This window comes from Rubripirellula lacrimiformis (genome assembly GCF_007741535.1).
Classification (GTDB): domain Bacteria; phylum Planctomycetota; class Planctomycetia; order Pirellulales; family Pirellulaceae; genus Rubripirellula; species Rubripirellula lacrimiformis.
Map to the genome: position 1 here is coordinate 1,095,759 of NZ_CP036525.1, position 57,671 is coordinate 1,153,429.

47 protein-coding genes (2 of these 47 cut by a window edge) are annotated in these 57,671 nt (G+C 59.1%); 29 read left to right on the top strand and 18 right to left on the bottom strand.

From position 1 onward, the window contains the following. Positions 1–132, bottom strand: the 5' end (the start) of a protein-coding gene (locus K227x_RS03825; protein WP_145168143.1) for a YqgE/AlgH family protein. The gene continues 627 nt to the left of window position 1, outside the view; the window shows 132 of its 759 coding nt (coding positions 1–132); its start codon is at positions 130–132; the stop codon falls past the left edge of the window. A 159-nt stretch (positions 133–291) separates the two neighbouring features. Between K227x_RS03825 and pdxH the strand changes: the two genes are divergently transcribed. After that, positions 292–966, top strand: a complete 675-nt coding sequence (pdxH, locus tag K227x_RS03830; RefSeq protein ID WP_145168144.1) for a pyridoxamine 5'-phosphate oxidase — start codon at positions 292–294, stop codon at positions 964–966. 90 nt (positions 967–1,056) lie between these two features. Here the strand turns inward: pdxH and priA are convergent, their stop codons facing one another. Next, positions 1,057–3,618 (bottom strand): replication restart helicase PriA, encoded by a 2,562-nt coding sequence (gene priA, locus K227x_RS03835; RefSeq protein WP_145168145.1) that lies wholly within the window; start codon positions 3,616–3,618, stop codon positions 1,057–1,059. A 289-nt stretch (positions 3,619–3,907) separates the two neighbouring features. Here priA and nadD point away from each other — a divergent pair, with 289 nt between their 5' ends. Further along, positions 3,908–4,522, top strand: coding sequence for a nicotinate (nicotinamide) nucleotide adenylyltransferase (gene nadD, locus K227x_RS03840; RefSeq protein ID WP_145168146.1), 615 nt, complete (start codon positions 3,908–3,910; stop codon positions 4,520–4,522). A 32-nt stretch (positions 4,523–4,554) separates the two neighbouring features. On the opposite strand, the gene K227x_RS03845 is transcribed toward nadD, so the two are convergent. Beyond that, entirely contained in the window at positions 4,555–5,076 is a 522-nt protein-coding gene (locus K227x_RS03845; protein WP_145168147.1) for an NADPH-dependent FMN reductase, read from the bottom strand. A gap of 162 nt (positions 5,077–5,238) precedes the next feature. After that, the gene (locus tag K227x_RS03850; RefSeq protein ID WP_246146484.1) at positions 5,239–6,024 is read right to left on the bottom strand and encodes a hypothetical protein; all 786 of its coding nucleotides are present in this window, start codon (positions 6,022–6,024) and stop codon (positions 5,239–5,241) included. A 91-nt stretch (positions 6,025–6,115) separates the two neighbouring features. On the opposite strand from K227x_RS03850, the gene K227x_RS03855 reads away from it, so the two are divergent. Further along, the gene (locus K227x_RS03855; RefSeq protein ID WP_218933760.1) at positions 6,116–6,505 is read left to right on the top strand and encodes a hypothetical protein; all 390 of its coding nucleotides are present in this window, start codon (positions 6,116–6,118) and stop codon (positions 6,503–6,505) included. Positions 6,506–6,585: 80 nt separating this feature from the next. Further along, positions 6,586–8,379: a transglutaminase-like domain-containing protein gene (locus K227x_RS03860; protein WP_145168149.1), complete on the top strand. Its 1,794-nt coding sequence runs from the start codon at positions 6,586–6,588 to the stop codon at positions 8,377–8,379. A 1,348-nt stretch (positions 8,380–9,727) separates the two neighbouring features. On the opposite strand, the gene K227x_RS03865 is transcribed toward K227x_RS03860, so the two are convergent. Then, positions 9,728–10,174, bottom strand: a complete 447-nt coding sequence (locus K227x_RS03865) for an NUDIX domain-containing protein (RefSeq protein WP_145168150.1) — start codon at positions 10,172–10,174, stop codon at positions 9,728–9,730. A gap of 136 nt (positions 10,175–10,310) precedes the next feature. Between K227x_RS03865 and K227x_RS03870 the strand changes: the two genes are divergently transcribed. From K227x_RS03870 to K227x_RS03885, 5 genes are all read left to right on the top strand, one after another. Then, the gene (locus tag K227x_RS03870; protein ID WP_145168151.1) at positions 10,311–10,862 is read left to right on the top strand and encodes a cob(I)yrinic acid a,c-diamide adenosyltransferase; all 552 of its coding nucleotides are present in this window, start codon (positions 10,311–10,313) and stop codon (positions 10,860–10,862) included. A gap of 160 nt (positions 10,863–11,022) precedes the next feature. Beyond that, positions 11,023–11,361, top strand: a complete 339-nt coding sequence (locus K227x_RS03875; protein ID WP_145168152.1) for a P-II family nitrogen regulator — start codon at positions 11,023–11,025, stop codon at positions 11,359–11,361. Positions 11,362–11,465: 104 nt separating this feature from the next. Beyond that, complete coding sequence (locus tag K227x_RS30235; RefSeq protein ID WP_218933761.1) at positions 11,466–11,699, top strand: hypothetical protein; 234 nt, start codon at positions 11,466–11,468, stop codon at positions 11,697–11,699. Between the two features lie 109 nt (positions 11,700–11,808). Continuing rightward, positions 11,809–14,439: a [protein-PII] uridylyltransferase gene (glnD, locus tag K227x_RS03880; protein ID WP_246146485.1), complete on the top strand. Its 2,631-nt coding sequence runs from the start codon at positions 11,809–11,811 to the stop codon at positions 14,437–14,439. A 399-nt stretch (positions 14,440–14,838) separates the two neighbouring features. Then, positions 14,839–15,666 (top strand): hypothetical protein, encoded by an 828-nt coding sequence (locus K227x_RS03885; protein WP_145168153.1) that lies wholly within the window; start codon positions 14,839–14,841, stop codon positions 15,664–15,666. Between the two features lie 645 nt (positions 15,667–16,311). On the opposite strand, the gene K227x_RS03890 is transcribed toward K227x_RS03885, so the two are convergent. From K227x_RS03890 to K227x_RS03910, 5 genes are all read right to left on the bottom strand, one after another. Further along, complete coding sequence (locus K227x_RS03890; protein ID WP_145168154.1) at positions 16,312–17,616, bottom strand: DUF1501 domain-containing protein; 1,305 nt, start codon at positions 17,614–17,616, stop codon at positions 16,312–16,314. Between the two features lie 45 nt (positions 17,617–17,661). Continuing rightward, positions 17,662–20,454: a DUF1549 and DUF1553 domain-containing protein gene (locus K227x_RS03895; RefSeq protein WP_145177230.1), complete on the bottom strand. Its 2,793-nt coding sequence runs from the start codon at positions 20,452–20,454 to the stop codon at positions 17,662–17,664. A gap of 185 nt (positions 20,455–20,639) precedes the next feature. Beyond that, a complete protein-coding gene (locus K227x_RS03900) occupies positions 20,640–21,314 on the bottom strand; it encodes a hypothetical protein (protein ID WP_145168155.1) in 675 nt (224 codons plus the stop codon). Further along, on the bottom strand, positions 21,304–21,906 hold the full coding sequence (locus tag K227x_RS03905) for a hypothetical protein (RefSeq protein WP_145168156.1): 603 nt from the start codon (positions 21,904–21,906) through the stop codon (positions 21,304–21,306). The genes K227x_RS03900 and K227x_RS03905 overlap by 11 nt, the downstream gene beginning before the upstream one ends. Next, entirely contained in the window at positions 21,899–22,513 is a 615-nt protein-coding gene (locus K227x_RS03910) for an RNA polymerase sigma factor (RefSeq protein ID WP_145168157.1), read from the bottom strand. Before K227x_RS03910 ends, K227x_RS03905 begins: the two co-directional genes overlap by 8 nt. A 239-nt stretch (positions 22,514–22,752) precedes the next feature. On the opposite strand from K227x_RS03910, the gene K227x_RS03915 reads away from it, so the two are divergent. Continuing rightward, positions 22,753–23,736 carry an ROK family protein gene (locus K227x_RS03915; protein ID WP_145168158.1) on the top strand — a complete coding sequence of 328 codons (984 nt, stop codon included), beginning with the start codon at positions 22,753–22,755 and terminating at the stop codon, positions 23,734–23,736. 40 nt (positions 23,737–23,776) lie between these two features. Here the strand turns inward: K227x_RS03915 and K227x_RS03920 are convergent, their stop codons facing one another. After that, positions 23,777–25,084 (bottom strand): carbohydrate porin, encoded by a 1,308-nt coding sequence (locus K227x_RS03920; RefSeq protein WP_218933762.1) that lies wholly within the window; start codon positions 25,082–25,084, stop codon positions 23,777–23,779. Positions 25,085–25,485: 401 nt separating this feature from the next. Between K227x_RS03920 and K227x_RS03925 the strand changes: the two genes are divergently transcribed. From K227x_RS03925 to K227x_RS03940, 4 genes are read left to right on the top strand one after another with little or no spacing between them, the layout of a single operon-like run. Next, entirely contained in the window at positions 25,486–25,848 is a 363-nt protein-coding gene (locus K227x_RS03925; RefSeq protein WP_246146487.1) for a DUF3302 domain-containing protein, read from the top strand. Next, positions 25,845–26,045: a hypothetical protein gene (locus K227x_RS03930; RefSeq protein ID WP_145168160.1), complete on the top strand. Its 201-nt coding sequence runs from the start codon at positions 25,845–25,847 to the stop codon at positions 26,043–26,045. The genes K227x_RS03925 and K227x_RS03930 overlap by 4 nt, the downstream gene beginning before the upstream one ends. Continuing rightward, on the top strand, positions 26,042–27,157 hold the full coding sequence (locus K227x_RS03935) for an HlyD family secretion protein (protein WP_145168161.1): 1,116 nt from the start codon (positions 26,042–26,044) through the stop codon (positions 27,155–27,157). Before K227x_RS03930 ends, K227x_RS03935 begins: the two co-directional genes overlap by 4 nt. 24 nt (positions 27,158–27,181) lie before the next feature. Beyond that, entirely contained in the window at positions 27,182–28,114 is a 933-nt protein-coding gene (locus K227x_RS03940) for a nuclear transport factor 2 family protein (RefSeq protein WP_145168162.1), read from the top strand. Here the strand turns inward: K227x_RS03940 and K227x_RS03945 are convergent. Beyond that, positions 28,111–28,530: a hypothetical protein gene (locus K227x_RS03945; protein ID WP_145168163.1), complete on the bottom strand. Its 420-nt coding sequence runs from the start codon at positions 28,528–28,530 to the stop codon at positions 28,111–28,113. The two genes, K227x_RS03940 and K227x_RS03945, sit on opposite strands and share 4 nt — an antisense overlap. A 235-nt stretch (positions 28,531–28,765) precedes the next feature. Here K227x_RS03945 and K227x_RS03950 point away from each other — a divergent pair, with 235 nt between their 5' ends. Both K227x_RS03950 and K227x_RS03955 read left to right on the top strand, forming a co-directional pair. Then, a complete protein-coding gene (locus K227x_RS03950) occupies positions 28,766–29,941 on the top strand; it encodes a hypothetical protein (RefSeq protein ID WP_145168164.1) in 1,176 nt (391 codons plus the stop codon). 138 nt (positions 29,942–30,079) lie between these two features. Beyond that, positions 30,080–31,111 (top strand): HAD family hydrolase, encoded by a 1,032-nt coding sequence (locus tag K227x_RS03955; protein ID WP_246146488.1) that lies wholly within the window; start codon positions 30,080–30,082, stop codon positions 31,109–31,111. 98 nt (positions 31,112–31,209) lie between these two features. Here K227x_RS03955 and K227x_RS03960 read toward each other — a convergent pair whose 3' ends face one another. The 3 genes from K227x_RS03960 to K227x_RS03970 are packed head-to-tail and all read right to left on the bottom strand — an operon-like array spanning position 31,210 to position 36,004. After that, positions 31,210–32,271, bottom strand: coding sequence for a hypothetical protein (locus K227x_RS03960; RefSeq protein ID WP_145168166.1), 1,062 nt, complete (start codon positions 32,269–32,271; stop codon positions 31,210–31,212). Beyond that, a complete protein-coding gene (locus K227x_RS03965; protein WP_145168167.1) occupies positions 32,268–34,421 on the bottom strand; it encodes a hypothetical protein in 2,154 nt (717 codons plus the stop codon). Before K227x_RS03965 ends, K227x_RS03960 begins: the two co-directional genes overlap by 4 nt. Next, the gene (locus K227x_RS03970; RefSeq protein ID WP_145168168.1) at positions 34,418–36,004 is read right to left on the bottom strand and encodes a MotA/TolQ/ExbB proton channel family protein; all 1,587 of its coding nucleotides are present in this window, start codon (positions 36,002–36,004) and stop codon (positions 34,418–34,420) included. The genes K227x_RS03965 and K227x_RS03970 overlap by 4 nt, the downstream gene beginning before the upstream one ends. Positions 36,005–36,568: 564 nt before the next feature. Between K227x_RS03970 and K227x_RS03975 the strand changes: the two genes are divergently transcribed. The 4 genes from K227x_RS03975 (at position 36,569) to ccsA (ending at position 44,208) form a co-directional block, all read left to right on the top strand. Beyond that, positions 36,569–36,937 carry a hypothetical protein gene (locus tag K227x_RS03975; RefSeq protein WP_145168169.1) on the top strand — a complete coding sequence of 123 codons (369 nt, stop codon included), beginning with the start codon at positions 36,569–36,571 and terminating at the stop codon, positions 36,935–36,937. 125 nt (positions 36,938–37,062) lie between these two features. After that, positions 37,063–38,781 carry a helix-turn-helix domain-containing protein gene (locus K227x_RS03980; protein WP_145168170.1) on the top strand — a complete coding sequence of 573 codons (1,719 nt, stop codon included), beginning with the start codon at positions 37,063–37,065 and terminating at the stop codon, positions 38,779–38,781. A 457-nt stretch (positions 38,782–39,238) separates the two neighbouring features. Continuing rightward, positions 39,239–40,432, top strand: a complete 1,194-nt coding sequence (locus K227x_RS03985; RefSeq protein ID WP_246146489.1) for a hypothetical protein — start codon at positions 39,239–39,241, stop codon at positions 40,430–40,432. 161 nt (positions 40,433–40,593) lie between these two features. Continuing rightward, the gene (ccsA, locus tag K227x_RS03990; RefSeq protein ID WP_145168171.1) at positions 40,594–44,208 is read left to right on the top strand and encodes a cytochrome c biogenesis protein; all 3,615 of its coding nucleotides are present in this window, start codon (positions 40,594–40,596) and stop codon (positions 44,206–44,208) included. 318 nt (positions 44,209–44,526) lie between these two features. On the opposite strand, the gene K227x_RS04000 is transcribed toward ccsA, so the two are convergent. Next, positions 44,527–45,882, bottom strand: a complete 1,356-nt coding sequence (locus K227x_RS04000) for a hypothetical protein (RefSeq protein ID WP_145168173.1) — start codon at positions 45,880–45,882, stop codon at positions 44,527–44,529. Positions 45,883–46,030: 148 nt separating this feature from the next. Here K227x_RS04000 and K227x_RS04005 point away from each other — a divergent pair, with 148 nt between their 5' ends. From K227x_RS04005 to prmC, 5 genes are all read left to right on the top strand, one after another. Then, positions 46,031–47,005, top strand: a complete 975-nt coding sequence (locus K227x_RS04005) for a bile acid:sodium symporter family protein (protein ID WP_145168174.1) — start codon at positions 46,031–46,033, stop codon at positions 47,003–47,005. Next, a complete protein-coding gene (locus K227x_RS04010) occupies positions 47,002–47,973 on the top strand; it encodes a class I SAM-dependent methyltransferase (protein WP_145168175.1) in 972 nt (323 codons plus the stop codon). Before K227x_RS04005 ends, K227x_RS04010 begins: the two co-directional genes overlap by 4 nt. Before the next feature lie 1,209 nt (positions 47,974–49,182). Next, on the top strand, positions 49,183–49,425 hold the full coding sequence (gene rpmE / locus K227x_RS04015) for a 50S ribosomal protein L31 (protein ID WP_145168176.1): 243 nt from the start codon (positions 49,183–49,185) through the stop codon (positions 49,423–49,425). 123 nt (positions 49,426–49,548) lie between these two features. Next, on the top strand, positions 49,549–50,631 hold the full coding sequence (gene prfA / locus K227x_RS04020; RefSeq protein WP_145168177.1) for a peptide chain release factor 1: 1,083 nt from the start codon (positions 49,549–49,551) through the stop codon (positions 50,629–50,631). 263 nt (positions 50,632–50,894) lie between these two features. Continuing rightward, positions 50,895–51,782 (top strand): peptide chain release factor N(5)-glutamine methyltransferase, encoded by an 888-nt coding sequence (gene prmC, locus K227x_RS04025; protein WP_145168178.1) that lies wholly within the window; start codon positions 50,895–50,897, stop codon positions 51,780–51,782. Between the two features lie 15 nt (positions 51,783–51,797). Here the strand turns inward: prmC and purD are convergent, their stop codons facing one another. Continuing rightward, positions 51,798–53,090: a phosphoribosylamine--glycine ligase gene (purD, locus tag K227x_RS04030; RefSeq protein ID WP_391540439.1), complete on the bottom strand. Its 1,293-nt coding sequence runs from the start codon at positions 53,088–53,090 to the stop codon at positions 51,798–51,800. Positions 53,091–53,640: 550 nt separating this feature from the next. On the opposite strand from purD, the gene K227x_RS04035 reads away from it, so the two are divergent. Continuing rightward, entirely contained in the window at positions 53,641–54,432 is a 792-nt protein-coding gene (locus K227x_RS04035) for a methylamine utilization protein (protein ID WP_246146490.1), read from the top strand. Between the two features lie 317 nt (positions 54,433–54,749). Here K227x_RS04035 and K227x_RS04040 read toward each other — a convergent pair whose 3' ends face one another. After that, entirely contained in the window at positions 54,750–55,349 is a 600-nt protein-coding gene (locus K227x_RS04040) for a J domain-containing protein (RefSeq protein ID WP_145168180.1), read from the bottom strand. Between the two features lie 303 nt (positions 55,350–55,652). Between K227x_RS04040 and K227x_RS04045 the strand changes: the two genes are divergently transcribed. The 3 genes in view from K227x_RS04045 to K227x_RS04055 are tightly spaced (at most 50 nt apart) and all read left to right on the top strand, a layout consistent with a single transcriptional unit that may run on beyond the window. Next, positions 55,653–56,978 (top strand): cytochrome c, encoded by a 1,326-nt coding sequence (locus K227x_RS04045; protein WP_145168181.1) that lies wholly within the window; start codon positions 55,653–55,655, stop codon positions 56,976–56,978. After that, positions 56,978–57,163 (top strand): hypothetical protein, encoded by a 186-nt coding sequence (locus K227x_RS04050; RefSeq protein ID WP_145168182.1) that lies wholly within the window; start codon positions 56,978–56,980, stop codon positions 57,161–57,163. The genes K227x_RS04045 and K227x_RS04050 overlap by 1 nt, the downstream gene beginning before the upstream one ends. Positions 57,164–57,213: 50 nt before the next feature. Next, a protein-coding gene (locus K227x_RS04055; RefSeq protein WP_246146491.1) for a COX15/CtaA family protein crosses the window boundary here: on the top strand, positions 57,214–57,671 show its 5' portion. Its footprint extends 793 nt past the window's final position; the window shows 458 of its 1,251 coding nt (coding positions 1–458); the start codon lies at positions 57,214–57,216; its stop codon lies off the right edge, out of view.

A 57,671-nucleotide genomic window follows, 5' to 3' on the forward strand; every position in this document is an offset into this window, starting at 1 on the left:
CACACCGATCACCTGTTCAGCATCCTGGTGCACGATCAGGCAGACGCCTTGCGAATAGATCGGATCATCGACCAACGAAGATGCGACCAACAGCGTTCCGATGAATGGCGTTTCGGAAAATGACTCGATCATTGGTATCCCAAGTGGGGTGACAATCAACTGCCAGCTTGGCAGTTTTGGTGAAGGCAACTACAAAACGAGGCAACCGGCGCGCCAAAGAGCGGCCGGAGTGCAAAAATCGTGTTCCGTAAAGTCCATTGATGGGGGGGCGAGCAACGACTCGCCGAAGCCATGACAATCCACCATATGCGCCAGAATTACACCAAAGCGGGGCTCCATCGACAGGACGTGGATCCGGACCCGATGGTTCAGTTCACGCGATGGTTCGAGCAAGCCAAACAGGAGGATTTGCCGGATTGGTTGGAAGTCAACGCGATGACGCTTTCGACAGCCGATTTATCCGGCAACGTCACGTCGCGAATCGTGCTGTTGAAGTCGGTCGAAAATGGCAAGTTTGTGTTCTTTACGAATTATGATTCGACCAAGGGCCGCCAAATCGCAGCCAATCCGAATGTGTCTCTTTGCTTTTTCTGGCCACACCTGGAACGCCAGGTGCGAGTCACTGGAACGGTCGCACAGTCCCCACGCGATGTTTCCGAGGCGTACTTTCAGTCGCGTCCGCGATCGAGTCAGTTGGGCGCCAACGTCAGCCCGCAGTCGGCCGAAGTGGAAAGCGATGATTGGCTGCAACACCGCATGGCAGATCTGCAGGCTCAGTACGAAAACGGCGAAGTGCCCTGTCCGGCCCATTGGGGCGGTTATGAAGTGACCGCTTGCCAGATCGAATTTTGGCAGGGCCGACCAAGCCGATTGCATGACCGCATTTGTTATCGGCGGTCCGAGTCACCGTCGTCACCGGATCAGCAGGCAGATGGGCAGTGGACGATCACTCGTCTGGCTCCCTAAACGCTTTGCGAACAAAGGGGCTCCCGAAACGCTTTGCGAACAATGGATCGTGCGGTCACCCCTTTTGCGATCCGTCCTCTCTGGTTTGCTTTACAGCATGTCCATCGGGTCGATGTCGATCACATATTGGACATCGTCTTTTTCCGGGATCGTAAAGGTTTCGACAGCGCGTCGAATCGTATCGCCCAGGTGCGACGCTTCGACGGACTGCAACAGAATGTGGAATCGATACTTGCCCCGCAGTTTGGAAATCGGCGGCGGCGCCGGTCCTAGGATTCGCACTTCGTGACCGAGCTGGTTCCGGGCTGCTTCCAGTCGGCCCAACAGCGATTCGGCGGTGGCTTCGGTGACGTCTTCGACCGCACCGCGAATGATGATGCGTCCGACACTGCCCAGCGGCGGATAATTGAACTTTCGCCGATTGACCATTTCTTCGGTCGCGAACTGTTCGTAATCGTGTCGTGATGCCGCTTGGATCGCCGGATGCTCCGGTGTAAACGTCTGTACGACCACTCGCCCGCCACGATCCCCACGGCCGGTACGGCCGGCGACTTGGGTCACCAGTTGGAAAGTGCGTTCGGAGGCGCGGAAATCGGGGAAGTGCAGGGCACCGTCGGCATTGATCACACCGACCAGCAGGACATTGGGAAAGTCCAGACCTTTGGCGATCATTTGGGTGCCCAGCAGGATGTCGACTTCGCCGCTGCGGAATGCGGAGAGCACACGTTGGTGGCTGCCCGGACGTTTCATCGTGTCGCTGTCCATGCGAGCGATGCGGGCATCGGGAAAGCGAGCTTTCACTTCGACTTCCAATCGCTGGGTCCCCAGTCCCCCGTATCGGATGCCGTCGAATCGACAGGCCGGGCACCAGGGTGGAGTCGCGATCGTGTAATCGCAGTAGTGGCAGACCGCTTTGCCACCGTCACGGTGGTGGGTCAGCGGCATGTCGCAATCGGGGCAGGCGACGACATGGCCGCACGAAGGACACTGAATCGTGGTGGCAAATCCGCGACGATTGAGCAACAAGATCACTTGGCCGCCGGGGTCACGAAGGGTTTCTTCGACCGCCCGGTGCAGCGGACGGCTGATCGATCCCGATGTGCGATCATCGCGTACTCGCAGGTCGACCAGTTGCACATCGGGCATCGGGCGATTGCCCACGCGCGAAGGCATCGGCACTAATTCTGCGTGCCCGGTGGTGCAGGCATGCCACGATTCCATCGATGGGGTCGCACTGCCTAGGACCAGCGGAACACCCAACGACATGGCGCGGGCGTGGGCGACCTTGCGGGCATGGTAGCGAGGGGTGGTGTCCTGTTTGAACGAACCGTCATGTTCTTCGTCCAGGATGATCATTCCCAAGTGGGGCAGCGGTGCGAACACGGCGCTGCGAGGTCCGACGACGACTTGGACGTCGCCGGTACGAATGCGTTGCCATTGGAAGTGTCGCTCGGCCGGCGTCATTTGGCTGTGCAGAACCGCGACAGAATTGAACCGTCTTTCGAACCGACCACGGGTTTGTGGAGTCAGGCTGATCTCGGGGACCAAGACGATCGCACTGCGGCCGAACTTGACCAAGTGTTCGATGGCGCGAATGTAGACTTCCGTTTTGCCGCTTCCGGTGACACCGTGAAGCAGCAGTGTTTTTCCTTTCTCGGAATCGACCGCGGCCACGATCCGCTGCAACGCATTGGATTGGTCGTCCGTTAGCGAGTGGCTCTTTTCGACTTCGCCATCCCCTAGATTCCAACGCATCGGCGCAGCAGTGGCCATCTCGCGGCGGGTTTCAAGTCGGACCAGGTTTTTCTTTTCCAGCGACTTGATGGGACCGGACGTGCAGGCGGCTTCGACCATCAATTGGGATGATGTCATCGGGCGTGCCGCCGCGATCAGGAATCGCAGGACCGCCTGCTGTTTCTTGGGCAGTCCTTCGATGACTGCGTCGTCGATCAACGATGTATTGGGGGTAAAGTAAGTTCGTTCGCGGGTGCCGGCCCCGCTGCGGACGCTGGACGGGATCAGTGCGTCAAAGACTTGGCCCGCCGGCGCCTGATAGTAGTGGCTCATCCATAACACCAATCGAACCAGTGGCGGATCGCACAGCGGATCCTGGTCGACGAGTTCGGCGATGTCCTTCAACGTTCGCGATGCGGCGGATCCCATCTTGGTTTCGACGCACCAACCGGTGGTGGGTTGGCGACGTCGCCCCAGAGGCACTCGCACGCGCATGCCGGCTTCCAGCACGTCACGCATGTCGTCCGGGATCCGGTAGTCGTACGGTCCGTGGGGGGCCTCACTGAAGACGACCTTGGCGGTGGCGATATCGTCCTGGACGGCTAGTTCCCAGGGGGGCGGAGCGGTTTCGAAAAGTTCGCCCTGGGATGGACCGCTGGCGACCGCCTTTTGTTTCTCGGGATCCGGAACGGCCAAGGGGTCAACGTCATCCGACGAATCGCTGCGGTCGTCCGCATCCGCCTTGCCAAGCGATTGGAAATCCAGCGGCGGGGCCGGTTGATCGGAGTCCGCCGGTCCGTCCCAGGGGGCAAGATTGTCCAGGTCCGAGCGGACATCGCCAGCTTCGTCGCCGCTGTTTCGGTCACCGCTGTTTCGGTCGCCGCTGTTTCGGTCATTGGGGCGCGAAGGGCCGGGCATGTGCGTCGGGCAGGGGTGGATGGGAAGGGATGATTGATCCGTCAACATACTGAATCCCCTAGGACTTTCGGAACCGACGAGTGATGGGCCACCTGATTTGTGCCGATGAACGGTCACTATGGCCATCGTCGACGACGATGCTGACAAGTCTGGTCAATTCGATATGCTGAAATAGGTCGATTGGCGGCCATGGGCTGAACCGCCGCAGCCCGGTTGGTCCGGTACGGATGGGACGTTTTGCAGTCCAGACACGCTGAAACGGCTAGTACTTGGGCACAGGAGCGAGAAATTGGCTAAGCGAATAGGGATCTACGGTGGGTCGTTTGATCCGGTCCACATCGGGCATCTTTGGATCGCCGATGCGGCATGCGAATCACTTTCGCTGGATCAGGTGCTCTGGATTCCCACAGCCACGTCGCCGCTGAAACCGTCCGGACCGACGGCTTCGGACGAACATCGGTTGCAAATGTTGCGATTGGCCGTTTCGGGGAACCCGTCCTTCGTCGTGGATGATCGCGAAATTCGCCGCGGCGATGTTAGTTATACGGTCGACACGATCGCCCAGATTCGCAGCGAGCAACCGGACGACGAATTGGTGCTGATCATCGGCAGCGATTCGTTGGCCAGTTTTGATCGCTGGCACGAACCCGAGCGATTATTGGATCTGGTCGACTTGGCGGTGATCCAACGCGGCGGTGATCCGAAAATCGATTTTGGCGTTCTGGAATCCTTGGCCACGCCCGAAAAAATTCGCCGGGCCGAACAGTGCGTGGTGCCAATGCCGGTGATCGAAATCAGCAGCGGTGAACTACGTCGCCGGATCGGGGCCGGGCAAAGCATTCGCTATCGGGTGCCAGCGGCGGTCGCGGCGATGATTTCGGCGGAATCGATTTATCGCAGCTGATCGACCAACCCTTGGCGGTGTTCGCCAGCTTTTCAGCTCGCCAAAGCTCGAGCGATCCGCGCGGTTTCGTCGGCCAATTGGTTGACGCGTTGTTGGATCGATTCGTCGGCCAGTTGGTCGCCTTCGAACGATTCGCCTGTGGCGTAGATAAATCGCGGCACGATCAGGCAACGAAAGTCCAGCATCAGGCTGTTGGCCAATCCCATCCCGGACATGTAGCTGCCCTGGCCACCGGCGGACAGCATCAAGCCGACCGTTTTTCCGGTCCAGGCTTTCCCGGTCAATTCGACAGCGTTCTTGACGGCGGCGTTGACGTCGAAATTGTAGACCGGCGAAGCGATCAGGACGGCGTTGGCCTGGTGAATCCGCTTGGACAGGTCCTGGACGTTGGCATCGCCGTAGGCGGTCGCGCCGTCACAGGGGGGCAGCGGAGTACTGGCCAGGTCGAACCAGTCCGTGTCCTCGCCGATTTCTGTCAGTCGGGCCAGGGTGGCGCGAGCCAGGATGCGGCTGCGACTGTCGGGATGCAAAGATGAGCTGAGGACCAAAATCATGGGCGTCCACCGATTCGACGATTGATTCAACATGCCAAGGAAATGTCCGGCGCATCAGACGCCGGGCATTGGCAATGCTCGCAGAGAGTCGCGGGACTGTCGAGCGGAGCGAATCGTGGTGCCCCCCAAGGCCAGCGATGCCGGCCGAGGCGGGTGGGACGCTTACCAGCCGTTTTCGGCGAATTCTTCGCCGTCCATGCCCAGCCGATTCTTCAGGATGCTGAACTGGTCATACATCCGTTCGCTGCTGCTGTGGACGTGTTCCGCTTCGGTGATGAAACGAATGTCTTCCTCGGGGTAGACGTCGCCGTCGATCAGCACCGATTCGAAAGGTTTCAGCGGTTGCCCATAGGCGATCAACAGCTTGTGTTCGTCCAACTGGACTTCCTGCCGTTTGGTCGGGTTGATCACCGCGATCCCGGTGCAACCGTCATGCAGCAGCAAGTCTTCGAACTCTAGCAGAATGCTCTTCAACACCGGCATGTCGATGTGTTCGCGGTACAGGTCTTCGTGTCCGCCGCCGGCTCGATGACTGGTCTCTAGCACGACGTCCACGACGCTGCCGAGTGGTTCGATCAAGTCTAGGAAAAGATCGATCAGACTGTCGCGAGTGGCCGAGGCCATGATCACTGGAGTTTTCGAACCGCTGGCTTCGTCGACATATTCGTCGTGACGAAACCCTTGGCGGGGAACGATTTGCAAGTCGTATGACGGGCGAATCGCATCGGTCAGTTCGAAGGCACCGTAGCTGCGTATACCCATGTGGGCTTGCAGGTCTTCGTCACTTAACGTTTCGAAACTTCCATCCGAAACGCTGCGAAGCGAGTCTTCGGTGACGCCGCCACGAAGGATGCGTTTTAGAAAGCCCATGGTGAATCCGGTCTCGTATCCTGAGAAATGTTGTCCAGAAACGGCTGTGCCGATTCCGTCGACCTTGCGGCCGATCATCTACAACAACGCTAGGTCAACTTATGGGCTGGGCATTCCCGATCATGGGAAACCAATCGCAACCTCATCAACCTGCCCCCGAACATTCGAAATGATCCGTGCAATCGATCCAGCCGTTCGAATCGGACCGGATCGGATGAAGACGTTTTGCAACAAGCGACCGCCCTTGAATCGGCGAATGGTTGCGAAAACCCGTCATCGGTTGATTCTGCGATTCAACGTGGTCATCGATGAACACGCTTTGCCAGGGATCCCGATCGGGACCCAGGAGGGGCCGGCCCAAGACGGTCGGAAACAGGGACGGTCGACAGCAGGAGCCGTGGGTGGGATTCGCGGTCGCGGGGATCTTCTTCCAACCGCCCTGATCGGATCGGGCATGGCTTGGCTATACTGGACGGATCGATCCGACAGGCGACTTGGCCGATTGGCTGAATCGCAGATTGTCCCCTCATCCGCTCGCCAAGCTTGGTTGGCGTTGTGAAGGTGGCCGAATGATCGGGTCGAATCTCATCGCATCTTTTTTCCTGGGGTACCGCGTCGACAAACGACGCTGGTCTTGTTGTGATTCAATTGATCCAGACACGCATCGATTCATGGGCCGTCGCCGCCGGATTTTTGCCGACCGCCGCGCCGATACATACCGCCCCACAAGTTCAGGCTGCCGAAGTCGGCGGCGTGGCGTCCAACGCGTCAAGTGATCGGTCCCGCCGGACATCTCGTGGATGGAAAATGGGCTGGTCGATCGCCTGCATCGCCGTCGTTGCATGCTTCTTTGTCGGCTGTGACATTCCCAAGCGGCCGCCATTGTCCCCCGAAGATGTTGCAGATTTGTCGCCCCCATCGACTTCCGATTCGGGAACCGAGGATGCGGTGGGGATCGATGGCAATCCCAGCACCGTCCGCAATGAAGTTCCGATCGACCCGTTCAGCGAAGACTGGGAATCGTGGGACCTGTTTTTTGTCCGCGGCCAAGCGGTGGGATACAACCACGTCGTTGCCGAAGGGAAAGACGGTGACAAGGTCAGCTATCGATTGGACAACAGTCTGTACGTCAATCAAGGGAAAGCACGGACCCTGCAGCGATTGATCCAGACCAGCAGCGAGACCCGTAGTGGATCGATGCTGGAATTCGAAAGCAAGTTGTTCGTGGGACCCGTGTTGACCACCACTCGCGGGCAGCTCGAAGGCGCCAACTTTCTGATCGAGACGGTGCGCGGCAGTACAAAGAAAACCAAATCGATCGCTTGGTCACCAGCGAATCGTGGGTTGGTCGCGATCGAACAGTCGCTGCGGACCAAGCCGCTGACGGAAGAGAACGAAGTTCGAACCATGCGGCTACTGTTGCCGGGACAGTTCGAAGTCGCCACTGCCAAACTGCGTTGCAGCGGGAAGGCGTCGGTCCCGTTGATGGACCAATCGTTGGCCGAACTGATCGAGATCAACTACGAGGTTCAAGTCGATGGCCAACCGGCGTCCTATCTGACATTTTGGACCGACGACAACGGGGCCATCGTGCGAACGTTCTCGCCTGGGATCAATCTGTTGTCCTACCGCACGGACGAAGCGACGGTGAAGGCCGCCTTTGCCGACACCGAAGGTGTGGTTGAAATGCCGATCGACGGAATCATCGAGCGGCCGGGCGATGCGGTCCGTGTCGCGATGACGGCGGCGCCTACCGCAGCGTCCGCCCGCACAGGCAAAGAGGTTTCGCTGCAACCGGTTCCCGGCCAATGGATCCGCGACATGGGGGATGGAAGTTTTCAGCTTTTGATCAGCCGAAAACAGGAACAGGATCTGAAGAAGTTTGAAACCGTCGAACTGGAACCCGCCGCCGGTGACACGCGTTCGAACCACTTCGTCGATTCCGGTGCGAACCTGGTCAAACGTTACGCCGATGCGGCCCTGGTGAAACGGAAACTGACCAACACAGAAGCCGCGATTGAACTGGCGCAAACCGTCAAGCGTTTGATCATCAACCGAAAGTCGCCGGGCGGATTGGTGCGTGCCAGCGAAGTTGCCAACGACGGGGCAGGGGACGTGACGGGACGATCGGTCCTGTTGGCAGCGATGCTGCGTGCTCGCAAAATCCCCTCGCGCCTAGCGGTCGGATTGAAGTATCAGCCGCCCGCTGACGAAAAATCCAACCCTCGATTGGTGTATTACGTCTGGGTTTTGGCCTACGCCGACAATCAGTGGATTCACCTGGATCCCACCGAGGGCGGAGTCGCGTCGGCAGACCGCATCGCATTGGCGACCACCGATTTGGCCGGTGGCGGAAACGAATACGAGTCGTTCGTGCCATTCTTCAACGCCATCGGACGCATGGATCTGCGAGTCTTGCGAGCGCAGTACTAGCCCCGCGAGTCAGTCGATCGTCCGATCGATTCGCCGTTTGCGTGTCAGCGTCTGGTTCGTTTCACCGCGTGGGCAACGCCCCGCGCGCCGGGCCAGAAACGCGCGGCCCGATGGGCACGCGGTTAAACGGACGACACCCGGATGTCGTAGCGTGAATCATCGTTTCACCGCGTGGGCAACGCCCCGCGCGCCGGGTCAAAAACGCGCGGCCCGATGGGCACGCGGTTAAACGAGACACACCGGATGACGTAGCGTGATTCATCGTTTAACCGCGTGGGCAACGCCCCGCGCGCCGGGCCAAAAACGCGCGGCCCGATGGGCACGCGGTTAAACGAGACACACCGGATGTCGTAGCGTGAATCATCGTTTAACCGCGTGGGCAACGCCCCGCGCGCCGGGGCAAAACACGCGGCCCGACGGGCACGCGGTGAAACGAACCACACCGGATGACGCAGCGTGATCCTTCGTTTCACCGCGTGGGCAACGCCCCGCGCGCCGGGTCATCAACGCGCGGCCCGATGGGCACGCGGTTAAACGAGACACACCGGATGACGCAGCGTGAATCATCGTTTCACCGCGTGGGCAACGCCCCGCGCGCCGGGTCATCAACGCGCGGCCCGATGGGCACGCGGTTAAACGAACCGCACCGGATGACGTAGCGTGAATCATCGTTTCACCGCGTGGGCAACGCCCCGCGCGCCGGGCCATCAACGCGCGGCCCGATGGGCACGCGGTTAAACGAACCACACCGGATGTCGTGGCGTGATCCTTCGTTTAACCGCGTGGGCAACGCCCCGCGCGCCGGGCCATCAACGCGCGGCCCGGTGGGCACGCGGTTAAACGAACCACACCGGATGTCGTAGCGTGAATCATCGTTTAACCGCGTGGGCAACGCCCCGCGCGCCGGACCATCAACGCGCGGCCCGATGGGCACGCGGTTAAACGAACCACACCGGATGGCGGTGCGTGATCCTTCGTTTAACCGCGTGGGCAACGCCCCGCGCGCCGGGCCATCAACGCGCGGCCCGATGGGCACGCGGTTAAACGAACGACACCGGATGACGGTGCGTGAATCATCGTTTCACCGCGTGGGCAACGCCCCGCGCGCCGGGCCATCAACGCGCGGCCCGATGGGCACGCGGTGAAACGAACCACACCGGATGTCGTAGCGGTGAAACGAACCGCACCGGATGACGTAGCGTGAATCATCGTTTCACCGCGTGGGCAACGCCCCGAGCGCCGGACCATCAACGCGCGGCCCGACGGGCACGCGGTGAAACGAACCACACCGGATGACGGTGCGTGAGTTTTCGTTTCGCAGCGTGGGCACCACCCGCGATAGCCGAGCCTATTTCCTGGCGGCTAGGTGCTCGGCGGCGGCGGCCAGCAGAGGATCGATGGTTTCGGACTGGATGGGGGCTGTCGGTGGTGCCCACGCCATCCACTGTGCCGATTCATGTTCGGTCAACGTCAGCGGCCAAGCCTGGCCAACGTATCCGATGAAGTAGCGGACGTGTTTGTCCAGCGGAGTGTCGCCGGTGTTCTTGTACCGGACCTGATACTGCAGGTCGAATTGGAACGTGGGGTCCAGCGTGATCCGGTCGGCCGCGATCCCGGTTTCCTCTTCGGTTTCGCGAAGTGCTGTCTGCTGGAACGTTTCGTCTTTCTCGCAGTGTCCCTTGGGTAAATCCCAGCGGTCCTTGTGACGCATCAGCAGGAACTGCGTGGGGCGATCTCGGTCGCAGATCAGCAGGATTCCGGCAGCGCGGACCGTTTGGCCAGGAGTTTTCTTCATGATATTTCTGGTAGGGGGGACTTTCCGGCGGGCAACAGTGCAATACAACGATCAGCGTCGATGGGCGTTTTCGCCGGCGACTTTCCATCTTAAGGTTGGCTTCCTTAGAGCGACCTTCTTCTTGTAACGAGCAGCGATGAAAATTTATACGCGAACCGGTGACACGGGCAGCACGGGATTGTTTGGCGGACCGCGTGTGTCCAAAGATGATGATCGGATCGAATCCTACGGCACAGTCGACGAGCTGAACGCCACCATCGGGATGGCTCGCGCGGCCGGGGTGGGTGACGAAATCGATTCGCAACTGGAACAAATTCAGCATGAATTGTTCTCGATTGGGGCAGAACTGGCCACTCCGGATCCCGATGCGTTCGAGATGCGGATCATTTCGGCATCGCACATCGAGCGGTTGGAGGGATGGATAGACCAGCACGAGTCGATTTTGCCGCCGCTGAAAAATTTCATTCTGCCCGCCGGGCACCCCGCCGCGGTCACGTTGCACCTAGCCCGATCGATTTGCCGCCGGGCTGAACGACGTGTGGTGACGTTGATTGGACACCATGAAGCGGAGATTTCCCAAGAATTGATCGTCTATTTGAACCGGCTCAGCGATCTGTTGTTCGTGCTGACCCGGGCCGTCAATCACCATGCTGGGATCGCCGAAGTTCATTGGGTCCGTCCAACCTAGCCAGGATCTGCTGGGCATCGGGCCGCTAGGCTAGATGCAAGCCGTTTCGGGTGTACAATGCGCTTCCGTTAGCTGCGAATCGCCCTCCAACGGCGGTGTTCGCAGTGACACGTTGGCAAGCCGTGCTGGAAAAAAATAAGCCACCGACCGAGGTACGATCGTGAAAAAAGTCGAAGCCATTGTCCGTCACTTCAAGCTCGAGGATGTTAAAAACGCCCTTACCGATCAGGGCATCCACGGGATGACGGTCAGTGAAGTGCGTGGCTTTGGTCGCCAGAAAGGGCATACCGAGATCTACCGTGGCACCGAATACGCCATTGATTTCGTCCCTAAGGTAAAGATCGAAGTGACCTGTACGGACGAAAACCTGCAAACGGTTGTCGATACCATTTTGCAAACCGCCCAAACCGGCCAGATTGGTGACGGCAAGATTTTCGTCACCAATTTGGAAGACGCGATCCGGATCCGTACCGGCGAACGAGGCGAAGACGCACTGTAAGCGTCTGGTTCTCCCCCCCCATGAAAGTTGGGGCCAAATACATTGTTAGGCATCCAAAACCTTTCCGGTCGCAGGTTCTGTGTCGGCGAATCAGGAGCCTAGCGTTGATCGGGGCAGTCCAGGCTGACCCCCCGATTTCGGCAACCGGTGGATGGAACATCGAAGCGGCGGCAGCCACCCGAGCGACGAACCTGCTTGATGTGCGGGATGCGTCCAGTGTGGCGATCCCGATCGATTCGAGGGCCAGCATCGAATGCCATCGGCTTTCGATCGGAACCGTGTCAGCGGTCTGGTTGAACGCCGTCCTTTTGCAACCGCACGCTTGCTCCGCCGGCTGACTGCAACCCGCGCCAATCTTATCCGGCAACTCAATCCACCGGCGTGGTCATCGAAGTCAGGTGACGTTGGGCTTGGGGCCGCTTCTTTTCTCTTCGGACACAGACCGTCGTGCCCAACCTGTCGATGCGTTCGATCGTCCTGCGTTCCCGCGAACTGCTAAGCGAAGGACGTGAGAAAGCGTTTCAACAGCATCGTTCGGGGACGCCGGGTACCCAGGTGTCGACGCTGCTTGCCGATCTGTACGACGATGTCGTGCTGGATATTTGGAACGAAGCGGTTCGCGAATATGCGACCGATCCGCGTTTGGGTGGCCTGTGCTTGATCGCGCATGGTGGCTTTGGGCGTCGCGATTTGGCGCCTTATTCGGACGCCGACTTGATGCTGCTGACGACGCAAAGTTCCGAGAGTCTGGCGATGAAGATCGCCGGCTATCTGACACGGGACTTGGGGGACTCGGGAATTCAGCCAGGGCTGTCGATTCGATCGGCGTCCGAGGCGTGTCGATTGGCGTGGGTGGATCCGATCGTCTACTCCTCGCTAGCCGAGTCGCGTTTGTTGGCAGGCAGCTTGCAGCTTTACAAACGATATTTCGATGCGTTTCGCCATGGTGCGATGCGACGCAGCAAACGGATCATCCACGACATCGTGGCAGCCCGTCGGGAAGAACGGACCAAGTGGGGCGAAACCAGTTATCTGCTTCGTCCCAACGTCAAACGGTCGCGTGGCGCGCTTCGGGACATTCAACTGATTCGCTGGATCGGGTTCGCTCGCTACGGCGAAACCGACTTGGACCGGCTATTGAAATTGGGGGCCCTTCCCGAAGACGACTATCGCAACGTTCGTCAGGCCTACACGTTCATGCTGCGACTGCGAAACGAAATCCATTTTCGCGAAGGCAAGTCACAAGACGTGCTGGACCGTCCCGCCCAAATGGAGATTGCACAGCAGTGGGGGTATGTCGGCACCGAGGGAGTGTTGCCGGTCGAACAGTTCATGCAGGACTACTTCGACAAGACCCGCAACGTGCGGTATGCGGCCGCCTACTTTGCCGACGACGCACGCAGTCGCCCCCTGGTTTATCGCGTGGTCGAACGAGTGTTGTCGCGTAAGATCGACGACAAAATTCGAATGGGGCCGACGCACATTTGGGTTCGCGACGACGCGCTGGATGCGTTTGCGTCCAGTTTGCCCGACGTGCTGAATCTGATGAGTTTGGCGAACCAACATCGCCGTCGAATTTCGCACCATACATGGCAAGCGATTCGGACGGTGATGCAGGATCGTGCGCCAACACAACCGGACCCCGAATCGATCGAAGCGTTTCTGTCGTTGCTTAGCCGTCCCGGTCGATTGGCGCCGCTGTTGCGACGGTTGCACGAATTGCGAATCATCGAACAGTTGATTCCCGAATTCCGACGGATGCGAGGGTTGTTGCAGTTCAATGCCTACCACAAATACACCGTCGACGCGCACAGCATCCTGGCGATCGAAGCGGCGACGGATATGGAAGATGACCCCGGCGGGATGGGGCGTCGATATCGGCGGATCGATGACAAGCGGCTGTTGCATCTGGCGCTGCTGATCCATGACATCGGCAAAGGATACGAAGAGGATCACTGCATCGTGGGTGCCCGGATCGCGCGGGATACTGCCAAGCGATTGAATCTGGATTCGGCGACCGGCGAAACCTTGGAATGGTTGGTGCTGAAGCACTTGGCCGTCAACGTGGTCGCGTTCCGTCACGACCTTAGCGATCCCGAGATCGTGCTTTCCTTCGCTGCCGAAGTCGGTTCGATTCGGCGTTTGGAATTGTTGGTGGTCCATTCGGTTGCCGACCTGATCGCGGTCGGTCCCGGCGTCGCCACGGATTGGAAGTTAAGCCTGATCGAAGATTTGTATAAACGCACCCGTCGATACTTCGATTCGGGGGACCTGCCGGGCAGTCCCAGCGATCCGGAGATCGACGAAACTCGGCAACGCGTGGCACAGGTGCTGGAGCAACGTTCGGCGCCTCCGATGGCAAGCGAATTGTTAAGCCAAATGCCGCTGTCGTTGTTAAGCCGATGCGAACCCGATGAATTGGCGACGGAGATTTTGGCTGTTGCCAGCCGCGGTGACGACCAGCAGCCCACGCTTTGTCTGGCCATGTTCGACGAGGCGATCAAGGCGATGCGCTACACCGTGATCCGGCACGAACAGCGTCATTCCATCGGCACGTTCTCGCGAGCGACTGGTGCGTTGGCGACCAGCGGTTTGGCGATTCTAAGAGCGCAGATCGAAATGGTTGGTGACTTTGCTTGGGACCATTTCTGGGTGATCGACCCGGAGTATCCCGAAGGCGAAACGCCTCAGCACCGCACCGATCAGATCAGCCAACGAGTCTGTCATTTGCTGGACAACCCCGACGAACCCTTGCCGCGTTTTCGAACCACTTGGAAACCCACCAGCGAGGTCGAACCGACCAGCGTGAACGTGCTGCCCAAGAAGGTGGTGTTCGACAACGACACGGTCGACCGATACACGATCGTTTCTTTCTTTGCGTACGACGAAGTCGGGTTGTTGTACCGAATCGCATCGGCACTGGCCGATCAACGTTTGGTTTTGTCCTTTGCCAAGATCGATACTCACTTGGATCAGGTCGCGGACGTTTTCTATGTTCACGAGGTCGACGGGACCAAGTTAACCGACCCGAATCGGCAAATGCAGGTTCGTGCGGCTCTGTTGGACGTTGTCAGCTAGCGGGACAGCCGTCTGACCACTGGATGGTCGTTGGCAAGCTTTTCGGTTTAGCGGAACTTTTTGTTTCGCAAGGGTCAACGAAGGCGATGGTGTCGTCACGATTTTGCAATCGTCGACTTTGCTTCCTGACTGGTTATCGATGAAAACTTCTTGCCAGGTGTTGACAGCGCGGCAAGGCTTGAAAGGTTCATCAACCGCGATCGCCCGACGGATCCTGCCGACCCCGAGCCGTGTCTTCCAATGACCGGCAACTCAACGGGATTTCTGTTACGCGATCAACGCAACTGATGGTCATCGCCGGCGTCACGTGACGATTCGGCAAGGAGACCAAAGTGTCGCAGAGTTGACCGGACCCGCACAAACCCTCCGATCGATCCACTGAACAAGGAAGTCACGCCGATGCGATTCTCCGCACACGCTCTTGCCCTCGCCGCCCTGGCCATCTTCGCAAACGTTTCTTCGGCAAAGAACGATTTCGACGCCCTGCTAGCCGACCTCAGCTTCGGCGGCACGCCGTCACCGTCCATCGCTGCACCTCAAGATTTTTCGTCGGCGTACGACCAAGGTCTCTCTCTGAGCGGCCCCGCCGGCCTAAGCCTGGCCGCCAATGACGCCATGATGGAACTGCGGCCGGTTCCCGATGGTTTGACGATGCCCGAAACGGGGCCGGCTCAGGCCCGCGCCTCTCTGCAGGATCCCATCGCTACGGTCGATCCGCAGGCCGCCAAGAATGCGGCGGAACGAGTGGATTTGAATGCGGCCTTCGCACTGCAAGAGATGAACTCGCCTGGCAAACACGTGCCGACCTATGCCGTCGGATTTGGCCATCAACACGGGGCTGCCGGTTGCGACGGATGTGGTTGCGCCAGCGGTGCTTGTGACCAGATTTCTTCTTGCGGCAACGGCGCCTGCGGTCACGCTTCTTGCGGACAGGGTGGCTGTGGAATGGGGCACCAAGCGGCCCGTCCCTGCGTGCCTCGCACCGCGCCCAACCTGCCGACGTCCTCGCTGCGTCAGTACTTTATGAGCCAAAAGTGCAACACCAACGTCTGGGACGGATATCAACGGCCTTGCCCTGCCTGTCACAAGCACACGCACGGCACTTGCGATTGCTTCAAGAATCGCAACCGATTCCATTCCTCGATTCTTCCCCCAGCGTGCGGAGACTGCGGCGGTGCCTGTCAGGGGGGATGTGACGGCGGCTGTGACAGCGTCCACGCTCACTAGCCGCAGCGTGAGTCCTTCCGGCGGAGTTTGTGCAGCATTGCGAGTCACGCCCGCTACAAAAAAACTCACTCTCCCAACCACTTCGACTGTAGGCGACCCGGATCGATTGCCGATCAAAGGGGTACCATGGATTGGGAGGGTGGAACGATCGGTGCCATCGTTCCAGCATTGATGGGCCATGGTGAGGCAGGGAGGGCTTCACCATGGCCCTTCTCTTATGCGCTGACACGATTGCGATCGACGCATCACGTGTCCGTCTGGCTCGTCCGCGACGTCTGTCGGTGCCCGCCGCGTAGCCTTCAATCGCCGCGTAGCCTTCAATTTCGTAGCGGAAGTCGCCAAGACTTTCGGCCTAGGATTGTGGGGCACCGAAACCTTCTTGGCGGTTTGTTGACTGAGTCGAACTCTCACCGGCAATCGCGGGCCGCTGGCCATAGGACCACGGGCGTTTGGGGGATTGCCGGGCGCTCACGCCCAGCGGCTCACTCGATCGACAGACGTCGAGACTTTGGATTGAATCCGATTTCGTCATGCACGAACCGGGGTGATCGCCTAAGCGGCTAACACCTAAATGCGAAAGCGGATTCACACAGGCGGCCGCTATGCCAAACGGCTGATCGGCCGTGTGAATGCTGGATACCGCGATTAGCTGAACAATTGCTGGATGATCTTGCCGTCTCGGACCAGGGTGATGGGGCGACCGGTGTTGGTGTCGTATTCCAAGGTCGGGTCGATTCCTAGGTTGTGATAGAAACTGGCCGCGACATCGTCTGGGGTGATCGCTTCGTGACGGGGGCCGGCGGCCGAATCATCACTTTCGCCGATCACTTGGCCGCCGCGCACTCCGCCGCCGGCCATCAGCATGAACATGCACCGTGGATAATGGTCACGTCCACCTTCGGCGCTGCGGCTGTTGATTTTCGGCGTGCGTCCAAATTCACCGGTCACGTAGATGGCGGTGGATTCCAGCAGCCCGCGTTGTTCTAGCCCGATCAGCAACCCGGCCAATCCTTCGTCCAGTTTGGGCAGGTTGTTGTCTTTTAGCTTGGTCCAGTTGTCGGTATGCGTGTCCCATCCGCCCAACTGCAGGCTGACCAACCGGACGCCCGATTCAACCAGTCGCAGCGCCAGCAGGCAGCTTTGGCCGAACGAGGTTTCGCCGAATTGGCGGGCAAAGCTATCGGGTTCTTTGCTGATGTCGAACGCGTCACGGGCTTTCGGTGACGTGATCATCGAATAGGCCTGTTCACCGAAGCGATCCAATCCGTCCAGCAGCTGATCGTCCTTTTCAAGGTCCGCAAACCGGCGATCCAGTTTCTTCAGCAGGCTTTGTCGCCGCTTGACTTCGTCCACACCGACCCCGCCGGGCAGCGAGATGCCGCGGACCGAATAGGGTTGGCCAAAGTTGGGCGTCGAGTTGGTTTCCAGGGCAGCGTATCGAATGCCTAAAAATCCTGGACCTTGGGCGACCTTGGGGATCGCAACCTGGCTAGGAATCTCGGGGATACTGGGACGTTCCTTGGCCAGCACCGAACCAAAGCTCGGGTACTGAAGCGCCGGAATCGGCTTGCTGCCTGTGTTGACGTACTCTTGCCCCAACCGGTGCGCCGCCAGTGTGTGGCTGACGCCGCGCAGAATCGCGAACTTGTCGGCCACCTTGGCCAGGTTGGGTAAGTGTTCGCTGATCTCAATACCGGACACGTTGGTTTTGATCGGTTTGAACGACCCGCGAATCTCGCTGGGACCTTCGGGTTTCATGTCGAAGGTGTCCAGATGCGATGGCCCACCGGGCAGTTCGATAAAGATGGCGCGGGTCGCGTGCCCAGGGGCCACCTGGCCAGCCTCGGCCATCTTCATGTAACCGCTAAGGGAAAGTCCGCCGATCGAGAGGGTGCCGGCGCGAAGCATGTCGCGTCGGGAGACGCCGTCGCAAGTACGATTGAATTTCATCAGCGTGGTTCTCGGGCTAAGGAAGTGGAGAAGGTGGACGTGGCGTTAGTGACTGATGATGAACTCTTTCGTGTTCACCAATGCCCACAGCAGCGATTGCAATCCATCGGATGGTGACTTGGATTCTTGGATGAAGTCGATCGAGATCTTTGTTTCGTCATCGTCGGGGAAACGATTCAGCGTTCGCAGGTAGGCTTCTTCGACCAGCTGCGGATAAGTGATCTTGGCGTTGCTTTGCGCGGACTTGTTCTTTGTCTGGATCGATTCCCACGCATTCGGATCGGCAATCAGTTGCGCCAGCGTGGGTGTTGCGAACCCGTACTGTTGGAACTTCTTGGAAATCCGTTCGTACTCTCGATTGATCTGCGGACGCACGCGTTTCTTTTGCTGTGGTTTCAGAGCAGCGAACTGCTCGACACGTTGGATCAATTGCGCTTGCATCTCGATCGCTCGCCGCTGGATCGCCATCGCTTGCGGGTCCGCCGATTCGTTGGGGCCATCGACGCCCAGCGATCGACAGGCTTGCTGAACCCAGCCTTCTTTGGCGGCCAGCCGCTTGTACATGTCGGAATCATTTCGCAAGTAGATCGATTGCAACAAGCTGGGGGAATCACTGCGATCGCAATCACAGTTCGATTCGCGAATGGATTGCCCAAACACTTCCAACGCAAAGTCTTGGCGGTTGCGAAGGCGGGGTTTGCCATCGGCGATCGCCATCGAATCCAGTTCTGTCCGCATCTGTTCGGCCTGTTTGTCCGATCCGGTTGCCAGGATGACGGCGTCATAAACCACTTCGGCCGGCAATCGTCGCGGCACATGCCGCGAAAAATTGGTCTGGTCACGGACGTTGGTCGGATTGGTTTCCGAGCTGCGTTGGTAAGTTTGGCTGGTGGTGATCGTCCGATGCAGCCAACGGAGGTCATAACCGTTGGCGATGAACTGCTGCGATAGATCGTCCAGCAGTGCTGCGTTGTTGGGTGGATTGGCAAGGTTCATGTCGTCCGACGGATCGACGATCCCGATGCCAAAATAGTTGCTCCAGACTCGGTTCACGATCGCCTTGGCAAAGTATGGATTGTCGGGCGACCGGAGCCACGCCATCAGTTCCGGACGCGGGTCTTTGTCCAGCGTGATCGGTTCCGCTTGGCCTAGGATTTTGCCAGTGGGAAGATTCAGCGGTTTTAGCTTTTGACCGTTTTTCTTGGCCTTCGCACGAGCCTTCAGGACGCGGTCGGACGCACCACGGGTGTTGATGGTCAGTTCACCAAATGGGACGACCTTGCCGTCGCCAGCGGCCGAATAGACGGCGCGCCGCAGGGCACCGCCGGTCAGTTTCTCTCCGTCGGTGATTTCGGCCAGCAGTTCGTCACGGACCTTTCGGTTTTCGTTGGCGACTTGGTTGGCGTTGGCGCGGATCGGAGAGAACACTTTCGAAAACTGTTCGAAATCGTCTTTGGACCACTGGTCGAACGGGTGTTTGTGGCACTGGGCGCACTCGATCCGAACTCCCAAAAACGTGTACGCAAAACCGATCGCCCGGTCGTCGGGGGTTTGGAAATTCCTTCTGGCCCAGTACAGCGGCAGCCCTTCGCGTTCGGCGAATAGTTCTTCGTTGCCAGGTTTGCAGGCCTTCGTCATCGCTTCGCAATAGTCGCGATAGCTTTCGCCTGATTGGCGACTTTCCGCGGTAACGATTCCTTCGACCAATTCGTCGTAGGGGACGTTCAGTTCCAGTCGCTTTCGCAGCCACTGGTACCACAGCTTGCCGGCGACGCTTCGGATCGGCAGCACGTTGTTGAGTTGTTCGTCGCTGTTGCCGGTCCAGTCCGACAAACGGGTGGCCCACCAGGCTGCGTAGCCGGGCGAATCCAGGAGTTCGTCGATCAGAGTTTCGCGTTTGTCCGGCGAAGTGTCGGACAGAAATTCGCGGACGGTGTCAGCCGATGGCAGGATGCCGGTGATGTCCAACGATGCGCGGCGGATGAATTCCGAATCCGTGCAATCGCCGGCCGCTTGGATGCCAAGTTTGTTCAGTTTCTGGACGACCAGCCGGTCAATGGGATGATCGTAGATCGTCGGATCGGTGGTCGATCCGACCGGACGCATGACGGGGACGGGCACGACCGCGTTGTCGTAATAGACCACGACATGCGTATCGCCGGTTTCGCCGGATTGAAGCAGCCCGTCTTTGTCGATTGCTGCGATCGAATCGTCATTCGAACTGAAACGACACAGTTCGGTGACGTCTTCTTTGGATCCATCTTGCCAATGCGCGACCGCACGCAAGTGGATTGATTCGCCGGCGCCACCAAAACGGATCTCGGCGGGAGTGATTTCAAGCCGGGTCAGTGTCTGTGGGGTTTGGTTGGTGTAGGGGGCGCCCTTTGCGATCCATTGACGCAGCACGTGGTGTTGCCAACTGCCAGCATCGAATCGTTTGCCACCTTCGTGCAGATCGGCATCCAGCGGTTTGGCTAGGATCAAACTTTCGTCGACATCGTTCACATCGACGCGTCCCGTGGCATCGTCCAGCAACGCCAGATGGTCGGCACTGAAGTCGTAACCGAACAGCGACAACTGGAATCCGCCCCGGCCTTGAAACGATCCATGACAGGCTCGGCCGTTGCAACCGAGTCGGCCCATCAGCGGCACGACGTGGCGCTGGAAATCAGGCACCTCGTCCGTGGCGGATGTGGCGAACCGTTTGCTAAGCGGATCCAGTGCTTTGCCATCGATCGTTGATGACGGTAGCGATCGATCGGCGATCTTGGTGGACGGTGAGACTGGATCAGCGAGAGCTTGCGAGCTAACCAACAGACCGGTGGAAACCAGACCCATCGCGATCAGGCACAACAGTGTTTTCAGATGCATCGGCTTCATGAATCGGTCATCGGTCAGAGGGCAGGGCAGCGAAGTTTTCGAACAGCAGCAGGGCAGGGCAGGGGGGCGATTTGCAAACGTGTCAAAATGGACGGGGAATGCTGAGTCGGTAGCCGCGAATCAGGACAACGGATTGGCCGTGATCATTCCTTGCGTCCGGCTTTGCGGAGCAGTTCGGTATAGGTGGCGTTGCGGTCAGCGTCAGAGCGGGATTCCATCGTGCGGATCCGTTCCTCGGCGGCAGCGAGTAGTTTTTGCGTTCGCTCGATTCGTTCCCGCAATAGGTTGGTGTCATAGCGGGCGCGTTCCAGCCGACTGTGTTCGAGTGATTCCACGGCTTCACGTAACTGTTTGCGATCGTCTGGGTTGTCACGCACCTTCAGTTTGGCGGTCAACAAGTTCACAGCGATTTCGGATTTCAATAATGCCAGTTCGATGTCGTAAGATTGCTCGCCACGTTTCTTGGCGGTTTCCAAGCGTCTGGCCCATCGGGACAGGTCGCGGACGGCTCGGTCGTAGTGTTTTGGGTCTCGCTGACGCAGTCGATCCAGCATGCCGCGTAGCTCGGGAAGATGCTTCGATACAATCCGTCGGGCTCGGGATTCTGCCAGAGTCATTTCGTCAGCGCTGGGGCGGACCGCTTCGGAAACAGCGGCACGTTTTTGGGCAACCGGGCCGGTCGGGGTGGCCGAGTTGTTGCGGTTGGCCGGTTCGATTGCGGCGGCAAAACTTGTCATGACTAGCGTCATCGCAGCGATGCCGATCAGGGCGGAGATCTTGGCCGGAAAGCCGGACGGCGGCAGTTGTCTAGCTTCCATAACGACTGTCCTTCGATGACTTGCGATCTGATGACTTGCGATCTGATGGGGCAGCGCTGGAATCCGGTTGTTCGTCCGCGGCGGCAACAGCGACGTACATCCAGCCGAACGATTGGTCGTCCGGATCACCGTCGTCGATCAGCGCGGAGCTTTCGTCGATTTCGATGGAAGCAAAGTCTTCGGGTATTTCGGTTGTTTCGATCGACAGCAAGTCATCGTCAAAGGCTGGTTCGGTGGTTGCGGTGGTCGACGAGAGGCTGCTAGCCCACGCCTGAGCGATCTGCAGTTCTTCGGACGAATCGTTCGTCTGGAACAGCCATCCGGAAACCACGATTGCCAAGGACGCCGCCAATGCGAGCGCCGTGGCCGCCAGCGGGCGTAGGCCCGGAACGGTTCGTTGCTGCGTCGTCGGTGGTGACGTGATCGTGGTTGTCGGATCCTGCGGGGCGATCATCAACAACAGATCCGATTGCCGCAGCAGTTCGTCTTGCACCGTGGGCGAGGTCGCCAATTGATCTTCGAATGCAACGAGATCATCCCCGCTGAGTTCGCCAAGTAGGTATTGGCAGCAGATCGAGGGCAGGTCATTCATGCTTTCGTCGCGGCTGATTTGGGTTAGAGGCATCTTCTGGGGCCAGGTCGTCGCGAAGCCGTTGCAGGGCGCGTCGCATGCGAGTCAGGGCGGTCCCGATGGGGATGTTCAGTTGGTCGGCAATTTGTTGGAAGGTCAGGTTTTCATTGATTCGCAGTTCGATCATTTCGCGGTAGGTCGGCGATAGATTTTCGATGGCGTGCTGGACCGCTTGGCGGGCTTCGTCGTGAATGATCGGCAGGGCAGGATCTTGGTCGATCGATTCACGTGGGTTTTGTGCGGCGATCATTTTTTCGGTCGACGACTGTTTTCTCCAAAATTTGGCGGACTCGTTGGCTGCCACACGGAACAGCCACGCCCGTCGGGCGGCCGGCGCAACGGTGTCTCCATGTTGGGTCATTGCCAAAAAAACCGACTGCAGGCAATCGTCGACATCAGCGGTTTGCCGTAGGCGGCTGGCCAAAAAACGTCGGAGCCCACCGGAGATGTCGTCGAAAATCTGCTGAAAACTCTCGGTAGAACCACGGTTTCCCCCCACCGATTCAGCGGGGGATTCATTCCCGTCGTCGGCATCTGGGGGATTCGGCGATGATTCTTCGTTGGGCAATTCGGCGGATCACTCGTCGTGTGACAGTGGCTAGATGCGCACCAGTATCCGATTATTTCGTCGGCGGAAAAGATTTTTCGGGCCGAGCCCATCAAGATAGACGACAAGACGGGTTGAAGCTGGCCGTTGGTTGCTGTCTCTTCAGGCGAAATTTTTACCTTCATTTTCCAATAGCGGGAGCACCGGATTCGCACGGTGATCCCCCCCCCGTAGCCTCCCTTACTTGGATCGCCTCTTCGATGGCCGAGAAAGAAAAGAACATTTGGATCGGATTCGATCTTGGCGGCACCAAGATGCTGTCGATTGCCTACGACAATGAATGGAAAGAACTCGGTCGCCGCCGTCGCAAGACTCGCGGACGCGAAGGTTCCGATAGCGGTGTCGAACGGATCGCATCCACGATCGCTCGGATGTTGGACGAAAGCAATTTGGATCGCGAACAGATTGCCGGAATCGGGATCGGTTGCCCCGGGCCCATCGACTTGGTCAAGGGCCGGATTTTGACGACGCCAAACTTAGGTTGGGACGACGTTGAAATCGGTGCGTTCTTGAAAAAGAAGTTCGACTGTCCGGTGGTCGTCGTCAACGATGTCGACGCAGGCGTGTTCGGCGAATACGAATTCGGGGCGGCCAAGGATGCGCGATGTGCCGTTGGTATCTTCCCAGGCACCGGCGTCGGCGGCGGATGCGTCTATGAAGGCAAAATCCTGCAGGGAGCCGGCATCAGTTGCATGGAGATCGGGCACACCCGGATCAGCAGCAGTATCCGCGCCAGCGGCATCTCGATGTCGGGAACCGTCGAATCCGAAGCCAGTCGGTTGACGATCGCGGCCGAAGCCGCCAAAGCCGCATTCCGCGGCGACGCCCCGTACCTGGCCAAGAAGACGGGCACCGATCTGTCAGAGATTCGCAGCGGCGCGATTGCCGATTCGATTCAAAACGGTGACAAGGCGATCAAACGATTGGTCGAAGAGTCAGCCGAAGTGATCGGTCTGGCCGTGGTCAACATCGTCCACATTCTGGCCCCCGACAAAATCGTCCTCGGCGGCGGATTGGTCGAAGCGATGGAAGACTTGATCGTGGGCACGGTGAAGAAGACTGCCAAGGCAAACGTGATGAGCGTTTACAAAGATCGCTTTGACGTCGTCGCCGCCAAGTTGGGTGACGACGCCGGGGTTTGGGGAGCAGCCGCTTGGGCCAAGTCGCAATTGACGGCGAAGTAAACAGCTCGTCTCCCCCCCCCACGCTTTCTAGCAATTCGTTCTAGAAGATGATCTGGGTACGCAGGCCGACCGTGGTGGCGGTATCGAACCTCCGGTTGGCAGGCTCGATCACCTGCAGGTCAGGCGTGACGTGCAGCCATGGGGTGACCGCCACGTTGTAGAACATTTCCATCCCTTGGCCATCACCAAAGACGGTCCCTAGCAGCGGTCCCAATTCATCGCTGGTTTTGGCATAGTACCAACCGGCACCGAAGGTGTCGGCGCTGCGATGACGCAGCAGGCTGTTCCCGCCGATACCGACGCTGTAGAACGATTCGACCGGGTTGGTTTCTGGATCGGCAACACCGGCGCGAGCAAACAAGCCCCAGCCGCGTGATGGATTGCATGGGTCGACATACAGGTACTGGTCACAGTTCCAATACAGCGACCAGGAATCGCTTTGTCGATCGATCGGTACGTTGGGCAGGATGATTCGAGGATCTTGTGCGAGGTCGGCATAGTTGCGACTGCTCCACGTGCCGCCAAACAATTGGTGTCCGGGCATTCCTAAGAAATTGGTCGGTAGACGCAGTTCGGGTGCCAGCACGACGCCTTCGTCGAATAGTTCATCGAAGCCCGCCGACGTTGTGGTGTTGATCGCGTTTAAGATCGAAAACTGAAACAGCGGGGTTTGGTCTTCGCCCAAGATGACAAAACCGGCACCCAGGGTTGAATAGACCGTTGTTCGCAGCGCAATCGGTGTGGCGACAAAAGCTTGGTTTGAAAATTGCGATTTCCCACGTCCATGGGCGAACGCATTCATGTCGCCATCCAGAGTGTCCAGTTTTCCAAAGAACACGCCAAAGGTTTCGGAAAGCATCTGCGTGAACAACACGTTGGTCAGGAACACGTCCTCGCTGTCGCGCACGGGCAAGTCCGCATTCACGTTTGCCGGCAACAGGGCACCGGTGGCGTCGCCAAGCGACTGACCAAACCGATGCTCGGCGCGAAGTTTAACGAACAGTCCTTCCGGACCACCCATTTTGGATGCGTCGATGTTGAAGACATAGTCGTTGTGTCCGCCGAATCGGAAGTCGCGGTCACGGCCGCCATCGACCACGCCCATGTAGAACATGGTCGAATCGGCGTCTACTGAAATGCCATGTGCGGCCATCGGCGATCGCAAGCCAAGGCAATCGTCGAACAGTGTGGTCCGTGGGTCCACGCAGGACATCGCGGCGACTGCGGTGGGGTCGGTATCGCAGGCAAGGCCGCTGCAACCGTCCTCGGCCTGGGTCAGCGTTCCGCCCAAGGCGAGGGTTAGGAAACAGATGGACAACGGTCGGATGTCCAGAAATTTGGTCGGCATCGAATTGATTCCATCCATGGAAGCGAAACGGCGAAGCGGGCGGGGCGAAATTTGAGTCTGCGGCGCCGTGGGTGTCGCCCGCCCTGTGGCAGGGCCTCGTCTTGGGCAATCGGCTAATTTCCAAGGCCGAGTTGGATTTTCCTGAGGCCTCGGCCGCGTTTTTGTTCGCAAATCCGACGCTTGTACCGATTGGGATGCGTGGGAAGGCGATCAGTGGCCTATCCCAGCAGCAGCGGTAACCGCGGCCCTGTGGCATGGTTCCGACATTTTTGCCGTGGCGGTTTTCTCTCGAAACTTTGGTTCAATCGATCAACGTTAGTGTTAGGATTGGAGTTCTAATCTTTGCATGATGCGAATCGACCGTCGGGCTTTTCTTTGATTCGGGACTCTGAGGTATTTCTGTGGCCGAGTATCCATTTGCTTCGATCGGGGATGCGCTGCACCTCATCGCGCTGTTGGCGATCTTTGTTTTCATAGCGGTGGCCGCGTTCGTATTGCTGGCCCTGGCCGCATTGCCCGGCCAAATCGCGGCTCGTCGCAGTCATCCCCAAACCGCTGCGGTCAACGTGTGTGGTTGGTTGGGATTGCCGACGGGTGGGTTTTGGATCGCCGCGTTGGTATGGGCGTATTGGAATTACGATCGACCCGAACCTGATTCGGGTGTGCTTAGCGCTCAGATCACTCGGCTGGAAGAAGTCGTCCGTGGTCTAGAACAGCAGCGTCCATCGGGTTCGCAGCCTGCACGAAATCGAGGGACGGTATGATCGCCGCACTCGCGACCTGCTTCTTTGTCGTCTATCTGTACCGATCCCTGAACCCATCGGATCCGGTCGCACCCGATGCGGCGGCCAACGGGACGTCGCAAGATCCCCCATCGCAAGATCTTTCCGGACGCCTTGATGCTTTGGAATTGCGACTGCAGTCGCTGGTGGACCAAGCCAAGGAAGGATCCCAATCATGATGTGGATCCTATCGGGCATCTACTGCTTTGGACTGTGGTTGGTGTTTGCAAAGTTAAAGTTGCTGCGACTATCGCTGCCGATCGCCATTGTGGCCGGTTCGATTGGCCCAGCATTGATTGTGGCGTTGTTGTTTTATCACCCGCGCACGACTAATGTGGTGGTGATCCAACAGGTGGTGCCACTGACGCCTCAATTGACACGTGCCGGGCGTGTGACCAAAGTCGCTGTCCAACCCAATGTGCCCATCCGCAAGGGGGACGTGCTGTTCGAAGTCGATCGGACTCCTTACGAAAACACGGTCGCGCGGCTAACCGATTCTGTCAACGAAGCCGAAGGCGGTGTTAAAGTTGCCCAGTCGGCGGTGCAGGTTGCCGCAGCCTCGATCCAACGCGCCCAAGCCGATTTTGAATTTGCGACCAACCAACGCGACCGCCAACAAAAGTTGATGGACGCAAGCGCGGGCAGTGAGGCACAGTTGGATCAAGCCGTGGCATCGTATGCCCAAGCTACCGCAGCGCTTGATCAAGCCAACACCACGTCACAGCAAACCGAACTGTCCGTCGCGGTCGCCCAGACTCAGTTGGGGCAGGCACGGATTGCATTGGCCGAAGCGAAATACGATCTGGAACAAACCACCGTGGTTGCACCGAGTGACGGGTTTGTCACGAACCTGCAGCTTCGCGAAGGAGCCTTGATCGGCGGACCCGGGGCACAGCCGGTGATGAGTTTCATTCCGGAACGCAAGGGATCCGATCTTGGCGTCGTTGTCGCCATGTTCGGCCAGAGGAACTACTTGCTGATCAAGCCCAAGCAGTACGCCGAAGTCGTGCTAGATGCCTACCCAGGTCAGGTCTTCACCGGCCGAGTGATGACGACGATTGATACCTCCGGAACCGGCCAATTGCAGGCTTCGGGCGATTTGCCTGATGAAATTGGATCCGGCAAAGCGAGTGCTTTTGCGGTTCGCATCGCGCTGGACGATGGGCAATCGCTGCGGCTGCCTGGCGGGGCAGTGGGAAGTGCCGCTGTCTATACCGACCATGTCCAGGTCGCCGGCATCCCGGTCATGTTCGTGATGCGGATGGAAAGCTGGATCAACTATGTATTTTGAACCTATTCACCACAAGGATCACTCGTGATTTACAAGAGTCCGTTTCTAATTGTGTTCGTGTTTCTACTGTCACTTCCTGTGTTCGGTGGATCGGCCGTTGGTGATGACGCCGTTGTGCGTCAAGCCATTTCGGACTATGTCGACGCCTTCAATCGAAACGATTGGCAGGCCGTGGGTGCGATGTGGTCGGAAGATGGAAGTCATGTTGATCGCGAAAGCGGTGAACGCACCGTCGGTCGTGATGCCGTCATGGCCGATATCCACGCGGCTGTTCAACAACGTCCCGACACCAAACTGGCTGGCACCGTCGATCATCTGCGTCAGATTCGCCCCGATGTTTATTCGGTGGTCGGAACGATCGAAGTGCAGTCCGCCGATCTGCCACAAAGCGTCAGCGATTTCTCCGCCATCTTGGTCAACGAAGATTCCAAATGGGTGATCGATTCGATCGAGGAAACGCCTCACGCTGCACCGAAGTCATCCTACGAAGCACTTCAAGAATTGGAGTGGTTGGTGGGCAAGTGGGTTGATGAAGCAGACAGCGGACGAGTCGAAACAACGTTCCGCTGGACCGCGAACCAAGCCTTCCTGTTGCGTTCGTTCGTGGTCCGTGGTGCCGATCAAGTAACCGGGCAAGGCACCCAGGTCATCGGTTGGGATCCGCGAAGCCAAGAGATCCGTTCGTGGGCCTTCAGCAGCGATGGTGCATTCGGGGACGCCACTTGGGTGCGAACCGGGAACCAGTGGTTGATTCGGTCGTCGCAAACGGTTCCCGATGGACGCGCGGCATCCGGGACCTACGTCTTGACGAAGGTGGATGACCAGACGATGACGCTGCAGTTGATCGGTCATGATATCGAAGGAGAACCGCAGCCGACCGAGCCGGCCGTCACGGTTGTCCGTGTGGCGGACCAGCCGCAGTCGGTTCCCGATCCATCCGCCAACAACCCCCGCTAGAGGTTCTTTCTGATGAATAGGTTTAAGTTTCTTTTTGCGGCGGTCGTGTTGGTCCCGTGTTTGATCAGCAGCGATGCGTTTGCGCGAGGCGGATTCAAAGGCGGCGGTGGAGGCGGTGGCGCTGCCAGAGGCAGGATGTCGATGCCGCATTCGAGCGCGCGTCCGAGCGTCCCCAATCTTGGCGGCGGCCGGTCGAATTTCAGTCGCCCCAACGTCAGTTCCCCCAGTTTCAATAGGCCCAGTGTCAGTCGGCCCAGTATCAGTCGGCCCAGCGTCAGTCGGCCCAGCGTCAGTCGGCCCAGTGTCAGTCGGCCAAGTACGGGTTCACCGAATTTCAATCGGCCCTCGGCCACTCGTCCCGCCACCCGCCCCACGACGCTGCCAGCGACCCGGCCTAGTGGATCGCGGCCTGGCATCGGTGGTCAGACACCGTCGCGTCCCTCGGGCCGGCCCAGCGTGCCCGGTCTCGGGGATCGTCGACCCGGAAATGGTTCGGGGATCGGCAGCGGATCCGGGATCACCCGACCCGGTGGTAACGCGCCATCGATCACTCGCCCCGGCACCCGCCCCGCCACTCGCCCCGCCACTCGCCCCGCCACTCGACTGGGGACCGGCCGACCATCAGCCGGGGACGTGGGGGATTTCTTAGGCATGGACAAACCGCTTCGGCCCACCCAGCCAGGCGGCGATCGTCCGGGAATCAGCCGCCCAGGCGGCGATCGTCCCAGTACTGGTCGCCCAGGTATCAGCCGCCCGGATGGAGATCGTCCGGGGGCCGATCGTCCCGCATTCAGCCGTCCAGGCAATCTGCGGCCCGACGGCGATCGTCCTGGTATGGGGCGTCCAGATGGTGGTCGACCGGGTGGTGATCGACCGGGCGGGAATCGCCCTGGCAACGATCGCCCGATCAACATCGGCGACGTGAATCTTGGCAACAACACGGTGATCAACAACCGTCCCACGTGGGCCAACATTGATCGCAATCAGATCGCTGGCATCAACAACCGTTGGCAAGGACAGATCAACGGAATGCACGATTGGGGGAATCGTCACCCGGATCGGATGGATCATTGGCGTGATCGTGGAAACCATGTTCGCGACCATTGGGATCGTCATCGCCACGACTATTTCAATCAAAACTGGTGGAACCACCACCATCATCATTGTGGCGGTTGGCACTACGGTCACTACTTCAACCGTCGGCCATGGGGCTATTGGTGGACAGTGCCGACCTATGCAGCCCTCACCGGTTGGTTCACTTGGTCGGCGCCGCCAGCGGTGTGGGCTGAACCGGTGTATTACGACTATGGATCGGGCGGCAACGTGACGTACGAGAACAACGTGGTTTACATCAACGGCGAAGAGGTTGCCCCGGCGGATGAGTTCGCGCAGAGTGCGATGGACTTGGCGACGGTCGAACCACCGGCAAGCGACGACGAGGCGGAAGATTCGGATTGGATGGCGCTGGGGACTTTCTCGGTAAGCACCAACGACAAGGATCTGGAACCAACTCGCACGATTCAGTTGGCGGTCAACAAGCAGGGGATCATCAGCGGCACCTTGTACAATTCGAAAACCGACCAAGCGGACACGGTCCAAGGTCAAGTGGACAAGGACACGCAGCGAGTCGCATTTCGGATTGGTGACAGCCAAGATGTGGTTGTGGAAACTGGCTTGTACAACCTGACTCAGGAACAAGCCCCCGCCCTGGTGCACTTCGGCACCGACAAGGTCGAAGACTGGTTGTTGGTACGTCTGGATGCACCGGAGGACGAGTCTTCGTCCGCCGACCAGTCGTCCGCCACAGACGAAGACGCAGCCCTGTAGGTGTGCTGCGGTGCGATGCCCTTGCTGCCCGCTGTGGATTTTGATTCCGCGGGCGGCGGGGCCAATGCGCACCAACGCGGATCGATACGCTTTCGAATCTGCGTTGGCCGAAGAACTTAACTTTCCCCACACAGAACGATGGAAACAAGGTCAGCGATGATAGGACAAATGAACGAATCCGGATTTGGCATCAAGGGGCTTGGGTGGATCGTTGGGGTCACGATGGCCGTGTCGGTTTCGGCTGCTGATCCGCTTCCGTCTTGGAAGGCGACTGCGGCCAAAAAAGCGATTGTCGATTTTGTTGATCGGGTTGCCACCGAGGGTTCACCTGACTTTGTTCCCGTGGCCGAACGCATTGCCACGTTCGATAACGACGGCACCCTGTGGTGCGAGAATCCGTTGCCGTTTCAAGCCATCTTTGCGGCGGATGAAATCGAGCGACTGTTGCCCGATCATCCCGAATGGGAAAGCAACGCTGCGGTTCAGGCATTGCAGAAACGTGACGTTGCCGGTTTGTCGGCGAACCACCACAAAGGGTTGCTGGAAATTCTTGCGTTGACCCACGCCGGCATGACGACCGATGAATTCGACCAGCGCGTACGGGATTGGTTGGCCACGGCCGAACACCCTCGTTTCAACAGGCCCTTCGATCAGTGCGTCTATCAGCCGATGTTGGAACTGTTGACCTACCTGCGAGCCAACGGCTTTCAAACCTGGATCGTGTCGGGTGGCGGAGTCGATTTTATGCGTGTCTTTGCCGACGACGTCTACGGCATCCCGCCCGACCAAGTGATCGGTTCTTATGGTCAAGTGAAGTTCGAAATGAAAGACGGAAAGCCCACGTTGACGAAAACCTTGGACACCGTTTTTATCGACGACAAGGAAGGCAAGCCCGTTGGCATTCACACCTTCATCGGTCGTCGCCCGATTGCTGCGTTTGGCAATTCGGATGGGGACCAGGCGATGATCCAGTACACGACGATCGACAACCCCCGGCCTAGTTTTGGATTGATCGTGCACCATACCGATGGCGAACGCGAATACGCCTACGATGCGAATCCCAAGAGCAGTGGCAAGCTGGTCACGGCGTTGGAAGCGGCGCCGGGTAATGGTTGGACCGTCGTCGACATGAAGAACGACTGGACGACCGTTTTTGAAGCAAAGCCCTGATCACGGGCAATCCAATCCACCATCACGCACCCGCGACTGCAGCCACCATCAACGGCGCGGCCGATGATGGTGGTTGCAGTCGCGTGATCGATCACCCACTACTGGGCACTGGATCGTGATCCTTGTGGGCTGCCGCTGATGGGGCGGCCCATCGGCAATGGGCGGGCGGCGGTGGCGAATCCCTTGGCGTACAGTCGTTCTTTCAAACCGCGGAATGCACCAAAACTGTCGGGATAGACCCAGACCGTGATCGTCGTGTTGCCGGGGTTTCGGCCGGCCAGTTCGATGTCCAGTTCACTGCTGCCATTGAGCACTTTATCGATGCTCTGTCCATGCGGTTCGGCCAATGGTTCCAGCGTCATGCCCACCAATTGGACTCTGGTTGCCATTTGTGATCGGCCGCTGTTGGACGTCAGCCCGCGACTTTTGTTCATGACATAACGGGCGACGTAGCCACGGACCGGACCGACTGCACCGTCCAAGTCACCGTCACGTGTTCCCGCAACGACGCGTTTGAAGTCGCCTTTGATTTCGTCGACCAATCGATCGACCGGGACAACCGATACCAGATTGCCTTTCAAACGCAGGTGGATTTCGTCGCCGAAGACGGTCTTTGCCATCGGCGTGGGCAGGTGTTCGACGGAGACGACCGGTTCGGCTTGGCCTTCGAGTCGACGACGTTCGCCTTCCAGCTTGGACAATTCTGACTTGGCGGTTTGCAGTTCTCGCAGTCGGGCGGCTGCCAAGGTTTGTTTCTGGTCCAGTTCTTGCTTGCCGCTTTCCCAGGCTGCCTGAGCTTCGTTCAACAGGTCCAGCAGCATGGCGCGTTGCCGGCTGCGGGCTTCGAGTTCGGAATCGTATTGTCGAACCAATCGTTCCAGACGATTGGATTCTGCCTGTGCCGCTGCGGCCCGCATCGACTGTTGCGCTAGTTTCGACATCTGTTGATCGGTGGCGTATTCGGCGCCGTCGATATCGACGATGTTTTCGACGACCGTCTCGTCACGCGATTGTTCTTCGATCTCTTCGATCACGGCCGTGGACTGTGCGCCTAGGATCACGACCAAAATGATCAGGATCCCGACCAGGTTGGCTACGATGTCTAGGAACGAATCGTGTCCCAGTTCGATCGTCGTTCGGTTGCGTCGATTTCCGCTCACTGTGCCGACCTCCCACTGATTTCCACGCCGCTACCGTCCATCAGCGAACGCAGTTGGTAGAACCGTTGATCGCCACCGGGCATCACTTCGACATCCAACCGAGGCTGCCACCGCCCACCGGGAAGTGCGACACCCCAGCGTGCGACGCGATCACGAACCGACGTTGCGAGTTCCAGCGTGGCCCGTTGCATGTCGGAATCCGACACGCCAAACATCTCGGTAGCACCGCCGTCGGATGGTGCCTGCAGGACAAAGCGATCTTCGTAGCATTGGATGCGGATGGTTCGGACGATCGCGTTGCCCTTGGCTCCGGCGACATCCTCCGGAAGTGCCCAATTGCGTCCGCTAGGTCGTACCAATTCACGCTGCGGCGATAGGTCCATCTGCATCTGCGGTGCACCTTGGGACTGGGACGATTCGCTGGACTGTGACGATGCGGACCCCTGGGATTGGGACGATGGTGAACCCGAGCTTTGGGCTCCGCCTTGTCCGGTTGTCCCTGCCGAAACGTTGGATTTCGATGCCGACGAACCTTGTTGTCCGGATTTCGATCCCGACTGTCCCGCCGATCCTTCGCTGCCGTCGCCGAGTGTTCCTTCGCTGGATCCAGCGGATCCGGTTTCTCGGGTACCGGCGGCGTCGTGGCTGCCGTCGTTCGCATCACCAGCGTCCGGGCCGCTGCCATCGGCGGACATGGACTGGGACGATCCAGCCGATGAACCTGATCCGGATCGAGGCCCGTCCAGTGTCAGTTCGTTGATCGTATCGTCCAGGTTGCCTGGTCCGAATCCGCCGCCCGATGAATGGATTTCGCTGGCTGCCGATTTCATGTCGTTGGCCCAGCGATTTTCGGTTTCGGGACTGATGCCGTTGGGGTTCGATCCGGGGTTACCGTAGGACGTGTTGCCGCCCGACGCGATATTGCCCGAACCGTTTGTGCCAGACCCGATATTGCCAGACCCGATATTGCCAGGCGAACTGGATTGGCGGTCACCCAGGATGTCGGATCGAGTCGATGACGAACGGCCGTAGGTCGAAGATCCGAAGTCTTCGCTGCCACGATCGGTGTGGTATCCGTTGGATCGTCCGGCGCGGTCCAAGGACGCAGCCGACAAGACGCGTGGCCGGCTGGCGGGCAATCCACTGCCGCTTGATCCTTGTCCGCCCAGGCTTTGTCCAGCCAGACTCTGGCCGCCATATCCTCGGCCGCCAAAACCTTGGCCACCGCGGGCAAATTGCATCACGTTTTGGCGAGCCACGGCGCGAGCGACTGTGGTTTCGAGTTCTTGTTTCAGGTTAGAGTCCGCTGTGGCGTGCGCCAGTTTGACACCATCGGGAATCAATTCGTAGCCGAACTGGTCATCCCAATCTTGCATCGCCGAGCGGGCTGCGCCGTAGGAATCGATCCCGTCGGGACGGACGACCAGCAAAGGGTAGGGCGGGGTGGTATCGCCATAGGTTTGCATCGCGTGGTGGCGGACCACACGCAGCCCAGCATCCAGCGGATTGGCTTGTTTGTCCGAATCCAACAGTTGTTGAGTGGTGATGCGAGTGCCTTCGGGCCAGATTGTCAGGCCATCGGCGGTGCATTCCAAATAGATCGGTCGTCGGTCGGTGCCGTTGGGACCTTTGTGCGGGACGATCACAATCCGAGGGGCCGAGCCATCGGAATCCTCTTTGATGGATTCGATCGTTTTGCGTTCTTCTTCGATCTTGGTTCGGTAGCTGACCAGCGTCGATTCGTCGATCGATTCGATCGGTGCATTTCCGGCCGCCATCTCGACTTCGTCGCTGAGCCGTTTCAATTCCGTTTGGATCCGGCCGATGTGGTTATCCAGGTGCCCCATTTGGTCACGTCGGGATTCCAGATCCGCGGTTTGCTTATCACGGAATGCGACCAATTGCTGGACGCGAAACGCTTCTTCGGCGATCAGTTTGGACGCCGTCGCGGCAGCCAAGCGTTGCGGTTGCGGTGGTTGCTGGGCAACCGGCGGCTTTGGCGTGGCGGACTGGGCCTGGATTTTCGCGTTCTCGGTTGCATCCTGGGACACAAGTGCCAACAACAGGATCAGCGTCCCCAGTGTGCACACCAGCACGGCTAGGAAGGGGAACAACGAAGGGGATAGGCTAGCGCGTTTCCGCCGACTCATGCTGCACGCCTTGTCGAGTGCGAAGCGTCCTGGTTCATGCGACCGGACAGTGTGTCAACGGCTCGGGCTAGGATCCGCATCGCGTCGGCCATGCCGTCGGTTTGCGAATCGGTGGTCGGACGCGTGGTGGCCATCTGATGCTGCAGCGAAACCGTGGCTTCGGTCAGTCGTTGGATCGCATCGTGGGTCTGGTTGATCGAACTGTAATGTCCGGCCAAGGTTTGTTGTTGGCTGGCCAACGTTTCACAGACATCGTCAAGCGTTTCGTTCAGCACGCTGGTCTGGTTGCGAATCTGTTCGGCCGACGTTTGTTGGGTTTGGTTCAATTGTGATTGGGCGGTGTCCAGCGACGATTGCCAACGGTCGCATTGCAGGCTCATTCGCTCGCTAGCGGCCTGGGATGTTTCGTTGATCGATTCGGCATGTTTCAGCAGCGCCGGTGCAATCGTCAGTTCGAATGCGTCGGCCAATGTGGTGTTGTTCTTTTCGTGAACCAGTTGCCACTGCGATTGAGCGGAATCGATGGTTTCTCGCCACAGCGTGGCTTGGTTGGAAAGTGATTCGGCGACCGCAGCTTGGACCCCTCGGCACAAATCCGCGATCAGCACGGTTTGGTTGTCGGATGCTTCGTCGCTGGGCAGTGTGGACGAGACCAGGTGGCCGACGCGAGCGTCGATCGTGGCCAGCATCCGTTGTTCGGCCCGTTCAACAGGGAACTGCAAAAAGATCGCCAACACCGATAGCACCAAGCCCATCGCGGTGGTATCGAAGGCGACGTACAGGCCGCTTTTCAGGTTGTCGACCGCGCCGGTGCCGCTGCTGAAGTCCAGCCCGCCTAGCGTCTGTGTGATCCCGATCACCGTCCCCAGGAATCCTAGCATCGGGATGGCCCAGACGATGATCCGAACCAGCCCCAATGAATCGTGAGCTGCATCGGCGTCGCGGCCGCCCAGTTCGCGCAAATCGTCTGCCAAGTGCTTGGTCGATCCGCGCTGGGATTGCCGTGTCAGTACTTCTTGAAGTCGTGTCACCAGGTGGCTGGTGCGTGATGCGCCTGGCAATCGCGACAGGTCCTCTAGCCAATTGCGGGCAACGTGGCCCGCATCGTTTTCATCCAGCCATGCCTGCGCCGGGCTGTCGCCGCTTTGGTCCGCCGGACGTAGGTCGGCGTCTCGGATGCGGTCTAGCAGATTGTTTTGAGCCATCACGCCAAGCGTTTTGGCGATCAGCATCGACAGCGCAAAGCAAAACAGGATGGTGGCGGCGACTGCGACCGGGTGGCCAAGGAAGTACCGTTCCAGTGGTCCGGTGTAGGCGGAAACCGGTTCGATTCGCATCGCGGACAGCAGCAGTCCGTAGAACCCGATCGACATTCCCGCGCCCAAGACGGTTGCCAGCATCGGGTTGCCCGCCACGGGCGCAGCAGCAACAGCCAGATGGGTTCCGCGGTCGGATGCCCGTTCGGTTTCCGCAGGGGACCGCTGTGCTTTGTTGCTAGCGTCCGCAGGCAGAGTGTTGGATTTCGTGCCGGTCGGCGGAAAGCCTGCGGAATTCCGCGAGAACGATTTGCCGTGGTCAGTCAAGGTTCAACCCTCGGGTCGGGACTAGGGTTCGTTGCGATCCGGGCGTCATCAAAATTGCCACTGGGTCGCTGCGATGACGCCAAAATCGGCGTCGATAGTGGGTGCGGTGATGCACACCGATGAAGCGGCGGCACAACCCCGATAACTGCATCGACCGGTACAGCCCACCGGCTCCACCTAATCGTTAAGAATTTCCACCGGACGGGATGCTCGCTAATCGGGGGGCCGGGCGGTTGAACCGCTGCTGGCCCGCTGCTGGCCCGCTGCTGCCTCGTTTAACCGCGTGGGCAACGCCCCGCGCGTCCACGACCCGCAAAGCGCGCGGCCCGCTGGGGCCACGGGTGGGCGACTTACATGCTGGCTCGTTTAACTCGTTTGGGCGATCTAGCGGCGGGTTGTGGGGCGATCCATCCAGCTTGCGACCATTCACCTTGCGGCAACGGGGGCCAGCCCGTTAGAGATGGATTAGCGATCGATTGGCAGCGAGCCGTCGAGAATGCTTCGAAAGCGTCCCTGGTGCCCGCAGCCGAAAATCGCGGGCAAAGCCGGTTAAGAGGTCTGGAAATGCGTGGAATACAGAACAAATTGACTTCGGTGGCCTTCGCCGCGTGCCTGTTGGTGGTCGCGACGACGGTGGGGGTCGGGCAATCACCCCCCGGCGAATCCGACGTCCAAAGCTTCCTTGCCACCGCCGGAGGGGGTCCGCAAATGGGTGTCGCCGGCGACATGATCGGATTTTCCAGTTCTGACGCCTCGGGAACTCAGACAATTACGCTAGTTCATACCGGAAAATCCTGGATGGCCGTGTATCATATCGATAGGTCGGGAAAAATCCGGCTGGTTAGCAGTCGACCCATTGACGCTGACTTTTCCTTGCAACTGAACGCCACCTCGCCGCTGCCCGAAGAGATTCGCCAGATGGGACGCCGGTAGGGTGGTCGACGTTGCGGACGCCCGATTTTGGCGTCTCCCACAGTCATCCACCCTATGACTTCGGCTGTTCGATCGATCCGACGGATCGCGCGGTGCGAAGTTTACCCGCGGAGCCGAACAGTCCCATGGCAGACTATTTGTCACTTGAGGAAGCAGCCAAGAAGCTTGGAATCCCTACCGAACGTTTGGTAGAGCTTCGTAGCCAGGGAAAAGTTCGTGGCTTTCGAGACGGTTCTAGCTGGAAGTTCCCCGAGAACGCCATCGAACAGTTGCACGACGATCTGGCCGATATGGGCGCCGGTGGCAGCGGCATTCTGGCCGACAGCGGTCTAGGCCTAGGGCTCTCGAGCGGCAGCAGCATCATTGGCGGCGATGAATCGTCGTCCGACGATGGCAGCGGCAGTGATTTGGGAATCGGCGGCGAATCGACCTCGCCCGGCGGCAGCGACGTCAACTTGGTCGCGTCCGAAGGCGAAGGCAGCGATGTCGCGATCGTTGCTAGCGATAGCGATCTGATGCTGGGCAGTGACGGCGGCGGATTGCTGGAAATCGATTCGGCTGATCTGCAGCTAAACGATCCGGCCATCATGCACGATTCAGCACAACTGGATTTGGCGATCGAACCCAACGCGGGAAGCACCGGTCCGGTGACTGACGCCGAGTTGAAAGAGATTGCCGAATCGCACCCCGACATTCTGGCCCCGCAAAAAAGCGGCTCGGGCAGTGGAATCGGTAGTGGCAGCGTTTTGGACCTGGCTGCCGACGAATTCAAATTAGAAAGTGAAAGCGGGCTCAGCTTTACCGACGGCGACGATGACGACAGCGGCGAAGAAATGCTGGGCATCGACGAAGACGACAGCGCAATGGCCGCTCTGGGCAGTGCCCTTGGAAGCGACAAGGGCGATGGCGCCAGCAGTCTGGAACTGATGGACGACCTGAAACTTTCGGGCGACGGCAGCGCAGCGGGAATGGGATCGCGCGGTGTCGACGTGCTAAGCGAACTGGATCTGTTGAGCGCCGAGCAATCTGGCAGCGGACTGATCTCGGGCGATAGTGACAACCTTCTGATGTCGTCCGGATTGGGCAGCAGCATCGGTGCAGACGCGCTCTCGGGCAGCGATCTATCCGGCATCGATGACGCGTTGGCCGATGACGACGATCTTGTGATCGCCGACGATGACGACGATTTGGTGATCAGCAGTGCTGGCAGCGATATCTCGGTCGCCGGTGACAGCGGAATCAATTTAATGAGCCCCTCGGACAGCGGACTTTCGCTCGAAAGCGAACCGTTGGACTTGGCCGGCAGCAGCATTTCGGCTCTGGACTTGGGTGCCGAACTTTCCGACGGTGGCAGCAGTGCCAGCGGAAGCGGAAGTGGATCCATCGTCGACTTCCAGGCCGACGAAGAATTCCAACTGTCGCCTTCGGGCATCGGGTTGGATGCCGATCTGGAAAGCGGATCGCAAGTGATCGAAGTCGAAGATTCGGCCGAAGCGGTTGAATTTGACGATGCCGGTTTCGGCGACGCCGACCCGCTGGGCGGAGACGTTTTTGGCGAAGATCCCGACGACGCCGAAGTCGTTGCATTGGACGATGATGGCGAAGCTGTTGAAATCGACGAATCCGCCGAACCAGTGTCGATGGGGGCTGCCCCGATGGGCGGCTACGAAGTGCCGTTTTCGATGCTGCAGTGCGTCACGTTGATGCTGGTCGTCTTGGTCCTGGGAATCGGCGGCATGCTGATGACCGACCTGGTTCGCAACATGTGGACCTACAGCGAACAGAGTGCGCCGGTCAGTTCGTTGACCGACTCGCTGATCGGCCTGATGGGCTGGGGACAGTAGTCTCGCTCAACTGCCTGTGTGGAATCATCACGGGCAAATTCTTTGACAGCAATCCGCGTTGGCGTTGCCACGCCGGCGGGAATGACGCTTGCGTGCGTGATTTGGGCTCTGCCCATTGCCCCGCAGCGGCCTGCTTGCGACGAAGCGATTTCGTGGTGAGACGTTTTGTCGCGGCTTGGTTCTGGCGGAGTCTGATTTGCGGCGGATGATTCTCCGTATTGTTCGCCGAAGTGCCGGTGTGGCGACGATTCTGGTCCATGATTGTCGTGCAAGCGTTCGCCTGATTCGACCAACATCGGGTAGGATGTGGGATCAGGGCTGCTGGGATTGTCGGGTACGTTCGGTTTGACCCAAGCGTTAAGCTACGGTCATGCCTGCAGCGGATTCCGTCCCACCTTTCCCCCTGCACCCCACCCCTCCCCCAGCGCCATTGATGGCTCGCTTGTACTAGGTCGATATGTCGGCGTTTTCATTCTTTGATCAGTGTTTCGTGAACCCGTATTTCACGAACAAGTGTTTCACGAACAGTCGTTTCATGATGGCGTTCATGGTGATCGCTTCGTGGGGTGTCGTTGGTTGCGATTCATCCGATCCGATCGTCACTTATCGTGTTTCCACGAAGGTGCCCGATCAGTTTCAGGTGGGCCAGGAACGAATGCTCGCCGCGATGGTGCCCAGTGGCGACCAGGTTTGGTTCTTCAAGGTGATGGGCCCCGAGGCGGCTGTGGCGTCGATCGAATCGACGTTCCGTTCGTTTGTCGAAGACGTCACGTTGACCGACGGGGCACCCGATCTGACCGAACTGCCCGACGGATGGAAAATGGGGGCCAAGAAATCGATGCGGTTTGCATCGATCGACGTCGATACACCCGGAAAACAACTCGACATCAGCGTTTCGCAGCTCACTCGCCAAGACGACTATGACGCCATGGTTGCGATGAACGTGAATCGTTGGCGGGGCCAGCTGTCGCTGGATCCATCGCAAACCAAGTGGGCCGAAGCCGAACCGATGGACGTCGCTGCGGCCGATGGTGATTCGGTGTGGGTCGATCTGGTGGGCACCGGTGGCGGTGGATCGTCGATGACGCCACCGTTCGCAGGTGGCAACGCGCCGTTTGCTGGCGGTGCCCCGTTCGCTGGCGGTGCAGGAGCGTCCTCTGCCGCGCCGCCCGCGATGCCGCCGACCATGATGGCGCCGCCGGCCGATGCCAAGCCGTCACCGCCCGACGAACGATTGGGATTTGATCGTCCCGATGGTTGGCGTGATGGCCGAAGTGGCGGGATGCGATTGGCCGCATTCGACGTTGGCCCCGAAGATGCGCCAGCCGAGATCACGGTGATTCCTGCGGGTGGTGACCTGCGTGGCAATGTCGCCCGATGGTTGGGGCAGATTCGCGAAGGCGAAGTGGCCGATGAAGTCGTGGATCAAGCCATGGCGGATGTGAAAGAAGTGGATGTCGATGGTCGATCCGGTCAGCGGTTTCAACTGACTGGTCAGGACGCCGATAGCGGGACCGCCATCGATGCGACGATCGTGCCGATGGATGGTGGGATGAGTCTGTTTATCAAGATGACTGGACCGGCCAAGACCGTCGCCGATCAGTCCGATTCGATCGGACAGTTTCTTGAATCGCTAGAGTTGAAATTTTAGGCGGCCGCCCGGCATCGACTCAGTGCGATGATGGAAAGCCCACAGCCCGTTGCTTTGTCGCCGTCTGACCAAGCACTGGCCGACTGAGCGCTGGCCGACTGAGCGGCAAAATTCTGATGTGTTGAACTGACACGCAAAACGTTTTCTCAAGAGTGCATCCGATGGCAACCGTCGCATCTGATTTCAATACCGATCCTCGCGATGACTCAGCAACCGCTGGCGGATTCGGGTGGACTGTCCTGCAATATCTCGGATCGTTGAAGTTGACGGTCGGCTTGTTTGCGTGTTCGTTAATTCTGGTCCTGGTTGGCACCTTGGCCCAGGACGAGATGAACATGTTGGAGGTCAAGCAGCGGTACTTTTTGTCTTGGATCGCGGCGCTGCACTTTGATGATTTTTTCCCTCAGGCGTTTCTCAGCCACGCTGAACCCATTCCCGGTGTGATCCCGTTCCCGGGCGGTGCGTTGATCGGCGTGTTGTTGATGATCAATTTGGTTGCTGCCAAGATCACGCGTTTCAGAATTCACGCATCAGGCGGGAAGTTGTGGGGCGGTGCAGCGGTTGTGCTGCTAGGGGTGGTCGTCGCGGCGATCGTGGTGATGGCGGGACACGACAGCGATGGTTTGCAGGGCACGCCGCCCGAGTGGATGGGGTACGACAAGTTGTGGGCCGGTGTGCTGGCCGGCATGGCGGCGCTAGGCGTCGCGATCGGCATCGCAGCCAACAAGATCCAAAACACGACACTGAAGCCGCTGGCGTACGTGATGGCGGCAAGCATCCTGGGCGTTGTGGTGTATTCCCTGTTTGGCGGTTTTCGGATCGGTGAACCGGGGCTGCGAATCGTTTGGCAATTGACCAAAGGGTTAGGTGCCGGCGTCATCCTGTTGGTCGGCTGTGTGATGATGTTTGGTAAACAGGGCGGGAACGTTCTGTTGCATATCGGGGTCGGTCTGTTGATGGTCGGACAGTTCGTGTTTGGTGACCGCCAAACCGAACAGCGGCTGACGATGGTCGAAGGCGATTCCACCAACGCATTCATCAACATGGATGAGGTTGAATTGGTGTTCATCGAGTCGATGGACGACGAAGACCTGGTGACGGCGATTCCCGGCACTCGGTTGCAGATCGCCAGTGGCGGGGAAGTGATCTCGGATCCTTCGCTGCCAGTCGACGTCAAAGTGCTGGCCTACTATCCCAATTCGACTCTGGTCGAACTGCCCAAGGACAACTTGGCGGACACCGGGTTCGGGTTGGAAACCGGTGCAGCCGATCGCCCCAAATCGGGCGGTGTGGATGCCGCCACCAACATCGCATCGGCGTACATCGAACTGCTGGATAAACAGTCGGGCGAATCGTTGGGCAAACACCTGGTCAGCCAATTGTTGTCGGACCGGACTTTGTTGATGCGAACCGCCAACAGCAAAGATCTGTTCGATTCGGTTGCCGTTGGTGACAAAACGTACAACGTCGGTTTGAAGTTCCACCGCGAAGTGAAACCGTACTGGATCCACTTGGAAGATTTCCGCCGCACGACTTACAGCGGCACGCAGACGCCACGCGACTATTCGTCCTTTGTTCGGATCATTGCCGAAGATACCGGCGAAGATCGTAAGGAACGCATCTGGATGAACAACCCGCTGCGTTACCGCGGCGAAACGTTCTATCAGTCCAGTTTCGATACGTTGCCCAGCGGTCAGGAAATGACCAGCATCCAGGTCGTTCGGAATTCGGGTTGGCTGATCCCTTACGTCGCCTGCAGCATCACGGCGTTGGGCATGCTGGCTCACTTCCTGGGCACACTCACCCGGTTCCTGAAGCGTCGCGAACGCGAAACACGAAAAGAGCGTGAAGAGCTGGCGGAATTCGCTGGCAAACGTCCTTCGCTATGGCCTGTCTACGCAACCGTTTGCGGTTTTGGTTTGTTCGCCGCGGTGCTGCTAGTGCCATGGTCGGCCGTGATGAACCAAATGCGTCCAGCCGATCGAATGCAGAGCTATGACTTCTATGCCGCAGGCAAAATTCCGACTCAGTTCGGCGGCCGCATCATGCCGCTGGACGCCTACGCAAGACAAACGTTGAAGGCGATCAGCAACAAAGAATCGCTGCCGCTGGATACCGCTCCGGCGGGTATCAAGGGACGCGCCCAAGGACGCAAATTGTCGGCCATCCAGTGGTTGATGGAAGTGGCGATCGAAAAGCCCGAGTTGCGGTTCCTGCCGATGTTTCGGATCGATGCAGACGAGGTCCGAAGCGAATTGGGGCTCGAGCGTCGGCAGAGCAAGTTGTACTCGCTGGACGAAATCGCCAAGGAGTTTGGCCGAGTCGCACAGATCGTCGAAGCGGCAGTCGCAAAAGATACGTCGGAGATGACGTTCAAGGAAAAGAAACTGGTCGAATTGGATCGCCGCACCCGGCAGTTCACTTTGACAGCCGCCGCATTCCAGTTACCGGTTCCCGAAGAGATCCCGATGGCAGAGTTCCAGAAGGTCTTTCCAGAGGCTACCGATGCCGATCGCCAAATGGTGATGCTGCGTCAGTTGCAGCGCCGGATGGAAGCGCTGAAACAAATGTCGGCGCCGGCCGTCGTGGCCCCAGGCAAAAATGACATCGCAACGTCGGTGAATGAACCCTCGTGGTTTGCATTCGGACCAGCGTTCTTTGATCATTTTCGCTCGGTCGCCGGTGGTGAATCGCCTCAGGGCGATGTTGGTTTGCCAGGCATCGATTCGTTTGGAAAGATGATTCAGGCCTATGCAAAAGAAGATCCGGCCAAGTTCAACGAAGCGGTCGACGGACAGTTGGACGCGGTTACCGACTACCCGATTCCTGGCTACAAACCAGGGATGGTCAGCCTAGAACGTTGGATGCAATCCAATTGGCCGACCGGCGTCGCGATGATGCTGTACCTGGCGACGCTTGTGATGGGGTTGGTGTACTTTTTGGTGGACCTGCCACGACTGCGTCAGGCCGTGTGGGGAACCTTGGCACTTGCGATGGCGATCCATACGGTGGCCATCATCTGTCGCATTTCGATTACCGGACGTGCGCCGGTGATCAACCTGTATTCGTCGGCCGTGTTCATCGGTTGGGCAGCGGTGTTGTTCGGTTTGGTGGTGGAACGAATCTTCAAATACGGGATCGGTAATATCTTGTCGGCCGCCGCTGGTGTGATGACATTGCTGGTCGCCTACGGATTGAATTCGGGCGACACGATGCCCGTGCTGCAGGCGGTCCTGGATACGCAGTTCTGGTTGGCGACACACGTGATCAGCGTGACGCTGGGTTACGTCGCCACCATGGTCGCGGGCACGTTGGGGATTGGTTATCTGATCGCCGGTTGGTTGGGCCGCGACGGCAAGGTGATGCGTGACTTGTACCGTTGTTGTTATGGGGCCGCTTGTTTTGGAATCCTGTTCAGCTTTGTTGGTACCGTGTTGGGTGGTCTTTGGGCCGACGACAGTTGGGGCCGTTTCTGGGGCTGGGATCCGAAAGAAAACGGAGCCCTGTTGATCGTGATCTGGAACGCGTTGATGTTGCACGCCCGCTGGGACGGCATGGTCGGGGCACGCGGATTCGCTGGCTTGGCAATCGGCGGAAACGTAGTGACGGCATGGAGCTGGTTTGGCACGAACGAACTTGGCATCGGCCTGCACAGCTACGGATTCACGTCCGGCGTGTTGATGTGGCTAAGCCTGTTCGTCGGCATCCAGTTGGCCTTCGTCGCAATCGACCTGGTGATGCGATGGATGGGCGTCCGCTTCGGGAAGCCCGCCTAGATCTGGCGTGTCCCTACGCTTTACTGAAACTTAAACTCGAACTCGAACTCGAACTCGAACTCGAACTCGAACTCGAACTTCTTCTCCGTTCCTGCGGGACGCAGGGACACTGTACGGCCCACGTCTGTGGGCGTGGGGCCAGTCGAACGGTTGGCCCTGTGTCTGTCGATGTTGCGCCCGGAAGAAAGCTCGAGTTTAAGATTTTCGGAATGTTAATTCGACAGCCGCAAATGCTTGGCGAACGCCCCGTCGGTGGCTCTGAACCATCGCCTTGCCGACCGCTGGCGTGCATTCGCCGATCTGCAAAGGCCTGGGGCCTTACAGCGGTTGTTCGGTGACGGGGCCGCCGGAGTATTCGCGTGCCGTTCGGATCTTCGCTCGCATCGCTGCTGGTTCGTGAGGCATCGGTCGGCTGGGTGGGATCAGGATGTCTGTCAGCCAAGCGTTCTGGGCCGATAGCGGTACCATCTCGCTGTGCGACGGAGCCAGGGCTGTCATCAAGGCGATCGATCGCAGCGGTAGGCCGTCGGTGCGAACCAGTGGGAAGCCCCCGGCGTGCATCGCGATCCCTTCGGGAAAACTGGTGTAGCCCTGTTCGGTGTGGCAGATGCCGTTGATTCGCAGTTCGGTGTCCAGCAGGCTGAATCGCATCGCGATCCGGTCGTACTGCAGGTCTTCGGTGCCTGGGGGGACCCGGACGTCGAAGCCAAGATTCATGTGGGCCGATGCCAACAGCGATCGGCCGATCTGACCATCGCTGGCCGTGAAGGTGCCCGCGATGTCGACGCTGCGTCGAGGCTCGATACGGCAACGTTCAAAATCCAGTCGCCCGGTGCCCGAGAAGCGGTGCGGTTGTTTCTCGGAGATTCGGTCCAGCGATAGTCCGTCGATGTGGCTGGTGCCTAAGTCGATCCACCAGCGATCGGCTTCCAGGTGCCATCGCATCGATCCGCTAAAGGTCGCCGCCGCCCCCAGTCTGCCCATCGGTCCGTCCAGGTACTTGGCCAGCGTGGTGCAGGGCAGGGCGTTGTCGTGGGTGTCGATCGTCCATTCGGTGGTGGGGGTTTGCCCGCTGCGATCGCGTCGGATCGTGATGTCGATCGGTGTGCCATCACGCGATGCATCGCTGCCGGAAGTTGCCAGCATGCACAGGATGACCGCTTGGACCGCGTCCGGTTCGGGTTCGATCCAGGCGTCCACGTCGGTCAGCGTCATGCCGCTGCTGGGGCCGTCGGCGATCGTTAAATCGTTGGCTGCGAACCGGATTGGGCGTCCGGTTTGTTCCGGGCGGCATAGGAATCGATCGTGGATCAGTCGCCACGCCGAGGGCAGAGTGGCAGATTGAAGTTTCGGTTGTCGCAGCAAGATCGACACTTCGTCGTCCCGGTCGACCCAATCAAGTTGCCGGACGTACGCCACTTCGGCCTGGGTTTCGGGTTCCAGGATGCGAAGTTCGTCGATGCGGATCGTCGACGGGGAAGTCCGGGTGAAGCGGCCAATCTGGACCACCAATCCGGTGGCGCGAGAAAGTTCGGCTTCGGCCGATCGACGCACGCGTCCGGCGTACCAAGGGGTGGCCATCATGACCACCACCGCCAACGTGATCGACGTGGGAACAGCGCAGCACAGAACGAACATTAGCCGCGCGATTCCTCGCTGCGTTCGTTCATGCATGCCGGAGTCCTTTCCCGCACGATTGTGATCAGGGCGAAGTCGAGAAGTTCGGCTATGCTAGCCAGCCGATTCTCTCGTCAGGTGTTGGGTGCCGCGATCTTACGTCCGCGGTCTGTTTCACCGATAGGTCGTTTAGGAAGATCGCGGCATGCGGAAGATTGCCAAAAATCACTGGTTCTTGCTCTCCATCGCTGCCTGCTACACCGCTGGCTACCTAGGGGCCGACGTGCTGAAGCCGGTGACCGATTTGTCGTGGCTTCGCGATAGCATCGTTTTTATCGTGATGTGGGCGATGGGAGTCACCCTAAGAGCCGAAACCGTGCGTGCTAGCATTTCGAAACCGGCTCCTGGTTTGCTAGCAATCATGATCAATTTGTTGCTGATTCCATTGTTGACCCTGCCGACGATGTGGTTTTTACCCGAGCATCTTTTTGGCGGATTGTTCGTTGGGGCGCTGGTGCCATGCACCTTGGCGTCGGCATCGGTTTGGACGCGGCGGGCCGGTGGCGATGATTCGATCGCGATGCTGACCACGGTGGCAACCAATCTGTCCTGTGTGGCGGTGGTTCCGGTGGGGGTGATGTTGGTGTTGAGCCGCCAGGCGGACGTTTCGGCGGTCGACCAGATCGCCAAGTTGTCGTTGTTGGTGGTCGCACCGTTGATCGTCGGCCAGGCCATGCGGTGGTATGGGTGGGGCGGATGGGCCGACCGCCGCAAACCAAGACTGTCGCTGGTGGGGCAGTTCGGGATCTTGGCGATGGTGGTCTTCGGTGCGGTCGCCAGCCGCCAAAGTCTGGGGGATGGCAGTACGACCGGGTGGCCAGCGATGATGATTCTATTGGTCGCGGCATCCGCGATACACTCGGCGGCCCTGGCCATCGGCGTCGCCTCGTCGCGGTGGCTGGGCATGCAACCGGAAACGCAGATTGCCGTCGGGATCAGCGGCAGTCAAAAGACGTTGATGGTCGGTTTGCAGATTGCGATCGACTGTGGCGTCAGCGTGATCCCGATGTTGGTCTATCATTTGAGTCAGTTGGTGATCGATACCGTGATCGCCGACCGCTGGAAAGCGTCCCATTCCCCGTCGCCACCAAGCGATTCTTCCACTGCAGCCCGTTCATGAATGACGCCATCGTTCGACAAACGACCGACTTCGCCGCACGTCTTACCAAGCGAGCGCGTCACTTTCGCAAGTGGCCGACCAAGCGTGGCATCACGTGTTTTCGGTTGTACGAGCGCGACATCCCCGAAATCCCATTGGTGGTGGATCGGTACGAGGATTGTTTGCACATCACCGAGTACGAGCGGCCGCACGACCGCAGCGACGAAGACCACGAGTCATGGTTGGACCTGATGGCCACCACGGCGGGGGCGACGTTGGACGTGCCACCGGAAAAGGTGTTCTTCAAGCGACGAAGCCGCCAGCGGGGGAAGACCCAGCACGAAAAGGTGGACCAATCCGAACATCGGATGGAGGTCAACGAGGGCGGGCTGAAGTTCCTGGTCAATCTGCGCGACTACGTCGACACTGGGCTGTTTCTGGATCACCGGGAAACGCGAGCGATGGTGCGTGAACAGGCGAAAGGGAAGGTCTTCCTGAACCTGTTCTGTTACACCGGCGCGTTCACCGTCTATGCGGCGGCCGGCGGTGCCACCCGAACCGTTTCGGTGGATCTGTCCAAGACCTATCTGGAATGGTCACGCCAAAATCTGAATCGCAACGGTCTGTCCGGCGACCAGCATGAATTTGTCGCGGCGGATTGTCGCCAATTCGTCAAAGATCATTGGCCAGGAGCCACCTATGATTTGATCGTTTGCGATCCACCGACGTTCAGCAACAGCAAGCGGACCGATCAGGACTGGAATGTGCAGGACGATTCGGTGCAGTTGATCACTGAATTGATGCGTCTGATGCGGTCAGGTGGAGTGTTGTTTTTCAGCAACAACTTTCGCCAATTCAAATTTGACGGCGCGGCGATTGAAAAAGCCAATCCCGGGGTCCAGATCCACGAAATCAGCAACCAGACGATTCCCGAAGACTTCCGCAACCGCCGCATCCACCGATGTTGGCGAATCGCCAAGCCAAAGTGATCCACGACTCGCTGGCGTGACCAGTCCGTTCCATTCTCGTTTCGCCAAGTCCCCGTCGGGCCGCGCGGCAGATACCCCATGCCACCGCTTCACCGTGTGGGCAGCGCCCCACGCGTCCCCCAACCACACGCCCCGCTGGGCTGAACGGTGCGTAATCGACCCCCGTCGTCTCGAACACCATCGTATCGGCACCATCGTTTAACCGCGTGGGCAACGCCCCGTGCGTCCACCCGCCCAAAACGCGCGGCCCGCTGGGCACGCGGTGAAACGATAGGCACGAGCAGACATCGCAATCGACACGCACGTCGGCCACCATCGTTTAACCGCGTGGGCAACGCCCCGTGCGTCCACCCACCCTAAACGCGCGGCCCGCTGGGCACGCGGTTAAACGATAGGCAGGAGCAGACAGCCCGATCGACACCCGTCGTCTCGGCCACCATCGTTTCACCGCGTGGGCAACGCCCCGTGCGTCCACCCACCCAAACGCGCGGCCCGCTGGGCACGCGGTTAAACGATAGGCAGGAGCGGACAGCCCGATCGACACCCGTCGTCTCGGCCACCATCGTATCGGCACCATCGTTTCACCGCGTGGGCAACGCCCCGTGCGTCCACCCACCCAAACGCGCGGCCCGCTGGGCACGCGGTGAAACGATAGGCAGGAGCGGACAGCCCGATCGACACCCGTCGTATCGGCACCATCGTTTCACCGCGTGGGCAACGCCCCGTGCGTCCACCCACCCAAACGCGCGGCCCGCTGGGCACGCGGTTAAACGATAGGCACGAGCAGACAGCCCGATCGACCCCCGTCGTATCGCCACCGTCGTATCGGCACCATCGTTTAACCGCGTGGGCAACGCCCCGTGCGTCCACCCACCCAAACGCGCGGCCCGCTGGGCACGCGGTTAAACGATAGGCACGAGCAGACATCGCAATCGACCCGCACGTTGATCACCATCGATTCGCTGTGCGGGCAGCGCCCTGCACGCCCCCCCCCTCCAGCCGCGTTGCCCATGGGGCCACACGACAATTGGCTTTCAGACCTGCTGGGGGGCGGGCCGAAGAACTACAGGTGGTCAGGCCATTTTTGATGGCGGATTTTGCCGCACTTGAACAAAACGCCCTCCCTGACATACACTTCAGGCCTTCTCGCGGTGCTGTACCAAGCCAGGGCCGCGCTTTCACTCAAGATAAGAAATAAGAATCAAAGCCATGAAAGACGGCATTCACCCGAATTATCAAGACACATCCGTTACTTGCGGTTGTGGCAATTCGTTCACCACTCGCAGTGTCCGCCCGGAACTGAAGATCGACATTTGCAGCGAATGTCATCCCTTCTACACCGGGAAACTGAAGTTCGTTGACACCGCGGGTCGGATCGACAAGTTCCAGAAGAAATTTGCTGCAGGCACCTATGGCAGCCTAGCACCGAAGAAAAAGGGAAAGAAGAAGTAGCTTTCCCAACGGCTAATTCTCTGATCAGCCGCTCGGCTCCTGGTGGGCCGAGGCGGCTGTTTTCTTACCCTGACGCAGTTTCATCCCTTTGAAACTCTTCCTTTCTGATCAAAGACGCCCCGCATGAGCGGCACGATACGCGACACGCTCGAAGAAAAACTGGCCCGGTTTCTGCAATTGGAGCAGGATATGGCCAAACCAGAGGTTCAGGCCGATGGGAACCGCATGAGTGCGGTTGCGCGAGAGCACGGCGGGTTGGCCAAGGTCGCCAACAAGTACCGTGAATTCAAGCGGTTGACGGACGAGATTCGTCAATGCAAAGAATTGGTGAGCATGGCCGAGGATGTCGACGAACGTGAGATGGCCGAAACCGAAATGGAAGATCTTCGTGCACAGCGCGAAGAATTGTGGGAAGAACTGCTGTCGTTGACCGTCGGCGGTGAAGACAGCCACCGGACGCGATGCGTGATGGAAATCCGAGCCGGTACGGGGGGCGACGAAGCCGCTTTGTTCGCTCGCGACCTGTACGAAATGTACCGCCGCTACGCCGAGGCTCGCGGATGGAAGACAGAGATCATGGACATGAGCGCGACCGAGATGGGCGGTTTCAAGGAACTGCTGATGACGGTCGAAGGCGAAAGTGTGTATCGAGATCTGCAGTACGAATCCGGTGGTCACCGAGTCCAGCGAGTTCCGGAAACGGAAACCCAGGGACGCGTTCACACCTCGGCCGCCACCGTCGCGGTGATGCCCGAACCCGAGGATGTCGAAGTCAAACTGTCCGGCGAAGACTATCGGATCGATAAATTTTGTGCGTCGGGGCCTGGAGGCCAGCACGTCAACAAAACCGAAAGTGCGATCCGCCTGACCCACCACGAGACCGGGATCGTGGTCCAGTGCCAGGACGAAAAGAGCCAGCACAAGAACTTGGCCAAGGCACTGCGTGTGTTGAAGGCTCGGATCTATGAAAAGAAGCGAGAGGAAGAAGAGGCGAAGTTGTCCGAGACCCGCAAGGGACTGATCGGATCGGGCGACCGCAGTCAGCGAATCCGGACCTACAATTTTCCGCAAAACCGTTTGACTGACCACCGCATCAACCTGACGCTCTACAAGTTGGACCAGATCATCGCCGGCGACGTCGGTCCGGTAACCGATGCGTTGATCGAATACGATCGTGACCAGATTCGCGGCGACATGATCGATTGATCGTGTTGGGTCAGTCGTCGTTTGATTTTCTGATCCCTGTTTGCCGCCGGTTCGTGGATCGCGTGATCAGTCCATGTTGGCTGGTCCGCGTGACGGATCCACGTGACGGATCCGGGCCGGTTGGGGGCTATGTCTTCCGGTCACAGATGTTCTGCTATGAATCGACCCATTCGCCGTGGGTAGTCAGCCGTTGGGTCGCTACCTGCTTGGGTGCCCCACACAACCCGCCCTTTGGTCGGGACCATCTCTCGAAAGGAAACTTGATGTCCGCCAGCCAGCAAGAACCGTGGACCGTGCTGCGGTTGTTGGAATGGACAACCGACTTCTTCAAGAAGAAGGGCAGTGATTCGCCACGATTGGACGCCGAGGTCCTGTTGGCTCACGCTCGTAACTGCACCCGGATCGAACTGTACACCGCGTTCGGCGAAGAACCTGGCGAGGAGCAGCGGATTGCGTTTCGCGAGATGGTGCGGCGACGTGGGGAGGGGACTCCGGTGGCACAGTTGGTCGGCTATCGCGAATTTTACTCGCTGCGTTTTCGAGTCGACGACAGCGTGTTGATTCCGCGACCAGAGACCGAGCACCTGGTGATCGAAGCGTTGGACTTTGCCAAGGCTAGCGGCGTGACCGATCGGCCGCTTCAGATCGCTGACATCGGCACAGGCAGCGGGGCGATCGCGGTTGCCGTCGCCAAGAACTTTGCCAATTGCGAAGTGACGGCGGTCGATCGCAGTGCATCGGCGCTGAAGATTGCGACCTGGAATGCCGAGCAGCACGGTGTTAGCGATCGCGTGACGTTCCTAGAAAGTGATCTGTTGGCGGCTGTTGATGCCCCCGCGCAGTTCGACATCATCTGTACCAATCCGCCGTACGTCAGCGATTCCGAGTACGACGAATTATCGCCAACGGTGCGTGACCACGAACCGAAGACGGCGCTGGTATCGGGGCCGCTGGGGACCGAAATCATCCAGCGGATCATTCAAGAAGTGCCGCCGCGGATGCACAGTGGCGGTTGGCTGATCATCGAACTAAGTCCGATGATTGCCGAGGCGTGTGGTCAGATTGCCAAAGACAGCGAACACTTCGCCGATCAGCATTTCATCAAGGATCTGGAAGGGCACAAGCGGATCCTGTCGGTGCAGCGCTGCTAGCGGGCCGGGCGGGCGTTATTGCAGGCGAGCCTTGTCGCTGATGTCCTTGCGGCACCAGGCGCCTTGCCAGCGGATTTCTTTGACGCCGCGATAAGCCTGCAGTTTGGCTTTCGCGATCGTGTCGCCCATCGCGGTGACACCCAGGACACGCCCGCCGTCGTTGGTCACTTCGCCATCGACCAGCTTGGTACCAGCGTGAAAGACTTTGACGTCTTCGATCGCGTCGGCTGCGTCCAGGCCTTTGATCGGCCGGCCCTTTTCGTAATCGCCCGGGTAACCTTCGCTGGCCATCACGACACAGATGCTAGGTCGGTCGTCCCATTCCAACGGTGCCAGTTCGCCCAATCGTCCGTCGACTGCGGCTTCGATCACATCGACCAAGTCGGTTTTCAGTCGCATCAGCAGCGGTTGGCATTCCGGGTCACCGAAGCGAACGTTGAATTCCAGGACTTTCGGTCCAGCGGCGGTCAGCATCAGGCCCGCGTACAGAACGCCTTTGAAGGGGCGTCGGGCGCGTTTCATTGCGTGGACGATCGGAACCAGCACGTCGGATTCCACCTTGCTCATCAATTCTTCGTCGATGATGGGCGTTGGGCAATACGCGCCCATGCCGCCGGTGTTCGGGCCGGTGTCGCCGTCGTAGGCCGGTTTGTGATCCTGGGCCGCCGGCAGGGTGACGATGGTCTCGCCGTCGGTGATCGCAAGCACGCTGGCCTCTTGTCCGATCAACCGTTCTTCGATGATCAGTTCTTTGCCGGCGTCGCCGAATTCACGTTGGGACGCAATTCGGTCGATCGCGTCCAGGGCTTCTTGCCGAGTGCTGCAGACGATGACGCCTTTGCCGGCTGCCAGTCCGTCCGCTTTGACGACCACGGGCACTGGTTCGCTGGGGTCGCCGTAGCGGTCCCAGATATAACGAGATGCCTCTTCGCCGCTGCGGAAGGTGCGATAGGACGCGGTGGGGATGTTGGCGGTGTACAGCAGGTTCTTGCAGAACACTTTGCTGCCTTCCAATTCGGCGGCAGCCTTTGACGGGCCGAAGACGCGCAGCCCGGCTTCTTCCATCTCGTCGACCATTCCGTCAACCAGCGGGGCTTCCGGGCCGACGATTACCAAGTCGATCGATTCTTTCTGGGCGAACGCGATCAGCGCCGGTTTGTCGGTGGCAGCGATCGGGACGTTGGTCGCATCGCGAGCGGTGCCGGCGTTGCCGGGGGCCACAAATACCTGCTCGACGCGGGGGGATTGCGAAATTTTCCACGCCAACGCGTGTTCGCGACCACCACCACCGACCACCAAAACCTTCATCATCCGACCTGCGCTTGCGAGAATTCATCGGCCGCGATCGTGTCGAGCCCGAAAAAATGAACCAGTGGGCAATTTACGCCGTTCAGGCTGCGGCCAACAGCGGGCAGGTGCTGACCGGTCCGACCGTTAGGATCTTTCCGCTTAGGTGGATTTAGCGGTGGACGATCTTCCGCTAAGGGTTACAATGAGGGGGCCTTACCGAGGAATGCAATTCTGCCGTCCTGTAACCGTCCCGCCTAAGGGATGGCACATTCCTCGTCCGCGACTAATTTGAATCACGGCGGCGAATCGTCTCTCAGGCAATTCGTCGCCGTCTTTCAAGCTGTCAGTGACTGATCTCCGAGCCTTTTTTGCCTATCGTCCGTATCATCGTTTTAGGTGCCAGGACCATCAGGTGTCTTCGTCACACCCGCGATGACGAACACCGCAAAGGGTTGTCAACGGAGTCAAATCCCGCGAAAATTAACTTGCTGTTCTAAACGGCCTTCGTTTTTTTCAGCGCCCCCACCATTTCCGAGCCAAGAATCTGTTCTCTCTAGGAGAGTTTGTTTTGAAGACATCGATCGTATCCCGCATTGCTTTGTTGGCTGCCTTGGCTGCCGTTCCTTTTGCTGGCCAACAAGCCAACGCTGCCGAAACCGGTGACCTAAAGATCCGCTTCGAGTACGGCGGTGATGCGCCGGAAGCCCCGCCAGTCAAAGTCACGCAAGATGCCCAGTTCTGTGGCAAGACGGCTTTGGTCGACGAGCGTTTGTTGGTCAACCCGGACAACAAAGGCGTCAAGAACGTTGTCGTTTACGTTTACACCGGCCGCGGTGGATCGAAATTGGACAAGTTTGATCCGGTGAACAACAAGCACGTTTTGGCCAACAAGAATTGCCGCTTCGAGCCGCACATCGTGATCGCCCAGACCGGCGACACCTTGGAAGTGACCAACCCGGACGAAGTCGGTCACAACGCCAACCTGAACTTTTTCAGCAACGCACCGCAGAACTTCACGATCCCATCCGGGCAAAGCAAGTCGGTCGATTTGGAAAAAGACGAACCAGCTCCCATTCCCGTTGACTGCAACATTCACCCTTGGATGAAGTCGTACTTGGTTGTTCTGGATCACCCATTCGCAGCCGTCAGCGATGCGGATGGCGAACTCGTGATCCGCGGCCTGCCAGCCGGCGAAGAACTTGTGTTCCGTGTTTACCACGAAGCCGGCGCCGTCAACGAAGTGACGGTCGATGGCAAGAAGGAAAATTGGAAGCGCAGCCGATTCGAAGTTGACGTCAAGCCTGGCATGAACGATCTGGGAACCGTCGTGATCCCCGCCGATGCCCTGGAAGCGAAGTAGCACCGACGTTAACTGGGCCTGATCGAATCCAATTCGATCGAGCCGCAGCGAAGTCGCTGGAAATCGAAACCGCCGATGGATTGTCGGTCGCGTTTCTATGAAATACGCCAAAGCAGGTGTCCCATCGGACGCCTGCTTTTCTTTTGGACCCAGCGTCCTGCTGTTTTAGGCGAGCTTTCAGCGGCAATGGTGAGGCCCTGGCCGTGAGGGCACGGGCAGGGGCACGGGCAGGGGGGATTCCCGGCCGCTGACGCGTCGCGGCTCACTGAATTTGCAGGCCGCTGGCGGGCGATCACGCCTTCGGGATCAGGTTGGTGTTACGCGGTGGCGTTCGCGGCTGACGTGGGCGATGCCATGTCGACACTGGGAAGACGGACGGGGCGGTGCCCCAGTCGCGGAGTTTGCGAAGCGGATTCCATGTTCATCGAATCGACCTCGTCCACGCCCATGGCGCTGATCGAAATCTGGCCGCTCTCTTCGCGTTTGACCCATCCCTTTTCGCGGAAGTACCAAAGGTGGAAATTGACGGCATCCGGTGGGAAACTGACCAATGTCTCGATCGTTCCCAAGCCAATCCCAGGTTTTTTGAAGTCGCGTTTGCGTTGGGCGTACAGCAGCGATAGCAGTTCGTATCGCTGCATGTGGTCGCTCGAGCTGGCGTTGGCCGTTTGAACCAGTTCGCCGTTGTCGCACTTTCGCTGCTCGTAAGCGGCGTCGAAAGCGGCCCGTCGTTGCGGGTCGCGAAGCGTGTCAAAGGCTTCGACGAGTTGAGTGAAATAGACGACATCGTTGCTGTCCGACACGTCCGGATGGTGCTTTTTGGCCAGATAGCGAAAGACACGCTCGACCGTCGCCATGCTGGCGTTCGGGCTCACTTCGAGGATTTCGTAGTGATCGACATAATCTTTAGACGGCATGTTCAGTCCAGCGGGCACGGGCAGGATATTTAGGTTCTCTAGCAAGCCTAGGTTGCGATTCGGGGCACGCTGAGAAAAATAACGCTGCCGTCGCTGTCGCTGTCGCCGTCGCTGTCGCTGTCGCCTTACCTTCGCCGTAGCGCAAGTCGCCAAGACTTTCGGATTCTCACGGGCATCCACCGACGCTGTTGGCGAGCTTCGTTTTTTGCCTGCGACAATTCGCGGCGTTGGCAGTTGGCGGTACTTCGCGGTTCAATTCACGTTGAATTCCCCTTGGCCCTCGTTCGTGTTGTCCATTTTTCTATGTGGCGTGCTGTTTTTCTTGTTGTTTTGACGGCTGCGGTCCTGGGCTGCGATGCTCCCGTAGGCCCGTTTCCGCCCAACGACGTGTATTCGTTGACCCTGGCGCAATCGCGTGCGGTGTCGTCCGAAGGCGCCAAATCGGACGCCGCGGCGGTGACCGAAGATTGGTTCGGCACGCCGGATCACCCCAAGCTTCCCGATTCGGCAGCCCAAATATTGGATCTGGATCGTCTGGTGCGGGCCGCCGGTCCGGTGTCCAGCGAGAAGGATGGATCGCATTTGGGGCTGTATCGCGAACACTGTGTGACGTGTCACAGTGTCGATGGTGGCGGGGCAGGGCCGGCCAGCCTGTATCAAGATCCGCATCCGCGAAATTTTCGCCACGGTGTTTTCAAATGGAAGTCGACCCTGCGGGCGGCCAAGCCCACACGGGCTGATCTGCGGTTGGTTTTGCGGCATGGGTTGGTGGGTTCGGCGATGCCGTCCTTCGCAGCGATCGATCCCGAAGACGATGCCGAAGACGATGCCGACGCCTCGGCCGGTGCATCGGATTTGGACGCGTTGGTCGACTACGTCATGTACTTGTCGATTCGCGGTGAAGTGGAGCGCAGGTTGATGGCGGCGGCGATCGACGAACTGGATTACGACGACGATTCCGAAGCGGTCGACGAATCATTGCGATTGGCGGCCAACGGAGATTCCGAGGGGGCTCAGGTGGCTGCCGAGGTGCTCGACCGCGTGGTCAGTCAGTGGCGGGCGGCGCCCGACCAGGTCGTCTCGGTTCCGCCGATGCCGGTAATCGATGGTTCGCAGTTGGCCGAATCGATCCAGCGTGGCGACCAAATCTTTCACGGCAAAATTGCAAACTGCGTCGGCTGTCACGGGCCAGGCGGCAATGGCCAGTCGGTGCTATTGGACTTTGACGATTGGGGGAAAGAGTACTCAACGCGACTGGGGCTGACCCCCAGCGACCGCGACGACATGCGGCCGTTTCGCAAGGCGGGCGCCCTGCCACCGCGGCCAGCCAAGCCGCGAGAATTGACGCTGGGTGTCTTTCGCGGCGGTGGCGACGGGGCGACGCTGTATCGTCGCATTGCCGAAGGAATCGCGGGCACTCCGATGCCGGGCGTCGAGGTGGTCGATGAACCCAGCGGTCTGGGGCTGACCGAAGAACAGGTTTGGGATCTGGTTCGTTATCTGCAATCGATGGGGTCGGATCGAACGGGATCCGGGGCCGCGTCCCCGGTGGACCCGCCAGTCGATTCGCAGGCGGAATCCGGCGGGGCAGGGCAGGGCGGTTCAGGCCGCTCAGGGGGCCCCGCGTGATGCGTCGAAATAAGATCAGCCGCGACACGACCCGTCGGATCGGTGCGGTCACCGGTTTGGTCCTGGGGTTTGTGTTGATGAAAACGCTCGGGTACTCGGGCGTGCTTCCGACGGCTATTTTTGGGGCCACTTTCTGTGTCGTGGGCGCGATGGCGGCCGAACGCTGGTACGAGGCGAGGTCATAGCGATGCAGGTGCAGGGCGACGTGATGACAACGAACAATTCCACCATCCCAATGATTCCTCCCGCGCGTTGGTTGCACCGACTGTGCGTGTTGGCTGTGTGCTTGGTGTGGCCGCTGATTTGGGTTGGCGGTTTGGTGACCACCTACGATGCCGGCATGGCGGTCCCCGATTGGCCCGCCACGTATGGGTACAACCTGTTTTTGTATCCCTACAAGACTTGGCTGTTGGGGCCATTTGATCTGTTCATCGAACACGGGCACCGCCTGTTGGGGGCAGTCGTCGGCTTCGTCACCATCGGGATCGTGATGGCGGCGTTTGTTGGCGAACCGCGACGCTGGGTGCGATGGTTATGCGTCGGGTTGTTGGTGATGGTGATCGCGCAAGGTGGGCTTGGCGGCATGCGAGTGGTGCTGGGCGACCGGACGCTGGCGATGGTGCATGGATGTTTCGGGCCCGCATTCTTTGCCGTCTGTGTGATCGCTGCCGTCGTCACCAGTCGTTTTTGGTG

Coding starts and splice junctions, on each gene's coding strand:
- K227x_RS04010 (WP_145168175.1), top strand. CDS start 47,002: ATGAATGACGCCATCGTTCGACAAACGACCGACTTCGCCGCACGTCTT.
- K227x_RS03950 (WP_145168164.1), top strand. CDS start 28,766: ATGGACAAACCGCTTCGGCCCACCCAGCCAGGCGGCGATCGTCCGGGA.
- K227x_RS03930 (WP_145168160.1), top strand. CDS start 25,845: ATGATCGCCGCACTCGCGACCTGCTTCTTTGTCGTCTATCTGTACCGA.
- K227x_RS03845 (WP_145168147.1), bottom strand. CDS start 5,076: ATGATTTTGGTCCTCAGCTCATCTTTGCATCCCGACAGTCGCAGCCGC.
- K227x_RS03915 (WP_145168158.1), top strand. CDS start 22,753: ATGGCCGAGAAAGAAAAGAACATTTGGATCGGATTCGATCTTGGCGGC.
- K227x_RS03895 (WP_145177230.1), bottom strand. CDS start 20,454: ATGGGTCTGGTTTCCACCGGTCTGTTGGTTAGCTCGCAAGCTCTCGCT.
- K227x_RS04040 (WP_145168180.1), bottom strand. CDS start 55,349: ATGCCGTCTAAAGATTATGTCGATCACTACGAAATCCTCGAAGTGAGC.
- purD (WP_391540439.1), bottom strand. CDS start 53,090: ATGAAGGTTTTGGTGGTCGGTGGTGGTGGTCGCGAACACGCGTTGGCG.
- K227x_RS03855 (WP_218933760.1), top strand. CDS start 6,116: ATGATCCGTGCAATCGATCCAGCCGTTCGAATCGGACCGGATCGGATG.
- K227x_RS04050 (WP_145168182.1), top strand. CDS start 56,978: ATGCGTCGAAATAAGATCAGCCGCGACACGACCCGTCGGATCGGTGCG.
- K227x_RS04005 (WP_145168174.1), top strand. CDS start 46,031: ATGCGGAAGATTGCCAAAAATCACTGGTTCTTGCTCTCCATCGCTGCC.
- K227x_RS03920 (WP_218933762.1), bottom strand. CDS start 25,084: ATGCCGACCAAATTTCTGGACATCCGACCGTTGTCCATCTGTTTCCTA.
- K227x_RS03935 (WP_145168161.1), top strand. CDS start 26,042: ATGATGTGGATCCTATCGGGCATCTACTGCTTTGGACTGTGGTTGGTG.
- K227x_RS03870 (WP_145168151.1), top strand. CDS start 10,311: ATGAAAATTTATACGCGAACCGGTGACACGGGCAGCACGGGATTGTTT.
- pdxH (WP_145168144.1), top strand. CDS start 292: ATGACAATCCACCATATGCGCCAGAATTACACCAAAGCGGGGCTCCAT.
- K227x_RS04000 (WP_145168173.1), bottom strand. CDS start 45,882: ATGCATGAACGAACGCAGCGAGGAATCGCGCGGCTAATGTTCGTTCTG.
- K227x_RS03905 (WP_145168156.1), bottom strand. CDS start 21,906: ATGAATGACCTGCCCTCGATCTGCTGCCAATACCTACTTGGCGAACTC.
- prmC (WP_145168178.1), top strand. CDS start 50,895: ATGTCCGCCAGCCAGCAAGAACCGTGGACCGTGCTGCGGTTGTTGGAA.
- K227x_RS03850 (WP_246146484.1), bottom strand. CDS start 6,024: ATGATCGGCCGCAAGGTCGACGGAATCGGCACAGCCGTTTCTGGACAA.
- K227x_RS03965 (WP_145168167.1), bottom strand. CDS start 34,421: ATGAGTCGGCGGAAACGCGCTAGCCTATCCCCTTCGTTGTTCCCCTTC.
- K227x_RS03900 (WP_145168155.1), bottom strand. CDS start 21,314: ATGGAAGCTAGACAACTGCCGCCGTCCGGCTTTCCGGCCAAGATCTCC.
- prfA (WP_145168177.1), top strand. CDS start 49,549: ATGAGCGGCACGATACGCGACACGCTCGAAGAAAAACTGGCCCGGTTT.
- ccsA (WP_145168171.1), top strand. CDS start 40,594: ATGGCAACCGTCGCATCTGATTTCAATACCGATCCTCGCGATGACTCA.
- K227x_RS03985 (WP_246146489.1), top strand. CDS start 39,239: ATGTCGGCGTTTTCATTCTTTGATCAGTGTTTCGTGAACCCGTATTTC.
- priA (WP_145168145.1), bottom strand. CDS start 3,618: ATGCCCGGCCCTTCGCGCCCCAATGACCGAAACAGCGGCGACCGAAAC.
- K227x_RS03885 (WP_145168153.1), top strand. CDS start 14,839: ATGCGATTCTCCGCACACGCTCTTGCCCTCGCCGCCCTGGCCATCTTC.
- K227x_RS03890 (WP_145168154.1), bottom strand. CDS start 17,616: ATGAAATTCAATCGTACTTGCGACGGCGTCTCCCGACGCGACATGCTT.
- K227x_RS03865 (WP_145168150.1), bottom strand. CDS start 10,174: ATGAAGAAAACTCCTGGCCAAACGGTCCGCGCTGCCGGAATCCTGCTG.
- K227x_RS03955 (WP_246146488.1), top strand. CDS start 30,080: ATGGAAACAAGGTCAGCGATGATAGGACAAATGAACGAATCCGGATTT.
- rpmE (WP_145168176.1), top strand. CDS start 49,183: ATGAAAGACGGCATTCACCCGAATTATCAAGACACATCCGTTACTTGC.
- K227x_RS03945 (WP_145168163.1), bottom strand. CDS start 28,530: ATGCCAGGCCGCGATCCACTAGGCCGGGTCGCTGGCAGCGTCGTGGGG.
- K227x_RS03975 (WP_145168169.1), top strand. CDS start 36,569: ATGCGTGGAATACAGAACAAATTGACTTCGGTGGCCTTCGCCGCGTGC.
- K227x_RS03980 (WP_145168170.1), top strand. CDS start 37,063: ATGGCAGACTATTTGTCACTTGAGGAAGCAGCCAAGAAGCTTGGAATC.
- K227x_RS04045 (WP_145168181.1), top strand. CDS start 55,653: ATGTGGCGTGCTGTTTTTCTTGTTGTTTTGACGGCTGCGGTCCTGGGC.